Source organism: Saccharopolyspora antiqui, assembly GCF_052246905.1.
GTDB lineage: Bacteria > Actinomycetota > Actinomycetes > Mycobacteriales > Pseudonocardiaceae > Saccharopolyspora.
In genome coordinates, this window is record NZ_JBQQBO010000007.1 from 227800 (window position 1) to 285470 (window position 57671).

The following is a 57671-nucleotide window of genomic DNA, read 5'->3' on the forward strand; positions in this document are numbered from 1 at the left end:
ATGATCCCCGAGGCGGTCGTGGCGATGTTGGCCTGCGCGCGCATCGGCGCGGTGCATTCGGTGGTCTTCGGCGGCTTCGCGCCGAAGGAGCTGGCGGCGCGCATCGACGACGCCCGGCCGACGGTGATCGTCGCGGCGTCGTGCGGCCTGGAACCGAACCGGATCGTCGAGTACAAGCCGATCGTCGACGAGGCGCTGCGACTGGCCGAGCACCAGCCGCGGCGGGTGATCGTGTTCCAGCGCGAGCAGGCCCGCGCCGAGCTCGGGCCGCGCGATGTGGACTGGAACGACGCGCTGGCGCAGGCCGAACCGGCCGACTGCGTGCCGGTCGCGGCCACCGATCCGCTGTACGTGCTCTACACCTCGGGCACCACCGGGCGGCCGAAGGGCGTGGTGCGCGACAACGGCGGACACGCGGTGGCGCTGCGCTGGTCGATGGCCAACATCTACGACATCGGGCCGGGTGATGTCTTCTGGACCGCCTCCGACGTCGGCTGGGTCGTCGGCCACTCCTACATCGTCTACGCACCGCTGCTGACCGGGGCGACCACCGTGGTCTACGAGGGCAAGCCGGTCGGGACCCCGGATGCGGGCGCGTTCTGGCGGGTCATCGCCGCGCACCGCGTCAAGGCGCTGTTCACCGCGCCGACCGCGTTCCGCGCGATCAAGCGGATGGACCCGGAGGCCGAACTGCTGGCCGACCACGACATCACGAGCCTGCGGACCCTGTTCCTGGCCGGTGAGCGGCTGGATCCGGAGACCTACCACTGGGCGTCGCAGCGGCTCGGCGTCCCGGTGATCGACCACTGGTGGCAGACCGAGACGGGCTGGCCGATCTGCTCGAACCTGCGCGGACTGGAGCCGATGCCGGTCAAGGCCGGGTCGCCGACCGTGCCGGTGCCCGGCTACGACGTGGCGGTCCTCGACCAGGCCGGGCAGCCGCTGCCACCGGAGACCGACGGCGCGCTGTGCCTCAAGCTCCCGCTGCCGCCGGGCACCTTGCCGACGCTGTGGGGCGACGACGAGCGGTTCCGGGAGTCGTACCTGTCGCGCTACCCCGGCTACTACCTCACCGGCGACAACGGCTACGTCGACGCCGACGGGTACGTGTTCGTGATGGGCCGCACCGACGACGTGATCAACGTGGCCGGGCACCGGTTGTCGACCGGGTCGATGGAGGCGGTCCTGGCGGCGCATCCGGCTGTCGCGGAGTGCGCCGTGATCGGCGTGCACGACTCGTTGAAGGGGCAGGTGCCGCGCGGGTTCGTGGTGCTGAAGTCCGGTGTGGACATCAGCGAGGCGGCGCTGCGGGACGAACTGGTCGCGGCGGTGCGCGAGCAGATCGGGCCGGTGGCGGCCTTCCGGGAGGTCGCGGTGGTCGATGGGCTGCCCAAGACCCGCTCGGGCAAGATCCTGCGCAAGTCGATGCGCGAGATCGCCGACACCGGCGACACCAAGGTGCCCTCCACCATCGAGGATCCAGCGGTGCTGGACCGGCTGCGCCCGGCGCTGCGAGGCCGCTGAGGCCTCAGCCGCGCTGCCGGTCCTGCGCCACGTCCTCCAGCGCCTGGAGCACGGCGGCGATGGCCGGTTCCGCGCGGCTTCCCCGGCGCACGCAGGTGAGGACGCTGCGGGATGGCGCCGGATCGTCTCGCAACGGGATTCGCACCACGCCGTGCTCCGGCGCGGTGGTCGCGAGCCTGGGCAGCAGGCAGATGCCGAGACCGTGGGCCACCAGTGCCAGCACCGAGTTCCACTCCGCTGCTTCGTGCGCGACTCGCGGGGCGAATCCGGCCGCCGCGCAGGCGACCTCGATCAACTGGAACTGGTCGTGGTGCGGCGCGATCCAGGTCTCGTGCGCGGTATCGGCCAACCGCACGGAGTCGCGCTCGGCGAACGGGTGGGCCGCGGACACCACGAGGTCCTGCGGGTCGTCGAGCAGCAGCCGCTGGTCGAATCGCGGATCGTCCAGCGGCGGTGTGCCGGGCACCGGCAGGACCGCGATGTCGGCCCGCTCGGCCAGCAGCAGTCGCAGGCTGTCGTCGATGTCGGCGTCGCTGAGGTGCACCGCCAGCCGCGGGTGGGATTCGCCGATCCGGGCGGCAGCAGGCGCCAGCAGTGAACCGAAGCTGGAGGCGAAGCCCGTTACCCGGATCTGCCCGACCGCACCGCCGGAATGCGCCGCCAGGTCCGCGCGGGTCCGCTCCCATTCGGCCGCGATCGCGTCGGCGTGTTCCAGCACGATGTGCGCGGCGGGGGTGAGTCGGACCCGGCGCCCCTCGGGCAGCAGCAGATCAACGCCGATTTCCTTGGACAGCAGTCGCAGCTGCTGCGAGACGGCCGAGGGCGTCAGGTAGAGCGCCCGCGCGGTGGCGGTCACCGTGCCCTCTTCGCGGAGCACCCGCAGGACCTGGAGTCGGCGCAGATCGATCATGTAGCCAATTCTTCACGGTCCGCATCAGAAATACGAGATAGACCTGCAAGGACTGGGCGCCGCAGGCTTCCGGTATGAAGCCCTTGGCACCTCCCGGCGCGGTTGTCGTACCGCCGTTCCTGCTCGTGCTGGGAGCCGTGTTCAGCGTCCAGTTCGGCCAGGCTTTCGGGAAGCAGCTCTGCACCGTTCTCGGGCCGCTGGGCGTTGCCGCGTTGCGGCTGTCGCTGGCATCGGTGGTCCTGTTGCTCTGGTGGCGTCCGCGGGTCCCGGCCGACTGGCGGTCGCGGGGTCTGATCATCGCTTTCGCAGCGGCGATCGCGGCGATGAACGTCATCTACCCGGCGCTGCCGCACCTCCCCCTCGGCGTGGCCAGCACGCTTCAGATGCTCGGCCCGCTCGCGGTGGCTCTCTTCGGCTCCAGACGGCCGCGCGACGTGCTGTGGGCCGTGCTGGCGGCGGTCGGGGTTCTCCTGTTTTGCGGCCCGTCCGATGCACCGCTACCGGTCGTCGGCATCGGTCTCGCGCTGGTGTCGGCCGCGGGAATGGGCAGCTACATCTTGTTGAGCCACCGCGTCGGCGCGCTCAGCAGCGATGGCTCACCGCTGGCGTTGGCAGTCGCCTGCGCGGCGGTGCTCATGCTGCCGTTTGGCATCGTCGAGTCCGGAACGGCGCTGCTCGCGCCGCCAGTTCTGCTGGCCGGGCTGGGGGTGGCCGTGTTGTCCGCGGTCGTGCCGTACTCGCTCGAATTGGTCGCGCTGCGCCGCATTCCGCCCCGAGTCGTCGGCGTGCTGCTGAGCCTGGAGCCCGCGACCGGCGCCTTGGCGGGGCTGCTCCTGCTGGCCGAACTGCTCAGTCCGGCCCAGGTCGTCGCGCTCGGGTGCGTCACCGCGGCTTCGATCGGGGCCGTGCTCACCCGAGCGCGATGAAGCCGAGCGCCGTTCGGCGTGCCCGATACATCCAGTTGGAGGTTCGCCACCTGAGGTTTGGTCTATACCTTTATGGGCACCGTTGCCCGATCATGGAGCCGAGACATGACCCCTAGACCGCCCCGATCGACGGTGCGCAACGCCGCACTGGCCGTCGTGGCCGGTGCCCTGCTCACCGCCGGGATCGTGGTGCCCGCCGGTGGCACACCAGCCGTGGAGAACTCCGCAATGGACAACATCATCCCCGTCCCCGAATCCGTGCAGCCGGACCCGGCGACCACCTTCGAACTGACCGAGCAGACCTCGATCCTGGCCGACGGCGAGGCCGCTGAAGTCGGCGAGTACCTGGCCGGGATCCTGCGCCCGTCAACCGGATTTCCGGTGCCGCTAGGCGGTGAGCCCGGCACCGGGAACATCGCGCTGGCGCTCGACGGCGCCCCCGACCTCGGTCCGGCCGGGTACCGGCTGCGGGTGGCCGCCGACGCCGTGAGCGTCCGCGCCACCAGCACCGAAGGGCTGTTCAACGGCGTGCAGACGCTTCGCCAACTGCTGCCCGCGGCGATCGAGAGCCCGACCGCGCAGCCCGGCCCGTGGACCATGCCCGGCGGCGAGATCGTCGACCGGCCGCGGTTCGAGCACCGCGCCGCGATGCTCGACGTGGCGCGGCACTTCTTCGACGTGGAGCAGGTCAAGCGCTACATCGACCAGATCGCCCGCTACAAGATCAACCGGCTGCACCTGCACCTGTCCGACGACCAGGGCTGGCGGATCGAGATCAACAGCTGGCCCCTGCTGGCCAAGTACGGCGGCAGCACCGAGGTCGGCGGCGGTCCGGGCGGTTACTACACGCAGCGGGACTACACCGAGATCGTCGACTACGCCGCGTCCCGGCACATCATGATCGTGCCGGAGATCGACATGCCCGGGCACACCAACGCCGCGCTGGCCTCCTACGCGGAGCTCAACTGCGACGGGGTCGCCCCACCGCTGTACACCGGCATCGACGTCGGGTTCAGCTCGCTGTGCGTGGACAAGGACATCACCTACCGGTTCGTCGAGGACGTCATCCGGGAAGTGGCGGCGCTGACCCCCGGGCCGTACCTGCACATCGGCGGGGACGAGGCGCACTCGACTCCCGATGAGGACTACACGAAGTTCATCGCGCGGGTGCTGCCGCTGGTCGGCAAGTACGGCAAGACCGTGGTCGGCTGGCACGAGTACGGCAAGGCAGCGCCGCAGGGCGACGCGGTGGTGCAGTTCTGGGGCACCACGAACGCCGACCCGCTGCTCACCGACGCCGTCGCCCGCGGCAACAAGATCCTGGCCTCCCCGGCGAACAAGACCTACCTGGACCACAAGTACAACGAGAGCACCCCGCTGGGCCTGCAGTGGGCCGGGTTCATCGAGGTCGCCGACGCCTACGGCTGGGATCCGGGCAGCTACCTGCAGGGCGTGCCGGAGGAATCGGTGCTCGGCGTGGAAGCCCCGCTGTGGTCGGAAACCCTGGAGAACTCCGAGCACATCGAGTTCATGGCCTTCCCCCGGCTACCGGCCTTCGCCGAACTCGGCTGGTCCCCGAAGGGCGCCCAGGACTGGGAGTCCTTCCGCCAACGCCTAGCCACCCACGGCCCCCGCCTGACAACCTCCAGCATCAACTACTACCCCTCAACCCAAATCCCCTGGCCCAACTGAGTTGTTGAACAGGTGAAGGGCACCTTTGACCGACTATGCCGGTCAAAGGTGCCCTTCACTCATCACTCGACCGGGTTGGGGGGAGCTTTGGGGCTAGGACCGCCCACCATTCTGCGAGAGTGGGGCGTTCGGCGAGGTCGGCGAAGGTGATCTGGACGCCTTGGCGGCGCCACTTCTCCACCAGGGTCATGATCCGCACCGAGTCCAACCCCCAGTCGATGAGGTTCTCCTCGTCGGAGAGCTCCGCCGGGTCCTCGTAGAGCAGCTCGGCGACCTGCGCCCGAACATCTTCCAGCGTCAACATCTGCGACATTCCCTCGAACTCCCCGAAAACTCGTCAGACCACTTCGGACTCGCGCAGCACCAGGGCCTGCGCCAGGCGCCGCGAGGTGTCCACCACCGCACACCGCTTGGCCGCGTAGTCCAACGCCATCCGGTGCTCCGCCAAGGAGAAGTCCGCGACCGCGTCGGCGACCAGGAAAGCCTGGACCTCCTGCTGGAAGGCCTCGGCCGCTGTCATCAGGCAGCCGATGTGCGCGTAGATACCGGTGATGATCAGCTGGTCGCGCCCCCAGTCGCGCAGCAGCTCGCGGAGCTCGGTGCGCTGGAACGCGCTGTAGCGCCACTTGGTCAGCAGCACGTCACCGGCGCCGGGCGCCAGCTCCTCGATGATCGCCTCCTGCGCCGGATCGGCGACCCCCGGCCCCCACCACTCCAGTTGCAGGCCGCGCTGTTCCGCCGTCTGCCCACCGGGCTGCGCGCAGTACACCACCGGCACGCCCGCCGCGCGGGCGCGCTCGCGCAGCAACCGGATGTTCGGCACCACCTGATCCAGCGGTTCGCCGTGCGCCGGGAAGGCGTTGACGAAATGCCGCTCCATGTCGTGGATCAGCAGCACCGCGCGATTCGGGTCGGGCCGCCAGGACACCCGGTTCTCGGGCAGATCATCCTGCTGCGGCACGCGATACGGTGCGATGGCCGGAAGCGCCACCTGCGTCCCCTTCTTTCGTCGTTGCGGAGTTCTGGTCAGGACCGGCGCCGCAGTTCCGGCACCAGTTCGCGGGAGATCGCCTCCCGGAGGTCGCGCTTGCTGACCTTGCCGACCCCGGTTTGCGGGAACTGCTCGACGAATTCGACCCGGTCCGGCACCTTGTAGGCGGCCAGGCCGCGCTCGCGCACGAACTTGATCAGCTCCCGTGCTTTCGGCGTCGTGCCGCGCGGCACGACGAACGCGCAGCTGCGTTCGCCGAGGTAGTCATCGGGCATGGACACCACTGCCGCGTCGTGCACCGCCGGGTGCGCCAGCAGGTGGTTCTCCACTTCTTCGGCGGCGATCTTCTCGCCACCCCGGTTGATCTGGTCCTTCGCCCGGCCTTCGACGACGAGGTTGCCCTCCGGGGTGCGCCGCACGATGTCGCCGGTGCGGTAGAAGCCCTCGGGAGTGAACGCGACCGCGTTGTGCTCCTCGGCCCGGTAGTAGCCGCGGATGGTGTAGGGCCCTCGGGTGAGCAGGTGGCCGGTTTCCCCCGGTGCCACCGGGTTGTCCTGGCCGTCGACGACCAGCAGCTCGTCGTCCGGCGAGATCGGTCGGCCCTGCGTGGCGAGGATGACGTCCTCGGGATCGTCGAGCCGGGTGTAGTTGACCAGTCCCTCGGCCATGCCGAAGACCTGTTGGAGGGTGGCGCCGAGCAGCGGGCGCACCCGTCGTGCGACTTCTTCGCTGCACTTGGCCCCGCCGACCTGCAGCACCTCCAGGCTGGACAGGTCGTGCGCGGTGTTCGCGGCGGCGTCCAGCCACACCAGCGCGAGCGGTGGCACGGCCGCGACGAGGGTGACGCGTTCGCGCTCGATCAGCGGGAACACCTCGTCCGGGCTGGGCCGCCGGGCCAGCACCACGCGGCCACCGGCGTGCAGCACGCCGAAGGTGCCGGGTGAGCTCATCGGGAAGTTGTGCGCGATCGGCAGTGCCCCGAGGTACACCGTGTTTTCGGTGACACCGCAGATCTCGTTGCTGGCGCGGAAGGAGTAGATGTAGTCGTCGTGGGTGCGCGGGATCAGCTTCGGCACACCGGTGCTGCCGCCGGAGAGTTGCAGGAAGGCGATGTCACCGGGCCGCGGTCCGGCGATCCCCACCGGTTCTGAGTCCACATCGGACAGTGCGCGGAATTCGCCGGGATCGGCACCGGCGATGAGCACGTGCCGCAGGCCCGGCACCTTCGCGGCGACCTCGGCGGCCAGCTCGCGGTGGTCGAACCCGGCCTCGACGTCGGCGGTGATGTAGGCGGTGGCCGCGCTGAACTCGCAGAAGTACGTGATCTCGGTCAGCCGGTGCGAGGGCAGCGCGAACACCGGGACGGCGCCCAGCCGGAACAGCGCGAAGCAGACGTCGAAGAACTCGGCGATGTTGGGCAACTGCACCACCACCCGGTCCCCCGCGCCGATGCCCAACTCCCGCAGCCCGGCCGCCAGCCGGTCCGCGCGCAGGTCCAGCGCGCGGTAGGAGATGCGCCGGTCGCCGTCGACGACGGCGATGCGGTCGGGGTGCGCGGCGGCGCGGTCGCGCAGCAGTTGCCCGAAGGTGTAGCCGCGCCAATAACCGGCCGCCCGGTAGCGATCCGCGAACTCCGTCGGCCAGGTGGGGCAGCCGGGTAGCGATGCGGTCATCTCGGTCCCCTTCAGACGGCCTGGTCCAGGCCCATCGCGGACAACGCGGTGCGGAACTTCGCGGAGGTTTCGGCCAGTTCGTCGGCGGGTTCCGAACCCGCGACGATGCCCGCGCCCGCGTACAGCCGCAGCACGTCGTCCTCGATGTCGGCGCAGCGGATCGCGACCACCCATTCACCGTCACCGGCGGCGTCGCACCAGCCGACCATGCCCGCGTAGTAGCCGCGCTCGAACGGCTCGGTCTCGGCGATGACCTCGCGGGCCCGCTGCGGCGGGGTGCCGCACACCGCCGGGGTGGGGTGCAGCGCGTGGGCGATCTCCAGCGACGACGTCGCCGGGTCGCGGAGCTCACCGGTGATCTCGGTGGCCAGGTGCCACATCGCCGCGGTGCTGATCACCGTCGGCCCGGACACCTGGAGGTCTTGGCAGAACGGGCGGAGCGTCTGCACCACCGCGTCGACGACCGCGGCGTGCTCGCGACGATCCTTGTCCGAATTGGACAGTTCGGTGGCGAGCCGCTGGTCCTCGACCGGGTCGGCGCTGCGCGGCCGCGAACCGGCCATCGGGTTGGAGCGCACCCGCAGGCCGCGCCGGGACACCAGCAGTTCGGGACTGGCCCCGAGGAAGGTGCGCCGCAGCGGTGGTTGCGGGCCGAAGTTGTCGCGGGTGCCGTCCTCGCCGCGGCGCGGCAGGTCCACCGCGAAGGTGTAGCTGCTCGGGTCGGCCAGCGCGAGGTTGCACAGCACGTCGCGGACGTCGATCGGTTCTCCGGCGGTCAGCTCCAGGGAGCGCGCCAGGACCACTTTGCTCAGTTCGCCGTCGGCCAGCCGCCGCAGCACCCGGCCGACGCCGAGCTCGTACTCGGCGGCCGCGGGCACCGCGCGGACGTGGTAGTTCGGTGTCGCGCCGCGCGGTGGCCGGGGCACCACGACGTTCAACGGCGTCGCCCGCACCACTTCCTCGGGCAGCACCAGGTGCGCGGGCAGGTTCTCGCCGAACGGCACGGCACCCACGACCAACGGGTTGCGGCGCCCGAATTCCGTTGCGCTGCCCAGGAAATCGGCCACCCGCCGGGGTAATTCCTCGCGGGCGCACTGCGTCTTGGGGACGGTCGCGGCCACGCCGCGGGCCAGCAGCACGCCGCGCGGCGCGGAGAACAGGAACGACGAGCCCGCCTCGTAGGCCGCCAGCAACCGGGTAGCCGCATCGTCGGCTACGACGCCGATGCCGTCGATTTCGCTGTCGATCGTGGTCATGGCAACCTTTCGGGGTTCACGGCAGGGTCAGGCGCGCAGCGTGGCGCCGCCGTCGACGTACAGGTCGTGCATGGTGATGTGCCCGGCCTGCTCGGAGGCCAGGAAGACGACCGCGTCGGCGATGTCTTGGGCGGTGGCGAGTTTGCGCAGCGGAATGCCCGCTTTGAAGGCTTCCGGCGAGCCCGCGATGACCCGTTCGGCACCGCGCTCGTCGGCCCACATCCCGCGCTGCATGTCGGTGTCGGTCGAGCCGGGGGCGACCACGTTGCACCGGATGCCGTACTCGGCGAGCTCCAGCCCGAGCGATTTGGTGAACAGGGTGGCCGCGGCCTTGGAGGCGGCGTAGGCGGACATGCCGTGCCGGGGCACGCCAGCCGCGTTCGAACTCACCGTGACGATCGCGCCGCGCCGTCGCGGGATCATGTGCTTGGAGACCGCGCGGCAGAGGTTGAACACCCCGGTGGTGTTGACCGCGAAGGTGTGGTGCCAGTCTTCGTCGGTGAGTTCCTGCACCGTGCCCACCTGCAGCACTCCGGCGACGTTGGCGAGGACCTCGATGGGACCGAGTGCGACCGCGACGCGCTCGACGACGTCGGTCACCGCGGCACCGTCGGCGACGTCGCAGCGGTAGGCGTGCACCTGATAGCCCTTGTCGGTCAGCGCGGCGGCGACGGTCTCGACCTGCTCGCCGTTTCGGTCCACCGCGGCGACGGTGGCGCCGAGTTCGGCGAACGCGGTGGTCACGGCGGCACCGATACCCTGGCCAGCGCCTGTCACGATGGCGACCTTGCCGCCGATCCCCGTCCGGTTCATCGCATCCTTCTGGCAACTCAGGCAAGCCTAACCTTTGTCAGGCGAGCCCGAGTTTAGAACACGGACGTGTTCGGATCGCCCCTCTGTCGAGGTGGCATTGATCACCGAGGGCGACCGGGCGCCGTGGGTTCCCGATCCGGAGACTCAGCGGCTGTCTTCGGTCCTTTTCAGCGGCGCTGGTTTCGCTACCCGCACCGCAACGCAGAACGGGTCCAAGGACCGGGCCTTAGCGCGCGATGCCCTGGACGAAGCCGAGGTCGAGCAGGTCCTGCGGGCGCAATCGCAGGAGACCGGCGAGTTCCGGCGCCTGAGCCGGGTCGCGCTTGAGGATCGCGGCACTGGATTCCGGTGCTATCACGGCGAAATACGCATCCGAGGTGATCCAGGTCCGGCCCGGCGAGGCCAGCGCCAGCGCACCGCCCGAGCCGCCCTCGCCGATGACCAGCGTGGTGATCGGCACCCGGGCATCGGCGACCGCGCCGAACACCGCCGCGATCGCCGGTCCGATACCGCCGCGCTCGGCCGCCGCGTCGTTGGCCGCACCCGGCGTGTCCACCAGGGTCAGCACCGGGATGCCGAGCTGGTCGGCGAGCCGGATCAACCGGGCGGCGGTGCGGAACCCGGCCGGGGTGTTGGCCGCACCGGTCTGGGCGGCGAAGGCGACGGTGCGCCCGTCATGATCACCGATGCCGCAGATCATCCCGACGTCCCGGCCGCCCGCGCGGTCGCCGCTGATCTCGAACCGGCTGGTGAAGTAGGCGTCCAGATAGGCCCCGGCCCGCGGCCGGTCCGCCGCGCGGGCGCGCTGCACCGCATCCCAGCCGGTGGCGGGCGGCTCACTCGCGGTGAGCGCGGCCGGGACCGGGGCGGGCTCCGGCGGCCGGACGAGCCGTTGCGGATGCAGCAGCGCCACCAGGTTCGCCAGCACATCGGGCAGCTCGGCGTCGCCGACGACCCGATCCACCTGTCCGTCGGCGAGCTTGCCCTCGGCGCTGAACGCCTCGCCGGTGTCACTCGCGCGGCGCACCCGACTGCCGCCGAAGGCAACCGCCGCACCCGGCGCGGCCAGCACCACGTCGGCGGCCGCCGACAGCGCCGCCCACATGCCGCCGGTGGTCGGATCGCGCAGCACGGTGATGTGCGGGATCCGGGCCTGCCGGGTCAGCAGGCAGGCCCGCGCGATCTCCTGCAGCTGGCGCAGGGCGCAGATGCCCTCCTGCATCCGGCTGCCACCGGAGGCCACCAGCGAGATCACCGGCAGCCGCAGCTCCCTGGCCTGCTCGAAGGCCGCCACGATGCGCGCCCCGGCCGCCGTGCCGACCGAGCCGCCGAGGAAAGCGAAGTCGAAGGCGATGAGCACCGCCTGCCGCGACCCGACCCAGCCCCGCCCGCCCAGCACCGATTCGTCAGCGCCGGTCCGGGCGGTCGCACGGGCCCGCTGGTCGTCGTAACCGGGCCAGCCCAGCGGGCCGTCCGCGGCCGACCGCCCAGCCGGGGGCTCGAACTCCTCGAACCCCTGGCTGACCGATTCGACCAGCACGCGAGCCGCGGTGTGCTCAGCCATCGCCCAGCGCCTTCTTCTGCACCTTGCCCATCTCGTTGCGCGGCAACGCCGCCAGCCACCGCACCACGCGCGGCCGCTTGTGCGGGGTGAGCAGCCGGGCCACGTGGTCGATGAGTTCATGCTCGGCGACCTCCTCGCCGGGCGCGCGCACGACCCAGGCGACGATGCGCTCCCCCAGGTCGGGGTCGGGTTCGCCGGTGACGGCGACCTCGGCGACCGCCGGGTGCTCCAGCAGGCTGTTCTCGATCTCGCCCGCACCGATCTTGTAGCCGCCGCTCTTGATGATGTCGGTGGCCTTGCGTCCGACGATCCGGATGTAGCCGTCGGGCGCGCGGGTGGCCACGTCGCCGGTGCGGAACCAGCCGTCCACGAACGCCTCGGCGGTGGCGTCCGGCCGGTTGAGGTAGCCGCTGAACAAGTTGGAGCCGCGCACCAGGATCTCGCCGACGGTCTCGTCGTCGCTGGCGGTGATCTCACCGCCCTGCTCGTCGACCAGCTTGAGCTCGACCCCGGCGAACGGGCGTCCCACGTAGCCGGGGCGTCGGTCGCCGTCGGCGCGCACCCCGCAGTTCATGATCGTCTCGCTCATTCCGTAGCGCTCGACCACCCGCTGCCCGGTCAGCCGCTCGATCCGCTCGTGCTCCACGGCGGGCAGCGCCGCCGAACCGGAGACCAGCAGCCGCGCCTTGCCGACCGACTGCCCGATCTGCGGATCGCGCTCGGCGTCCTCCGCTAGCCGGTGGTACATGGTCGGCACGCCGAACATCATCGTGGCCGGACCGGCCAGTTCCTCGGCGATGGCCGACGAGGAGAACTTGCCCAGGTGGTGCACCGTGCCGCCCAGCCGAACCGGGCCGAGCGTGCCGAGGATCAGCCCGTGCACGTGGAACAGCGGCAGCGCGTGCGCCAGCACGTCGCGCTCGGTCCACTGCCACGCCTCGGCCAGCGCGTCGAGGTTGGCGCGGATCGCACGGCGCGGCAGCACCACGCCCTTGGGCGGACCGGTGGTGCCCGAGGTGTAGACGATCAGCGCCGGGTCGTCTTCGGCGGCCTCCGGCGGGAGCTCGCCGCCCCGGACGCTGAGATCCACCTCGTGCACCGGTATGTCGCCCAGCCCTTCCGGCGGCTGGAAACCGGGCGGGGCCAGCAGGAGTTCGGGCTCGCTGTCGCCGAGGATGTGCGCGAGCTCCCGCTCCCCCACCTTCGGGTTGATCGGGACCACCGCGACACCCGCGCTCAGCCCACCGATGACGGCCGCGCAGGTCTCCGGCGTCGCGGTCGCCCACACCGCGATCCGCCGCGCCGTCCCGACGCGTTCGGCGATCCCGGCGGCCACCGCCGCCAGCTCCCGGTAGTCCAGCGTGCGCGCACCGAAGCGCAGCGCCTCCTTGTCGTCGGGCTTCCGCAACTTGGGGAACAGCACCTGCGCCGCGCTGGCCATGACCACCTCCACGCTCCTCAATGTCCCGCCCGCGAACCTGCGGTGCCCGGTGAGGCCTGGGCCCGGCAGTGGTCCACTGGCTCGACCACTTTTGCTCCAGCGGCGCGGCCACGTCAAGGGAATGTGGGGCGAAACTGGCTCATCCACTCGGCCATCCAGCCGGTGTTAGCCTGAGAACCTGTCTTCGAACTCGTTCTGCGCAAGTGGCGCGGGGCGTCTCCGCCCGCCGATCCCCAACATCCTCCTGGAACCCACGGCGCCAGCTGGGAGCGCAGGGTGGTCGGCGCCGCTTTCAAAACCGGATCGAAGACAGGCACTGACCACTACCCGACTTCCGGTCTGGAGGAACCCGGTGTCCGAAGCCCTGCGCCCACTGGCCCGCCCCCGGCTGTACGAGCAGGTCGTGCAGCGGTTGCGCGAGCACGTGGCGGATTCCGGGCTGCGCGTCGGCGACCGGCTGCCGCCGGAGCGGGAGCTCGCCGAGCGGCTCGGTGTCAGCCGCGCGTCGGTGAAGCAGGCGATCGTGGTGCTCGAAGTGCAGGGTCTCGTCGAGGTGCGGCACGGCGGCGGCACCTACCTGCGCCGCGCGTCGCTGGACGCCGAGCCGGTCGAGGAGCTCGTGGCGCGCAAGCGCCGCCTGCCGGACGTGCTGGAAGCGCGGGAGGCGTTGGAGACCAAGCTCGCCGAACTGGCCGCGCAGCGCCGCACCGAGGACGACCTCGCCGAGATCGACGCGGCGCTGGCGGACATGCGCCGCGAGATCGCCGACGGCGGCCTCGGCAGCGAGGGTGACCGCCGGTTCCACGCCGCGATCACCGCGGCCGCGCACAACCCGCTGCTGGCCGACTTCATGCGCACCATCGCCGCGGAGATCGCCGAGAGCCGCCAGGAGTCGCTGCGCCAGCCGGACCGGCCGGGCAAGTCGCTGGGCCAGCACGAACGCATCGCCGAGGCGATCCGAGCGGGCAACCCGCGCGCGGCGGTCACCGCGATGCGCCGCCACCTGCGCACCGTCAGCCGGGTCCGGCTGCTCGCCTGGGACCCCGACGCCGAACCCACCCGATCAGGCGATGAGTGAAGGGCACCTTTGACCGGCTTACTCGGTCGAAGGTGCCCTTCACCTCGGAAAAGCCGCCCGGTTGGGGGTTGGTGGTGGTGGGTCGGTAGGCTCGGTCGGGCCTGTTTTCGCAGCTATGGAGCGCGTGACGTGATCTGCCAGCCGAGTTCGGGGCGCGGGCGTGTTGGCGTTCGGGTTCTTCGGTGATCGGGTGGTTGCTGGCCACCGCGGGTACCGCCGCGCTCGGCAGCTTTTTTCCGCTGGTCAACATCGAGCTGTACCTGCTGGGCGTGGTGTCCACTGTGGACGGCGCCAACTGGTGGGCGCTCGGGTTGGCCGCCGCGCTCGGGCAGGTGGCCGGGAAGACCCTGTTCTACTTCGCCGGTAGGGGTGGCTTCGCGCTCGGCGATCGGTTGCGCAAGCGGTTCGAGGCCAAGCGGAGTGGCAGGTGGGCCGCCTGGTTCGAGAAGTTCCACCAGCGAACCCAGCAACGCCCGTGGTGGGGCCTGGGCGTGCTGTGCCTGACCGCGGTGCCCGGCATACCGCCCTACAGCCTGATGTGCTTCCTCTCCGGGGCGGCGGGCATTCCGCTGCTGGGGTTCCTGGCCGCCAGCATCGTCGGGCGGGGGCTGCACTTCCTGATCGTCGCCGGGGCACCCGAACTGCTGCACTGGCTGCCCGCCGCGCTCGGGTCGTGAACGCGGCAGGCGCACCCTCGAACGCCGGGTGAGCCGCACTGCCACCCGACCGTTGCGCTCCTCAGCTACCCGCACCCGCGCATACCGCTGCGGTCGGCCGGGAATCCCGTGGGGCAAGCCGAAACCGGAGGGGAGCTGGTTCGCGATGGTCACCGACGACCACAACGCAAAGCAACGGCAACTCGACGAGGTTCGCAAAGACCTCACCGACACCCACCTGACCACTCAGCAGGGCGTGCGCATCGACCACACCGACGATGCCCTGACCGCAGGTGAACGCGGCCCGACACTGCTGGAGGACTTCCACGCCCGCGAGAAGATCACCCACTTCGACCACGAGCGGATCCCGGAGCGCGTGGTGCACGCGCGCGGCGCGGGCGCCTACGGCTACTTCCAGCCCTACGACGGCTGGCTCGCCGACCGCACGGTGGCGCGGTTCCTGACCGATCCGGGCGAGCGCACCCCGGTCTTCGTGCGGTTCTCCACCGTCGCGGGTTCGCGGGGTTCCGCCGACACGGTCCGCGACGTGCGCGGATTCGCCACCAAGTTCTACACCAAGCAGGGCAACTACGACCTCGTCGGCAACAACATGCCGGTGTTCTTCATCCAGGACGGCATCAAGTTCCCCGACTTCGTGCACGCGGTGAAGCCCGAGCCGGACAACGAGATGCCGCAGGCCGCCTCGGCGCATGACACGTTCTGGGACTTCGTAGCGCTGCAGCCGGAAACCCTGCACATGGTGATGTGGCTGATGTCCGATCGCGCGCTGCCGCGCAGCTTCCGGATGATGCAGGGCTTCGGGGTGCACACCTTCCGGCTGATCAACGCCGAAGGCCGCGCGACGTTCGTGAAGTTCCACTGGAAGCCGGTGCTGGGCAGCCATTCGCTGGTGTGGGACGAGTGCCAGAAGATCGCGGGCAAGGATCCCGACTACAACCGGCGCGACCTGTGGGAGTCGATCGAGGCCGGGCAGTACCCGGAGTACGAGCTCGGGGTGCAGCTGGTCGAGGAGTCCCAGGAGTTCGACTTCGACTTCGACCTGCTGGACGCCACCAAGATCATCCCGGAGGAGCTGGTGCCGGTGCGTCCGGTGGGGAAGCTGGTGCTGGACCGCAATCCGGACAACTTCTTCGCCGAGACCGAGCAGATCGCCTTCCACACCGCCAACGTGGTACCCGGCATCGACTTCACCAACGACCCGCTGCTGCAGGCCCGCAACTTCTCCTACCTGGACACCCAGCTGATCCGGCTGGGCGGGCCGAACTTCGCGCAGCTGCCGGTCAACCGACCGGTGGCCGACGTCGCCACCAACCAGCGGGACGGCTACGGGCAGCAGTGCGTCCACAAAGGACGCACCAGCTACTCCGAGAACACCCTGGCCGGTGGCTGCCCGATGCTCGCCGGAGTCGACGAGGGTGCCTTCTCGCACTACCAGGAGAAGGTCGAGGGCCGCACGATCCGCAAGCGCAGCGAGAGCTTCAAGGACTTCTACAGCCAGGCCACGCTGTTCTGGAACAGCATGGCGCCCTGGGAGAAGGAGCACATCGTCGCGGCGTTCCGCTTCGAGCTCGGCAAGGTCGACCACCAGCACGTCCGCGACAGCGTGGTGCAGCAGCTCGACCACATCGACCGCGAGCTGGCGACGGCGGTCGCCGAAGGCGTCGGGGTGAGCCCGCCGACCGGCAGCCCAACCCCCAACCACGGCCGCAGTTCCCCGGCGCTGAGCCTGGCCAACTCGGTCACCGGCACGATCGCCACCCGCCGGGTCGCGGTGCTGGTCGCCGACGGCGTCGACGCCACCGAGGTCGCGCAGATCCAGCGCGAGCTGTCCGAACGCGGCGCGCTGGCGGAGATCCTCGGCCCGCACGACGGCCGGGTCCGCGGCACCGACGGCCACGAGGTCTCGGTCGACCGCGCCATCAACACGATGGGCTCGGTGCTCTACGACGGCGTGATCGTGCCGGGCGGGGCGGACAGCGCACGCGAGTTGTCGGCCGACGGCTACGCCATCCACTTCGTCGCGGAGGCCTACAAGCACCAGAAGCCGGTGGCGGCCAGCGACGAGGGGATGGAGCTGCTGCAGCGAGCCGGGGTCGCCGAGGCGCGCCAGCCCGACGGGGTCAACGGTGTGGTGGCGGAACTGGGCGTGGTCACCGCCGCGCACACCGGCGGCGCCTTGCCGGACGGGTTCATCGAGGAGTTCGCAGCCGCGCTCGGCAAGCACCGCGTGTGGGAACGCGACACCTCCGCCGTGCCCGCCTAGGGACTGGTTCAGGAGTGGTTCCCGTACCGGAGCGGGCGGCTCCTGAGAGCCTGTCTTCGAACTCGTCCTGCTTCGCGGCGCGGGTGGCAGACCTGGCGATTTCGCGCGAAATCGCCACCCGCCCCGCGTGGGAGACGGCGATTTCGCGCGAAATCGCCCACCTCACCCGAGGCGGGAGGCGCGACACCGCCACTGCAAAGACGGGCACTGAGAACCCGCCAGCCGAGTCCCGCACCGCAGGCGGCTGCGCCGCGTGAAAACAGCCCGGCACCCAGGGTCACGAAACGTACCGAATGGATCACGTACCGCGAGTGCGGTTGGGACTGCGGGCGGCCTTCTTCTACGGTGCGAGGCCGTGAGTGTATTGCGAACGATGCCCGTCGAGGACGTGCTGACCCGCGGCGCGCGCAGCGGACTGATCCGTCGGCTCACCGGGCGGGACCTGGTCGGCTTCGGCATCGGCATCATCATCGGCACCGGTGTGTTCACCCTGGCCGGTATCGAGGCCAAGGAGCACGCCGGGCCCGCGGTCGTGCTGTCGTTCGTCGTCGGCGGCGTCGTCGCGGCGCTGGCCGCGCTGTGCTACGCCGAGCTCGCCTCGGCGGTGCCGACCGCGGGCAGCGCCTACACCTATGCGTACGCCACGCTGGGCGAGCTGTTCGCCTGGATCATCGGCTGGGACCTGCTGCTGGAGTTCGCGCTCGGTGCCGCGGTGGTCTCGCGCAGCTGGTCTGGCTACGTCGCGAACCTGCTCGGTCTGCCGGAGGCCTGGTTCGGCGAGGACGCGACGGTCAACGTCGGCGCGATCCTGATCATCGCGGTGCTGACCGTCGTCGCGGTGGCTGGTATCCGCGAGTCGTCCTGGGTGACCAACGCGCTGGTCGTGGTCAAGGTCGCGGTGTGCGTGCTGGTGATCGTCGCCGGTCTGTTCTTCGTCAACGGCGCCAACCTCGACCCGTTCATCCCGCCCGCGCAGCCCGCCGCGGGCACCGCGAACCCGCTGGAGCAGCCGCTGGTGCAGGCGGTGCTGGGCATGGAGCAGTCGGTGTACGGCATCGGCGGCATGCTCACCGCGGCGGCGGTGGTGTTCTTCGCCTACACCGGCTTCGAGGCGCTGGCCAACCTCGGTGAGGAGACCAAGCGCCCCAGGCGGGACCTGCCGGTCGGGCTGCTCGGCAGCCTGATCGTGTGCACCCTGCTGTACGTCGCGGTCGCCATCGTGCTCAGCGCGATGGTCGACTACCGGCAGATCGACGAGGGCGCCCCGCTCGCGGCGGCGTTCCAGGCCGTCGGGCAGCCGTGGGTGGCCGCGCTGATCGCGCTCGGCGCGGTGACCGGGCTGACCTCGGTGATGATGGTCGAGCTGGTCACCATCGGCCGGATCGGGTTCGCGATGAGCCGGGACGGGCTGCTGCCGCCCAAGCTCTCCCAAGTGCACCCGAAGTGGGGCACGCCGCACCGGATGACCATCGGCGGTGCGGTGGTGATCATGCTGCTCGCCGGGTTCATCCCGATCTCCGAGCTGGCCGACATGGTCAGCATCGGGGCGCTGTCCGGTTTCGTCATCGTCGCCATCGCGGTGCCGGTGCTGCGCCGCACCAAGCCGGATCTGGCGCGGCCGTTCAAGATGCCGCTGTCGCCCTGGTTGCCGATCATCACCGCGCTGGCCTGCCTGTACCTGATGTCCAACCTGGACATCATCACCTGGCTGCGGTTCGGCGCCTGGCTGCTGGTGGGCCTGGCGATCTACTTCCTCTACGGCCACCGCCACGCGAAACTCGCCAACCCGGCCACCGACACCGCACACGACTGAAAACCACTCATCACACGGCGCCCCCACCTCTTCGGGTGACGAGTGAGGGGCACCCGTGACCCAGTTACTGGGTCACGGGTGCCCCTCACCTCGTTCGGGTCGCGCGGTTCAGGGGGTGGTGAGGTATTCGCGGCCGATCGTGCGGGCGCGCTCGGCATCTTGTCCATAGTGGAGGGTTACGGGGTCGTTGAGCCGATCGGTCTCGTTCCGCGTTTGAACCTTGTCCTCCATCCAAACGGCGGCTCCGAAGCCCCGCACGCCATCATCGTGGCAGGCCGGAGGAATCAGAGGTCTTCGGTGGTGCGGTTGGCCAGTACGAGTTCGGCAACGGCCACGACCAGCGCGGCGGCGACGAAGCCGACCGAGACGATCAGGCCGCTGGAGATCGCCGCGTCGAAACCTCCGGTGGCCAACGTGCCGAAGAACAGCCCGGACGCCGCCGCCGTGCCCACCGCGGAACCGATCCGCTGGCCCGTCTGCTGGACCCCGGCCGCGGTGCCGCCGTACGCGCTGTCGATCTCGCTGAGCGTCACCGTCTGGTTCGGCGAGATCACCAGGCCGCTTCCGGTCCCGGCGATCAACAGCGGAAGCGCGGTCACCCACCCCGCCTGCGGCCCCGGATGCATGGCCAGCAGCAGGTCGGTGGCCAGCAGTCCGAGCAGTGCCGCGGCCAATCCGATGACCACCAGCTTGCGGCCCATCCGGTACACGATTCGCCCGCCCAGGCCCGAGGCCACCGCCGAACCGACCGCGAACGGCGTCAACGCCAGCCCCGCCTGCAACGCCGAATACCCCAGACCGCGCTGGAAGTACACGGCGAGCACGAAGAAGATGCTGGTGAACCCGGCGAAGTACAGCAGCCCCAGGGTCGCGCCGAAGGAGTAGCTGCGGATCTTCAGCAGTCCCAAGTGCACCAGGGGCGCGTGACCCCGCGCGCGGTACCAGTACTCCCACGCCACGAACAGCGCCAGCAGCACCACCGCGATGATCAGCAGGTACCACGGGGTGCCGTGGCCGCTTTCCTGCTCGACCAGCGGGAGCAGCAGGCAAAGCAGTCCACCGCCGAGCAGCAGCACACCAACGAGGTCCAGGCTGCTGGACCGCGTGCGAGCGCCGTCGCGGGGCAGCACCCGCAGCCCGTACAGCACCGCCGCGACGCCGATGGGCAGGTTCACGAAGAACACCCAGCGCCAGCCGTGCTCCTGCCCGGCGAGTTGGATGATCAGGCCGCCGAGCAGCGGGCCGATCGCGGTGGAAATGCCCACCACGGCCCCGAAGAGACCGAACGCCTTGCCGCGTTCGCGGCCGTGGAAGAGCTGTTGCAGCAGTCCCAGCACCTGCGGGTTGAGCAGTCCGCCCGCGACGCCCTGCAGCAGCCGGGCCACGACCAGCCACAGCGGGTTCATCGCGAATCCGGCCAGCGCGCTGGCCAGCGTGAAGGTCAGCAGTGCCACCAGGAACATCCGGCTGCGGCCGCGATCGTCGCCGAGCCGACCGGCTGGTACCAGCACCAGCCCGAAGGTCAGCGCGTAGCCGGAGACCACCCACGACAGCGCGGCCGCTGGTGCGTCGAGGCCCTGCTGGATCGACGGCAGCGCGACGTTGACGATGCTGACGTCGAGCAGCGTCATGAACCCGGCGACCAGGCAGACGGCCAGCACCCGCCAGCGCCGGGCACCCTCCTGCTCTCCCGCGGTCCGCGCTGCCGACTCGGCCTGATTCACCGGTTCAGCTCAACACGAACGTTGCGGGCTCGCACCACTCGGTGCGGCCGAGCGGCCCAGCGGTATTGCGACCGACTGACTTATCAATCACCGGCGGACCTCGTGCCGATCTCCAACCGATGACACATTCACCTTGTCGTCTAGGTGAATTCCGCAAGACTTCGCCGATCCGCAGCGCTTCGCCGAAATCGCAACGCGCCGCGTTCGTTGCGATTCTCGCAATGGACTGTTAGCGTTGCGTCCCGTGCAGGACACGACGGCGGCGGTGCGTCAGCGGGTGCGCGACGTGTTGCGAAAGTACCCGGGCAGCCAGCGCGCCTTCGCCGACCGGATCGGGCTGGATCCGACCAAGCTGTCCAAATCGCTGACCGGCACCCGGCGATTCACGCCGGTCGAGCTCACCCGGATCGCCGAACTCACCAACGTCACGGTGAACTGGCTGATCAACGGCGGCGACGACGTCGAAACGGTGGCCGCCGCACCGCAGCGCACCGCACGCTCCGGGCGCGGCCCCGGCGATGTCCGCGAAGCAGGCCGCTACCAGCAGATCCTCGACGCCGCGTGGAAGCTGATCGCCGAGCGCGGCTACCACTCGGTGCGGATCTCCGACGTCGCCGAGGTCTGCGGCACCAGCGCCGCGACGATCCACTACTACTTCCCGGGCCGCGACGACCTGCTCACCGAGACCCTGCGCTACTCGGTGCGACTGGCCTTCGACCGGCAGGTCGCCGAACTGCACAGCATCGACGACGCCCACCAGCGGCTGCTGCGGCTGGTCGAACTGCAACTGCCCACCCCGGGACTGCTGCGCCTGGAGTGGTCGATCTGGTTGCAGGTGTGGAACGAGAGCGCGCTCAACCCCGACCTGCAGGTCCTGCACAGCGATTCCTACACGCGATGGCACGACACGATCGCCCGAACCATCCGGCAGGGCCAGCAGCAGGGCGTGTTCACCGACACCGACGCCGAAGAACTCACCATGGCGCTGACCGCCCTGATCGACGGGCTGGGCATCCAGGTGCTCGCCGGGCGGCCCGGCCGGTCGGTGGCCCGGATGCGACAGGTGCTGCGCGAGTTCGTCGAGCGCGAGATCGTCCGGCACTGACTCCGACAACCACGACCACCTGGGCGCGCTACCGCGTACCGGGCGAGAACGCCGTACCCGTGAAGGGAGAAGCCCGATGAACAACGAAGTGATCATCACCGCCGCGCTCACCGGTGCCGGTGACACCACCGGCAAGAGCGAGTTCGTCCCCGTCACCCCGAAGCAGATCGCCGAGTCCGCGGTGCAGGCCGCCGAAGCCGGTGCGGCCGTGGTGCACATCCACGTCCGCAACGTCGAGACCGGGCAGGGCTCCCGGGACGTGTCGCTGTACCGCGAGGTGGTGCGGCGGATCAAGGAGACCGGCATCGACGTGGTCATCAACCTGACCGCCGGGATGGGTGGCGACCTGGTCATCGATCAGGAGGACCCGCTCAAGCCGGTGGACGGCACCGACCTGGTCAACGGCCTGGACCGGCTGCCGCACGTCGAGGAGCTGCTGCCGGACATCTGCACGCTGGACTGCGGTTCGCTGAACTTCGGCGAGGGCAGCCAGCTCTACATCTCCACCCCGGACATGATGCGCGCCGGGGCCAAGCGGATCCAGGAACTGGGCGTCAAGCCGGAGCTGGAGATCTTCGACACCGGCAACCTGTGGTTCGCCAAGAAGCTGATCGAGGAAGGGCTGATCGACGCCCCGCCGCTGTTCCAGCTGTGCACCGGTATCCCGTGGGGCGCACCGCCGGACCCCGGTCTGCTCCAGGCGATGGTGAACATGCTGCCCGAGGGCGCGAACTGGGCCAGCTTCGCCATCGGTCGCGACCAGCTGCGCTGGGTCGGCCTGACCGCGGCGTTGGGCGGCAACGTCCGCGTCGGCCTGGAGGACAACCTCTACCTGAGCAAGGGGGTCAAGGCCAACAACGCCCAGCTGGTCGAGCGCGCGGTGACGATCGTGGAATCGATGGGCGGCAAGGTCGCCACCCCGGACCAGGCCCGCGAACAACTCGGCCTCAAGGCCCGTTCTTGACCGCGCCCGACCGTTGCCCCGAAGGGAATCCTTGAGTTGAGCGAGAACGCCCTGTCCCCCACCGCCGTCCGGCGGGTGGCCTGCGTCGGCGCCGGTGTCATCGGCGGCGGTTGGGTCGCGCACTTCCTGGCCCGCGGTTACCAGGTGACCGCGTGGGATCCGGCACCGGATTTCCAGGCCAAGCTGTCCCGGTTGGTCGACGCGGCGTGGCCCGCGCTCACCGAACTGGGGTTGGCCGACGGCGCCTCCCGCGACAACCTGGTCATCGCCGCGACGCTGGAAGACGCGGTCGCCGACGCCGAGTTCGTGCAGGAGAGCGCGCCGGAAGACCTGGCGCTCAAACGAGATCTGCTGGCCCGCATCGACGCCGCCACCCCGGCGGGCGTCGTGGTGTCGTCGTCCACCTCCGGCTACGGCATGACCGAGATGCAGGTGGACTGCCCGACACCGCAGCGGCTCGTGGTGGGGCATCCGTTCAACCCGCCCTACCTCATCCCGCTGGTCGAGGTGGTCGGCGGCCAGCGGACCCAGCGCTGGGCCGTCGAGTGGGCCGCGGAGTTCTTCGAGGTCGCGGGCAAGTCCGTGATCACCATGGACCGCGAAGTGCCGGGCTTCATCGCCAACCGCCTGCAGGAGGCGATCTGGCGCGAAGCGCTGCACATGGTCGCCAACGGCGAGGCCACGCCCGCGCAGATCGACGCGTCGATCACCGACGGCCCGGGCCTGCGCTGGCCGCTGCTCGGGCCGTGCCTGACCTTCCACCTGGCCGGTGGTGAGGGCGGTATGGCGCACATGCTGGACCACTTCGGCCCGTCGCTGAAGTCGCCGTGGACCCGACTGGCGGCCCCGGAGCTCACCGCCGAGCTGCGCGACGCCATGGTCGAGGGCTGCGAGCAGGCCGCGGACGGCCGCGGCATCGCCGAGCTGGTAGCCGAGCGCGACCGCGCGTTGATCGCGGTGATGCGCGCGATCGACGGCGTGCGAAACGGCCGATCATGACCGGGCTGCGGGAGTTCCGGCAACAGGTCCGTCCAGAGTGGATCGACTACAACGGTCACCTCAGCGAGGCCTACTACGTGCTGGTGTTCGGTTTCGCCACCGACGCGGTAATGGACCAGGTGGGCCTCGATGCGGCTTACCGCACCGACACCGGGTGCTCGCTGTACACGGTGGAGGCCCACGTGCGGTACCTGCGGGAGGTCAAGCCAGCGGCGGAGCTGGTGGTCACCAGTCGCGTGGTGGGCACCGGCGCGAAGAAGGTGCGCATCTGCCACGAGATGACCGTGGCAGATGCGCTGGTGGCGACCGAGGAGATCATGGCGTTGCACGTCGACGGCGCGCAGGGCGGCACCACGTCGTTCCCGGACGCGGTCGCCGACCGCCTCGCCGCGCTGGTCGAGCCGCCGCCCCCGTACGCGGGCCGCCGCATCGGTTGAGCAGCGGGGTTCTCGACCGGTTGTGCCGGGCGGGAATCCCGTTCACCTGGAATGCCCCATCCCCGCACCGCTGGCGTACCGTTGAACCAAGCCGCCTGGGTCCTCGGGAGGTCGCAGGTGAACTCGACCGGTCCCCCGCCAGCGCATGATCGCGCTCGCGGGTTGTTCACGGGAGTCGTGCTCGGCGACGCGATGGGTGCCGTGTTCGAAGGCGAACCATCGGTCAGCGAGCTGACCTTGCGGGAATTCGAGCGCTCCAAGGACCAGCTGCACTACACCGACGACACGGTGCTGACCATCGCCGTCGCCGAACACCTGCTGGAGCGGGCGCGCTGCGGCGGGCACCTGCTCGACGAGGGCGAATTGGCCGCGGCGCTGACCTGCGCGTGGAACCGCGAACCGTGGCGCGGGTTCGCCTCCTCGGCCGTTGGCCTGTTCGAGCAGCTCGACTCGGGGATGCCGTGGCGGGATGCGGCCGTCTCGGTGTTCCGCGGGCAGGGCTCCTTCGGCAACGGTGGCGCGATGCGCTGCGCGCCGGTGGCGCTGGCCGCCCAAAGCGCCCACCACGCCGCGGAATTGGGGCGCCGCACCGCGTCGGTGACCCACGCGCACCCGGACGGCCAGGAGGGCGCGGCCGTGCAGGCGTGCGGCGTCTACCTGGCGCTGCACACCTGCGGACCGCTCGACGCGGAATCGTTCCTGTCCCGGCTGGCCCGCGTCATCCACGAACCGGAGTGGGTGCGGCGGTTGCAGGCCGTCGCCGCGCAACTCGGCCACCGGGATCCGCACCGCGCCGCCGAAGCACTCGGCAACGACGTGCGGGCCACGCATTCGGTGCCGCTGGCGCTGTGGGCGTTCCTCGCGCACGCCGAGCGCCCGGTCGACGTCGTGCGGCAGTGCATCCGGGCCGGTGGCGACACCGACACCATCGCCAGCATGGCGGCGGCGCTGACCGGAGCGCTGCGCGGTGCCGCCGACTGGCCGCAGTCGTGGCTGCGCCGCGTCGAAGGGCTCACCCGGCTGCACGACCTGGGCGACCGGCTGGCACGCCTGTCGCCGTGAGCCGCGCGCCGCGAGGCCGGGCTCGTTACCGTTGCGGTTGCTCCGCCCAGCTACCGACTGGAGGACCGATGGATCCCGAAACGCCGGAAGCCGATGCCGCCGAGCAGGCCCGCCAAGCCGAGGAAGTGCCCGAAGAGGAAGAGCCGGAGCCCGTTGAGGTGCCCCTCGACGCCGACCCGGCCGACCTCGCCGACCAACACCGCCCCGTCCCGGTGGACGACTCCTACGACCACGACTGACCCAGACCGTGCGCAGGTTGAGGTAGAGCTCACGAGAGTCTCGTCAGGCAAGCGGCGGTAGCCGCTGAGTGCCTGTCTTTGAAGTGGCTGTGCCGGGCCGAGCGCCTCGGGTGAGGTGGCCGATTTCGCGCGAAATCGGCGTTTCCCATGAGGTACGGGTGGCGATTTCGCGCGAAATCGCCAGGTCGCTACCCGCACCGCCACGCAAAACGAGTTCAGCGCACTCTCTAAACCACGTCGGGGAGGACGCGGCCCGGGTTGAGGATGCCCTCGGGGTCGAGGGCGTTCTTGATCGCGTGCTGGGTCGACAGGGCCGCTTCGTCGAGTTCCTTGCTCAGCCACTGCCGCTTGAGGTGGCCGACGCCGTGTTCGCCGGTGATGGTGCCGCCCAGTTCCAGGCCCAGCGCCATGATCGCGTCGAATGCCTGCTGCGCGCGGGCCGTCTCGTCCGGGTCGCTGGAGTCGAAGGCCACCACCGGATGCATGTTGCCGTCTCCGGCGTGCCCGGCGCACAGCACCTGCACGCCGTGTTGCTCGGCGATCCCGGCCAGCCCCTCGACCAGGTCCACCAGATGCCGCCGGGGCACGCACACGTCGTCGATCAGCAACGACAGGCCGAGGTGCTCGTGCGCGTCGCCGACCAGCCGCCGGGCCTGCATCAGCAGTTCGCCTTCCGCCGGGTCATCGGCGACGACCACCTCGGAGGCGTCGAACGACCGGGCCACCCGCTCGAAGGCCGCCAGGTCGCCCGGCGCGGCGTCGCCGCGGTCGGACTGCACGAGCAGCATGCCCGCCATGCCTTCGGGGAAACCGAGGTCGGCGATGTGCTGGACCGCGTTCACGGTGGGCTGGTCCATGAACTCCAGCACCGACGGCCGGTACCCCTCGCCCAGGTACCCGGCCACGGTGCGGGCCGCGTCGGCGATGGTCGGGAAGAAGGCGACGGCGGTCAGCGGCTGCGCCGCGGCCGGTCGCAGCGCGACGGTGATCTCGGTGACCACGCCGAGGGTGCCTTCGGAGCCGACGATCAACCGGGTCAGGTCGTAACCGGCCACGCCCTTGGCGGTGCGCCGCCCGGTGCGCATCACCCGGCCGTCGGCGAGCACCACTTCGAGGCCGCGCACGAAGTCGCCGGTCACCCCGTACTTCACGCAGCACATGCCGCCCGCGTTGGTGGCCACGTTGCCGCCGATCGTCGAGATGCTGCGCGAGCCGGGGTCCGGCGGGTAGAACAGCCCGTGTTCGCCGACCTTCGCCGCGAGCACGCCGTTGACCACACCCGGCTGCACGACCGCGATCTGCTCGTCGACGTCGATGTCGATGATGCGGTTCATCTTCTCCAGCGACAGCAGGATGCAGCCGTCGATGGCGTTGGCCGCCCCGGACAGCCCGGAGCGGGCGCCCTGCGGCACCACCGGGACCCGGTTCTCGTGCGCCCACTTCAGGGTCGTCGCGACGTCCGCCGTGGAGCGGGCGCGGACCAGCACCGACGGCTTGCCCGCCGGGCAGAAGGTGGCCCGGTCGCGGCGGTGGGCCTCCAGCACGTCGACGTCGTCGAACACGCTGCCTTCGGGCAACAGCTCCCGCAGCGGGTGCACGTCAGTGGCGGTCATCGGTTGCGCTCTTCTCCAACCTCGGCGGCACGGGCTTACTTCGCGAACCTAACCCGTGCCACCTCCGATCTCCCAACCCCCCGGCTCGACGACCACGCCGCCGCAGCGGTCGCGCGAACCCTGGAACGATCATGGTGAGCCAAACCACAAGCGCTGACACGGCCACCATCGTGGCGCCGGAGAACGCGGACCGTTCTGCGCACCGGACACCTCCGCCAGCAACCGCGAGCCCCTCGGCGGGATGATCGGCAACAACTTCCGCGGCTCCCGCTACGGCATGACGATCGACCATGCCGAGTGGTGCTCTCCGAGAGCTCCACCACCCGCCGTGAGCCAAGCCCCACCGAACTGGCCGCGAAGTCCACATTGGACGACCTGGAGGACGAGAGCTAGCGGCGGTTGCCGGAATGACTCCGCGCCTCGGACTGGCCGCCGCCGGAGCTGGCTGCGCACCGGGGGGGCTACCGGCTGGACCGGTTCGCCGACGGCACGTTCGGAGCAACCGCTCGCGAGGGCATCAGCCCGCCCACAGGCCGAACAGCGCGGCGAATCCCTCGCGCCAGCTCGGCCAGGTCGGTCGCCAGCCCATCGTTTCGCGCAGCCGGAAATTGGTCGCACCGCGCTGTTCGGTCAGCTGGTGGACCGTCAACCAGTCCAGCTGCGCCTTGGCCTGGTCCATGGTCAGCGACACCGGGGCCGGGCCACCGACCATCCGCGCGTAGGCGGGCAGCCATTCGCTGGATTCGGCGGGCTCGTTGTCGACCACGTTGTAGGTACCCGGTTCGCCGCCGGTGAGCAGTTCCAGCACTGCCCCGGCGGCGTCGTCGACGTGGGTGAACGACGTCAGGCCAATCCCGTCGTGGACCAACGGCAACGCACTGCCGCGAACCCGCTCGTGCACCCTCCCACCCGGCGCGTACTGGGTGCTCGGGCCGTACAGCGCGCCGTAGCGCAGCGCGATGCCCTCGATGTCCGGGCGGGTCAGCACCGTTTCTTCCATCGCCGCCAGGGCCCGGACCGCGGCACCCCAGCAGCCCGGCGCGTCCGTCCACAGTGGAGAATCTTCGTCCAGCACGTCGTGCCCGTGCGGACGGTAGGCAGCGGTCATGCTCTGCCCGATGATGCGCCGCGCGCCCACCGACACCGCGGCGTCGACGAGGTTGGCGGCACCTCGGGCGCGTAATCGCGCGGTGCGGCGCAGGCCCTCGTCCTGATCGGCTTTCCCGAAACCGGAGGTCTGATCGATCACCACGTCCGGGGCGACGCGGCGCAACTCCCGGCTCAACCCGGCCGGGTCCAGCAGGTCGGCCACCGCGACATCGTCCATCGGCGCAGTGCCGTCCAACCGGTCCACGTGCCGGACAAGCGCGGTCACGTGATGACCGCGCTCCCGCAACAGCGGCAGCAGTGTTCTCCCGACCACGCCGGTCGCACCGGCGACAACCACACGCAGGGGCACTTCGACCTCGCACCGGGTTAAACGTCAGCGGGCTGGAAGCCTACCCCGATGACGTACCCCAGAACGGGTGAAAACGGTGACCTCTCGGCGGCAGACCGGCACCGCAGACGGCCCGGTCTGCCGCCCACCTGAGGCGGCAGCAGAGCACATTGCACACTGCCGATGCTTCGCCGTGCCTGATTGGCACGACATGGATCAGAGTGCGCGGATGCCTGCGGCCTGCGGTCCCTTCGGACCCTGGGCGATCTCGAACTCCACCCGCTGGTTCTCCTCCAGCGTGCGGAAACCGGAGGAGTCGATCGCGGAGTAGTGGGCGAAGACGTCAGCGCCACCGCCGTCGGGCGTGATGAACCCGTACCCCTTCTCCGCGTTGAACCACTTGACCGTACCGGTAGCCATTCCTTGTTTCTCCTGATTCTGCTGGCCAGGGTCAACACTGCGCAGACCCCAGGTCGCCGAACTGATCACCGGTGCACCGACGTGGCGCCGGAGCACCACGGCACAAAAAAAGTGCCTGCGTTCTGGCAGGCACTTTCCAGTACTGCTGGGACCAAAACTGCAACCGATGCAACGCTAGCACTCTGACTGCGGGTTGTCACACATCGATCGCCGCATGTCAGCACCGGGTCGGCGGCACGCCACAGTGGATCGACGAGCCCGCTTCAGGGGATGCTGAGCAGCCCCTGACCGCTGGCCTCGGCGGCGCGGTTGCGCTCGTTGCGGTGCTCGGCGAGCAGCAGTGCGGCGGCCCTGGGCGTACGGCCCCCGGTGTCCCATGCGGCCAGCAGCGGCGGGATCTTGGCGAGCATTTCCTCCCGCAACACCTGGAACGAGCGCACCGGATCGGCGTCGACCCGACCGAGCAGCAGCCACCAGGCCCACGCCACCGCGCCGGCGTTGGCGACGAAGTCCGGGATCACCGGGATGCCGCGCGCCGCCAGCATTTCCTCGGCATCGGCGGTGACCGGTGTGTTGGCGGCCTCGATGATCACCTTCGCGGCGACCTCCGGCACCTGGGGCCCGCCGATCGCGTACGACACGGCGGCCGGGATCAGCACGTCCACATCGGCGGCCAAGACCGCCTCGCGCGGCAACAGCCGCACTTCCGGGGGCACCTGCGCGCGGTCGATCTCGCCGAAGCGGTCCCGGGTCTCCAGCAATGTCGGCACATCCAGCCCGTCCGGATGCCACAGGGTGCCCGCCGCATCGGCCAGCGCGACCACCCGCAGTCCCGCCTCGTGCAGGTAGTAGGCCGCGCCGCCGCCCATCGTCCCGGCGCCCTGCACGGCGACGGTGGTCGCCTCCGGCGCCCAGCCGCGAGCGTGCACAACACCCAGGCAGCTCTGCGCGACGCCGTACCCGCCGACCACGTCGCCAAGCAGCAGGCCGCCCGGCACCGGGGCGGCCAGCCCGGCGCGGACGCGGCGCAGCGTGCGCTCCGGATCCGGGGCCCGGCGGATCGCCGCGTGGTAGGACTGGTGCAGCCCCAGCTCGGCGAACACCTCGTCGATCAGGTGCTGCGGCACCCCGAGGTCCTCGGCCGTCACCCAGTGCGCATCCAGCCACGGCCGCATCGCCTGCACGAAGCGGCGCAGCACGCCGCGGGCGTCCGGATCCTTTGGGTCGCAGTCGATGCCGCCCTTCGCGCCGCCGACCGGCAGGTCGAACACGGCGGTCTTGCGGGCCATGCCGCGGGCCAGTTCCGCCACTTCCGACAGCGTGCAACCAGCGCGCATCCGGGTCCCGCCGGTGGCGAGCCCGGACACCAGGCTGTGCACGACAAGGTAACCGTTTCGGCCAGTCACCGGATCCGTCCAGAGCACCCGCATGAGCGGGTCGCGATCGACGAGCGCCACGGGCCGAACCTCCTCCCAGAACGCGTACCCGACACCGGGCGCAGCAGCCCGGAATTCACCAGTGGTAGATGGTTCGGCGATCCGCGGGGCACCCGCGACGATCGCCAGCACTGCCGGGAGACCGGTCAGCGATGTCGCAGCCAGAGCGAGGAAGAAGACACCCATCGGGCCGGACGCGGATTGCGGTACAACTCGGTTCGCATGGCCCACCTCCCGCATCCGGCCCGAATGGCTCGAAATTAAACGCCAGCTCGTCTGATTGTCAACAATCATCGCTTCGTACATTTGTTACGTCATCGGGACCGCGGTGTGTCGACCGGTTACCTGGCCGATTCGCCGACTGCGCAACGCGATCGGCTGTGCCTCAGCTGTCACTCCGAAGAGGTCTTAAGCTTCCGAGCACGATGCGGGAAAAGCGTCGCGCGAAGCGTGCCGGAACTTCGGTGAAACCGATCCCAAGGTTTCCGCGCGACTGGAAGGATGCAGGCATGAGCCAACCGGGACCCCACGACCAACCGGGATCGCTGGACGAGGCCGCGCAACAGCAGCTGATCCAGGAAATTGGCCGGATCATCGTGCGTGCCCTGCCTCCTGGCTGGCGGGAGGCCACCGTCGAGTACCGCGAACTGGGCCCCCACCACGAGTTGGTAGCGCAACTGATCGCACCCAACGGCACCGCCATCCCGTTGGCCGCGCCCGCCGATGTCGCGGAACTGTTCGTGCGGCTGCGCCACGGCATGTACCAGCCGGATCGCGGCACCTGGGTCAGCGCGCTGTACCGGTTGCAGCGGCCCGGCAGCTACACCGTCGACTTCAACGGCGACTTCGAACCCAGCTGGCGCACGGCTCCCCCGCCCGCCGCCTTCGCCGAAGAACTGCGCCGCTTTCCGCGACCCGCCGCGGTCACGCCGGAGTGGTTGGGCCTGCGGGGCGGCAGCGGGCCGGGGCTGCGCACCGCGGAGGTCTTCGACGAAGACGGGCGCCCGATCACCGAGCGCCCGCAGATCAACCCGGCCGAGCGCGACCAGGTGATCGACTACCTGGAGCAGGCCCCGATCGTGCTGGCCGCGCGCAGCTTCGACACCGACCGGCTCGACCCGAACCGCAACCCGGCAGTGCCGATGACCTTCCACACCGACGGCAGCTGGATCTGGCCCGGTGCGGTCGGCTACTACCTGCGCCAGCACGGGGTGGCGCCGGAGGCGGAGCTGGTGGCGCACATCCGCAGCCGGAGCTTCCTGGTTCCCGACGTCGACGAACCCCGCCGCGAGCAGGCGGTCGCGGTGATCACCGGCGAACACCGGTAGAAACCACCCGACTAGGGGCCGTTCGGCAAGCGGCGGAGCCGAGGCGGCTGCTGAGGTTCCGCTACCCGCACCGCCACGCGAACCACTCCTGAAACAGTCTCTGGTCGCGGCCCTGCGACAATCCGGGGTATGCGCGAGGTGGCCTTCGTGGGCGGACCGGTGGCCACAATGGACGCCGCCCGTTCATTCACCGATGCCGTGGCGGTGCGCGATGGCCGGATCGTCGCCGTCGGCGACGCCGCGGTGCGCGCGCACCGCACCAGGACCACCGAGGTGATCGACCTGGACGGCCGGTTGCTGCTGCCCGGTTTCCACGACGCGCACGTGCACCCGGTCTACGGCGGGATCGAACGCCTGCGCTGCGACCTCACCGAATGCCTGGACGCCGACGACTGCCTGCGGCAGATCCACGCGTACCAGCCGGATACCGGCTGGGTGCTGGGCGGCGGCTGGGACATGGGCCATTTCCCGCACGGCACGCCGAGCCGCACGGCGCTGGACGCGGTGACCGGAGCTCGACCGGCGTACCTGCTCAACCGCGATCACCACGGTGCCTGGGTGAACTCGGCGGCGCTGCGGCTGGCCGGAATCGACCGGGACACCCCGGATCCGCCCGACGGCCGCATCGAACGCGACGCCGTCGGCGAACCAGCCGGGACCCTGCACGAAGGCGCCACCCGGCTGGTCGAGCGCGCGCTGCCGCCGACCAGCGCGCCGGAATACCTCGCCGGACTGTTGGAAGGGCAACGCCACCTCCAGGCCCGCGGGGTGACGTCCTGGCACGACGCGATCATCGGCCCCTACCTCGGTTACGACGACACGCTGGAGACCTACCTGGCCGCCGACCGGCAAGGCCTGCTGACCGGCAAGGTCCGCGGCGCGCTGTGGTGGGACCGCGACCGCGGCCGGGAGCAGATCGAGGAGCTGCGCCAGCGGCGCGCGCGGGCGCGCGGGCGGCGATTCCGCGCCGACGCGGTGAAGATCATGCAGGACGGCGTGTGCGAGAACTTCACCGCCGCGCTGCTGCTGCCCTATCTCGGCAGCCACGGCAGCGGTATGTCCTTCGTGGACCCCGAACTGCTCGCCGAAGTGGTGCCGGAACTGGCCGCGAACGGTTTCCAGCTGCACTTCCACGCCATCGGCGACCGGGCGGTGCGCGACGTGCTGGACGCGCTCGCGGCCCGCACCGAGCACCGCGACCTGCGCCACCAGATCGCCCACCTGCAGGTGGTGCAGCCCAGCGACATCCCGCGGTTCCACGAACTCGGGGTCGCCGCGACGATCCAGCCCCGGTGGGCGGTCAACGACGCGGCGATGACCGAGTTGACCGTCCCCCGGCTGGGACATCGGCGGGCTGGCGGGCAGTACCCGTTCCGGTCGCTGCACGCGGCGGGCGCGGTGCTGGCGGCGGGCAGCGATTGGCCGGTGTCCGACGCCGATCCGATGCGGGCGGTGCACGTCGCGGTCAACCGCCGCGAACCCGGCACCGACGACGTGCCGTTCCTGCCGGAACAAGCGCTGGACCTCGTCGACGCGCTGGCCGCGTACACCGCGGGCAGCGCCTGGGTGAACCACGTCGACGGCGAAACCGGCACCGTCGAAGTGGGCAAGGCGGCGGACCTGGTGGTGCTCGACCGCGACCCGTTCTCCCTGCCGCCAGCGGAAATCGGGCAGTGCCAGGTGGATCTGACGATGGTCGACGGCGTGATCGTGCACGAGCGCAAGGCCTGACCGACCGGCGCGCGGCGCTGGGCTGGTCGGGCGACGCCGGTTCTCGATCGTGTGGAACCACCACCGAAAGCATTGGCGGCGCAGGCGGGGCCTGGTTTCGTGCCCAGCGTCGGTGACCATCGCAGAGAGGTCAGGTACGCATGCAGCCCTTTCGACTGCCGGAGTTCTACCTGCCCTACCCGGCACGGCTGAACCCCAACCTGGAACGGGCCCGCGAGCACAGCAAGGCGTGGGCCTACCGGATGGACATGATCGACGTGCCGCAGGAGGGCAAGAAGATCTGGTCCGAAGCCGATTTCGACCGGCACGACTACGCGCTGCTGTGCGCCTACACGCATCCCGACGCCGACGGACCGGAACTCGACCTGATCACCGACTGGTACGCGTGGGTGTTCTACTTCGACGACCACTTCGTCGAGCTCTACAAGCGCGACCCGGATCTGACGGGGGCGCGGGAATACCTCGACCGGCTCCCGGAATTCATGCCGGTCGACGGGGCGATCACGGCGGAGCCGGGCAATCCGGTGGAATGGGGCCTGGCGGACCTGTGGACGCGCACCGTGCCCACCATGAGCATCGACTGGCGGCGCCGGTTCGCGGACAACACCAAGCACCTGCTGGACGAATCGCTGTGGGAGCTGGCCAACATCAGCGAGAACCGGCTGTCCAACCCCATCGAGTACGTCGAGATGCGCCGCAAGGTCGGCGGGGCGCCGTGGTCGGCGAACCTGGTGGAACACGCCGTCAGCGCGGAAGTGCCCGCCGAGATCGCCGCGACCCGGCCGATGGCGGTGCTGCGCGACACCTTCGCCGACGGCGTGCACCTGCGCAACGACCTGTTCTCCTACCAGCGCGAAGTGCAGGACGAAGGTGAGCTCAGCAACGGGGTGCTGGTCTTCGAGAAGTTCCTCGACTGCAGCACCCAGGAAGCCGCCGATGCGGTCAACGACCTGCTCACCTCCCGGCTGCACCAGTTCGAGCACACCGCGCTGACCGAAGTGCCGCAGCTGCTCGACGAGCGCGGCATCGACCCGCCGGGCCGGATGGCGGTGCTCGGCTACGTCAAGGGCTTGCAGGACTGGCAGGCCGGTGGCCACGAATGGCACTCGCAGTCCGGTCGGTATCCGGACGGCACCGCGACGGTGCTGGGCGGCCCGCTGGGGCTTGGCACCTCAGGCGTCAACATCGTGCGGTCGCTGATTTCCACCGCACCGCAACGACTTCGCGGCTTCACGCGGCTGCCCTTCCAGGAGGTCGGGCCGATCCCGCAGCGGGAGATCGAACCGCCCTACGACGTTTCGCTGAGCCCGCACCTCGACCTCGCCCGTGAGCACGTCGTCGACTGGGCCCGCGCGATGGGCATGTTCACGGACGTACCGCGGGTCTGGGACGAGCAGATGTTGCGCACCTACGACCTCCCGCACTGCTCCGCCGGGCTCGATCCGGACGCCACCGTCGAGGAGCTCAACCTGTCCTCGGACTGGCTGACCTGGGGGACCTACGGCGACGACTACTACCCGCAGATCTTCGGCCACACCCGCGACATGGCCGGTGCCAAGACGCTCAACGCGCGTCTGAAGGAGCTCATGCCGTTGGACGGCGCGAGCCCCGTCGCCCCGGTCAACATGCTGGAACGCGGTCTGGCCGACCTGTGGCGGCGCACCACGGCCTCGATGGCCCCGGCGGGTCGGCGCGGGTTCCGGCGGGCCGTGGAGCGGATGCTCGACAGCTGGTTGTGGGAGTTGAGCAACCAGCACCAGAACCACATCCCCGATCCGATCGACTACGTCGAGATGCGCCGCCAGACCTTCGGAGCGGACCTCACCCTGAGCCTGTCCCGGTTCTCGCACGGCCAGACCGTGCCGCCGGAGATCTACCGGACTCGGACCATCCAGAACATGGAGAACTCGGCGGTCGACTTCGCGATGCTGGTCAACGACATGTTCTCCTACCGCAAGGAGGTCCAGTACCAGGGCGAGGTGCACAACGCGGTGCTGGTGGTGCAGAACTTCCTGGACTGCGATCTGGAGCGGGCCTTCGAGATCGTCGACGACCTGCGGATCGCGCGGTTGCGGCAGTTCCAGCACACCGTCGACATCGAACTGCCGAACCTGTTCGAGGAGTACGACCTGGGCGCCGAAACCCGCGCCACCCTGACCCGCTACGCGGGCGAACTGCGGGACTGGATGTCCGGAATCGTGAACTGGCACCGGGAATGCCGCCGGTACTTCGATTCCGAGCTGCGCTACAACGTGCCGGTCGACGCGGCCGGGCTCCTGGGCCTGACCGGGCTGGGCACCTCGGCGGCCCGGGTGTCTTCGGCCTGGGATCCGGTTCTCGGCTGATCCGGGCCGCCAACGCTCGCACGCTGGCGGCTCGGAGAGCCTGTCTTGGCCCATGCCTTGGGGTGGCGGGATCCTGGTTTTCCCTAAAATTGGGCACCGCGAATCCGACGAATCGGATCCCGAATTTCCCTAAAGTTGGGGCGACGGCGTTCCAGCACAGCTGGTCCTTGGCCGTGTTGCGCAAGCGCGGCCTGGTGACCGTGAACTACGACCAAGTCTATGTGCCCCCGTTTGGGATGGTCGACCGGCTCCGGGTGCGACTGACCACAGCGCGTCCGGCCGGGTTGATGTCGCGGTGGTCGCTGATCGCCCTGGCCCGCCTGTACGAGGCCTGAGAAGTCGGACTGTGCAACGAGACCACCTGGGACCGGGCCGACGCCGCCTCGGCATGGAAGACCCTGCTGCGGCTGCGGGACCGCCGCGACGGCTCCCCCATCGAGGAGTTCCACACCGACCAGTCCTCCCCAGTCCGGTCTGGGTTGCGACAGTTCGCCCCGGCCTTCCTGACGGAGCTGTCCGGGAAAAGGGCCGGGGCGATGTTGGCCGGACTTAGGCGATCTTGGGGGTAGCGCGCATGCTGACGTACACGCACGGGGTGCCGTTGCTCAGGGTGGAGAAGACTACGGGCGTGTAGTCCTCGCCGCCGATGCCGAAGACAGCGGCGAAGACCGTGTCCGATACCGGCACCATGTCCGCCTCCAGGGGCGGCGAAAGGTGCGCCATGCTGCCGGTGAACTCGTACCGGATGTGCGCGCGGCCGTCGTCGTTGCGGGTGATGGTGGTGCGGACGCCCTCGCGTTCGTAGGTGCCCAGCAGCGGCGTCAGGTCCACCTCGGGCGGGTTCTCCGGCGGGGCGAACAGCGGCGGCACCTGTGTGCCAGTCAGCTCCGCCCAGAGTTCCCGGAACAGGGTGTCGTACATGGGGGTGAAGCCGCCGCCGTTGGCGAGCAGCGCGAAAGCCACGCCCGCATGCGGGGCGACGCGCAGGTAGGAGTGCTGCGCGACGGCGCTGCCGACGTGGCCGAAGCCGAAGACCCCGTTCCAGTCGTGCAGGTTCCAGCCCAGCCCCCAGGCTTCGGCCTCGACAGTCCACTTGTCCGGGCAGTCGACCTCACGACGTTGCATGGCGGCGACCGCTGCGGTGGACAGGATGCGGGTGCCGTCGGGGGCGAGGCCGCCGTCCAGGTGCATCTTGGCGAAGCGGACGATGTCGCCCGCAGAGACGATGACCCTGGCGGCCGGGCTTACCGAACGCGGCATCAGATCCCAGACCGGTGTCGGGTCGGGGTCCTGGCCCGGTCGGCCCATATGGCCCATGGCCACGCGGAACCGCAGCGCCTCCTCGGGCAGCGTCATGGAGTGCTCCAGCCCGAGCGGGGCGAACAGCATGTCCCTCAGTGCCTGGTCCCAGGTCTTGCCGGTGAGCACCTCGATGACGCGGCCCAGCACGACGTATCCGAGGCTGCCGTAGGAGTAGGCGGTGCCCGGCGGGAGGTCCAGCGGCACCTCCCGTGCGGCCTGGACGTATTTGGCGATGCAGTCGTCACCGCGGCCGGTGTCGTGGTTGAAGTCGTTGGTCACGCCGCCGGTGTGGGACAGCAGTTGCCGGATCGTGATGGTCTTGGTGGCTTCCGGGTCGGGGGTGGCGAACTCCGGCAGCACATCCACCACCGGCGTGTCCAGCTCCAGATCACCGGAGTCGACCAGCTGCATCACGAGCGTGGCGGTGTAGGGCTTGGCCAGGGAGCCGGCGAGGAACACCGAATCGGTCGTGACCTCGACCCCGGTTCCCCGGTGCAGCACTCCGCTGGCCAGTTCGTGGATCTCCCCGTCGGCGAGCACGGCCAGCGAGGCACCCGGAACGTGGTGGGTCGCGCGTAGTTCGTCGAGCAGGGCCTGCCAGCGGGCATGGTCGAACGTCATCGGAATTGGTCCTCTCAGTACGGTTTCTTGGGCATGTTCAGATGGCCCCGGCAAGCGCGCAGGGGCCGATCGTCCGTTTGTGGCCGTGTGGTTGCCGCGAGTCAGCGGCCCGCGGAGATGATTCGGGCGCTTCCGCCCGGTGTCAGGACTCGCTTCGTGCGATGCCGGGCAGGTCTCCCGAGGCACGCAGGGTGTCGCGCCGGGCGAGCCACTCGGCCCCGAGCGCAGGCAGGCGCTCGGCGAGGAAGTCGGCGAAAGCCGCCATTTCCATCAGGCGGGCCCGCCGCTCCGGCGATGCGTCGCCCAGCGCCTCCAGCCCCTTGCGCGCCAGCGCACCCACGGCGGAGTGCTCCGCCGACTTGTCCACCAGGCGCAGCCACACCCCGGGGTCGAGGCTGACGCGATCCACCCGTTCGCCCGCGGCACGGGAGCGCTGAATCCACGACCAGTCCTCGAGCACGGAGACCGCGCTGGTAACTGCGGTGCGACTCGCCCGCAGCGCCTCAGCGAGTTCGGCGATGGTCTGCTGCGCAGGCTCACACAGCAGCAGCCACCCGATCACCCGCCCCGTCATCGGCGGCAGGCCGTGCTGACGCGCGAAGTGGCGACCAGCTTCATCGGCAAACGCGAGCTCCGACTCATCAACCATAAGACAGACACTACAGAAAAGTCGGAGATGACGCAAATATCCGTCATTTCAGCTTCACTGCGTTCGACACTGGAAGACGACCGCGAACATCATCCCTGGGGAGCTGCGACCGTTACATCCGATAGCGGGCCGCTGTTCTGCTCCGAACGCCGCCCTGGCCCCGCCCGCCGAGCAGCGGGATATCTGCCCGGAAACCGGCCGTCTGCGCCTCGGCTACGACCGTGCATGCTCATCGCCCACGTAAAGACCCGCACCGCCGGACGAGAACAACATCAACTCCATGTGTCGCACGTACATTCAAGACAGGTAGGAGTGCAACACGAAAGTAGCTGGTGATCCGCTGGTGGGGCGCCTATCGAGACACGGCAGCAAAGCGGAGAGAAGAGTCCAGAGACAGGCTCTCAGGCCAAAGCGCCGTGCTGGATGACGTGGCGGATCTGCTTCGGGTCCGCCAGCGCGGCGATGTCGGCCAGCGGATCGGCGTCGAGGACCACCAGGTCGGCCAACGCACCGACCCGCAGCGTGCCGATCTCGCCGGTCATGCCGAGCAGATCGGCCGCGGTGCTGGTCGCCGAGCGGATGACGTCCAACGGCTGCTGGACCTCGCCGCGGATTCGGAACTCCTCGTTCTGGTGCCGGTGCATGCCGCCGAGCAGATCGGTGCCGTAGGCGATCTTGACGCCGCCGCGGTGCGCCATCTCCAGCGCCTGGAGCCCAGCACCCAGCACGTCGTCGACCTTGCGCCAGCTGTCCTCCGGGAGCCCGAACTCGCGGCCCTCGGTCTTCAGCGCCCAGTACGTCACCAGCGTCGGCACCAGGAAGGCGTCGTGCTCGACGAATTCGGCCACATTGGACTCGTCGATGAGGTTGCCGTGCTCGATCGACCGGATGCCCGCCCGCAGGGCCCGGCTCACCGAGCGCGCGGTGTAGGCGTGCGCGGCGACGTAGCGGTTGGCGGCGTCGGCTTCTGCCACGATGGCCCGCAGTTCGTCCATCGAGTACTGCGTGGAGTCGATGCGGTCGGTCGGCGAGGCCACCCCGCCGCTGGCCATCACCTTGATGTGGTGCGCGCCTTTGCGCAGCTCGTCGCGAGCCGCGGCGCGCACCGCGTCGACCCCGTCGGCGATCCGGCCGAGCCCGGCGCAGCACTGGTGGCCGTCGTGCACCCGGGTGCCGCGCGGACGGCTGTCGCCGTGCCCGCCGGTCTGGCTCAGCGCCTTGCCGCAGAACGCCAGCCGCGGCCCGCGGATCAGACCTTCGGCCTGCGCGTCGGCCAGCCCGAAGTCCGCGCCCGAAGCGTCCCGGACCGTGGTGAAGCCCCTGTCGAGCATCTGCCCCATGATCTGCGTGGCGTGCGCGGTGGCGTAGGACGGCGACCAAAAGGGCAGCGCACTGAGGTCGGCGGTGGCGGCCGTGACGTGCACGTGCGCGTCGATCAGTCCGGGCAGCACGGTCGCACCGGCCAGCTGCACGGTCCGCGCGCCTTCCGGCGCGGTCAGACCGGGGCCGGTCTCGGCGATCCGGCCATCCACGCACAGCACGTCGCCTTCGGCGTACTCGCCGGATTCGACGTCGAGCAGCTTGCCGGAACGCAGCAACAGGGCGGTCACGAGTTCGGTTCCTCCGAGGGGTTGTCGAGGCGCTGGACGAGTTCGGCCAGCGCGGGAACGGCCAGCGACGCCAGTTCGGCGGCCCGGTCGACCTGGGCCGGACCGTAGGCGTGCTCGGCGTCGAGCAGGGCGAGGGTGCCGAGCGTGGTGCCGTCGGCGGCGACGACCGGCACGTTGATCACCGACCCGCAACCGAGCTCCGCGATCAGCGCGTGGTCGGCGAAGACCGCGCGGACCGATTCGGCGTCCGGTCCGAAGAACGGCTGCTGCTGGTTGATGCAGCGGTCCAGCCACTCCGCGGCGACCTCGACGGATTTCTCGCCGCCCACCGGGTATTGCTCGGGATGGCTGGTGTGCGCCCGGTGCAGCACGCGGCGGCCGGGCAGCCAGGCCAGCACGGTGAACAACCGGACCCCGAGTTCCCGCCGGACTTGGTCTTCCACGGTGGACAGGTTCATCGGGCGGTCGCCTTCCGCATTTCGCCTTCGGTGAGGTCTTCCAGCGAGCGGCCCTTGGTGGACAGGCCGAACAGCAGGGTGCACACGACACCGACGACCAGCACCACGGTGGTCATGCCGAACACGCCCGCGAAGCCCAGCGACGCAGCGAACATCCCGATCACCGACGGCGCGATGATGCTGCCGACGCGGCCGAACGCGCTGGACAGCCCGGTTCCCGTCGCGCGGATCCAGGTCGGGAACACTTCCGGGGTGTAGGAGTACACGCCCGCATAGGTGCCGTTGAGGAAGAACGACAGCACTGCGGCCGAGATAGTGATCATCACCGGATCGGTCATCTGGCTCATCCAGAACGCGCTGACCGCGGAACCGGCCAGGTACAGCGCGATGGCGTTCTTGCGGTCCAGCAGCTCGCCCAGCCAGGCCCCCGAGAAGTAACCCGGCACCTGGGCCAGGTAGATGATGATGGAGAACTCGAAGCTCTTGGTGACCGTGATGCCCTGCTGCACCAGCAGCGTCGGAATCCAGGTGAAGAAGCCGTAGAAGGAGAACGTGATCACGAACCAGATCAGCCAAGTGATCGCGGTGCGCCGAGCCATCCGGCCGCTCCACAGGTATTTCAGCGCGGAGAGCAGGCCGATCTTGCGGGCCTCGGCGGGCTTTTCCACCGCCGCCTCGGGAACTGGCGGCAGCGGTACCTTGGTCGCCGCCAGGACCTTGCGTTCGAGGTCGACCACGACCCGTTCGGCTTCGGCGGTTCTGCCGTTGGCCAGCAGGTAACGCGGTGATTCCGGCAGCGAGCGCCGCCACCACAGCAGCAGCACGATCGGCAATGCGGTGATCACCTGCGCCCAGCGCCAACCCTCCGGCACCGGCTCCACGACGAACCGGCCCAACAGCGCGGCGGCGACGAAGCCGAAGGAGAAGAAACCGGCCAGCGCGCCGACGAACCAACCGCGTCGGGCGGCTGGCACGAACTCCGACAGGAACGGCGCGATGATCGCGCTTTCCGCCCCAGCGCCGAACCCGGCGAACACCCGGGCGGCGAGGAAGATCTCGTAGTTCGGAGCGAGCGCGCCGATGACGGAGAACAGCGCGTAGACGGCCAGCGCCCACATCATCACCTTGCGGCGGCCGATGCGGTCGCCGAGCAGCCCGGCGCAGGTGGCGCCGAACAGGAACCCGAACGGGGTGGCCGAGCCGATCAGGCCGAGTTGCGCGTTGGTCAGGCCCCATTCGTCCTGCACGCTCGGCAGCAGGAAGGCCACCACGGCGGAGTCCATCCCGTCGAAGGTGTAGCCGAGCCCGCCCAGCAGCAGCAAAAGGTAGTGCGGTCGGCTCAGGGGGAGGCGGTCCAACCGAGCGAGCAGAGTCAAGGCGCCTCCAGCTGGGTTTCAGCACCGAATGAAGTGATTGGCAACATATAGTGCAGTTATCGCAATGTGCAAGAGCTGTTGCGTTTTGGGCTCGTTACAGTGTGTGTCCGCGGTACGACGAGAGGAATGCGATGACGGACAGCACCGCCGGAGAATCCGACGGCTTCGAGACGTGGCTGCGCGGCCGCGTGCCGGAGCGCGGGTTGCGCACGAAGGGCGCCGCAGTGCTGCAGGTGCTGCTGACGCAGCCTCGGCGGGTGTCCTACAGCTCCGCCGCCGAGGCCGCCGAACTGGCCGGGGTCAACGTCGCGACGGTGAGCCGGACCGCGCAGGCCCTCGGTTTCAGCGGCTGGTCGGATCTGCAGCAGGAATTCCGGGCGCGCTACCTCTCGTCGCTGAGCGCACCGGAGGTCGCCGCCACCCAGCGCACCGAGGGCGAGTTGGGCGGCGCGTCGCTGCGGCGGGACCTGGAATCGATGGCGGTGCTCAACCGGCGGCTGGACGAGCAGCTCATCCGGACCATCGCGGAGGCGATCGCGCAGGCCCGCCGCGTGCTGATCATCGCAAACGGCAGCTACATCGCGGTCGGTTCGGCGCTGGGGCACAACGTGCGGCTGGCCGGGTACGACGCGACGGTGGTGCGCAGCGACGCCGACCTGGCCAACGCGGTGTCCGGTATCGAACCGGGCGATGTGCTGGTGGCGATCAGCTTCTGGCGGCTGTACCAGAGCACGGTGACCGCGGCCGAAGAAGCGAACAGCCGCGGCGCCCGCGTTTTCGCGCTCACCGACGCGGCGAGCCCGGCGCTGGCCGCGGCCGCCGAACAGGTCGTGCTGATCCCGGCCGAGGGCGTGGCGTTCTTCCCGTCCCTCGCGCCGGGGCTGGCGCTCGCCCAGGCCATCGTCGCCCAGCTGTCCACAGTGGATCCCGAGCGGACCAGGCGCTCCATCGAAGCCGCCGAAACCCAGTGGGCCCGCTTCGGCCTGCTGCACCGCCAACCCCGGCGCACCAGCTAGCGTCTCCCCCGCCCGGGTCCGGCTGGCGAATGCGCAACCGCCTGCTTCCCTTTGGTAGTTGGGGAAGCCAAGTACGGGCGGGCGGGGGCCTGGCGGCCGGTCCCGAGCAGTGGTGGCGCGAGCTCGCCCGCGTGCTCGCCGATGACGGACGCGCGGTCGTGCTGGTCCCCGACGCCCGCGCTCTGAGCTACGCCCTCGACAACGGCCTGACACCCACCCACGTGCAACAACTGAGCCTGTTCGGCAGCCGTCCCTTGCTAGCCCGCCTGGAACGCCCGCGCACTCGCCACCGCCCGAAGCGCACGGCACTTCGCTGAGGGTTCGAACCCTGCGCCGCACTGTTGCACGGCGTATCACGGCACTTCCTTGGGGGATGCGTCAGGTTGTTGCAGAGCAGGCCCGCCCGCGGGATGGGTGGTCACGGATTCAGTCGATGCCCATCCCACGGGCCAGCTCAGGTGTTCCTGCACGCCGTACCAAGAGGCCACCGCCGCTTCCTCTCGGCGTGCGCCGCTAAACCAACTGTGTTGTTCAGCTCTCCGGGCTCAGTCCTGCCACGGCCAGCCGGAACAGCCGGTCCGCCTGGGCGGCGGGGTCGGGGTAGTGCTCGGTGGCCAGGGCGATGCCGACGACCAACGTGATCAGGTCCGCGACAGCGACGCCTGGCGCCACCGCGCCATCCTGCACGGCGCGGCGCAGCAGAGGGCCTGCCGCCTCTTCCAGCGCCGCCGAGCAAGCGTTCTCGTGCGCCGGGTCGGTCCCGGCATCGTCGTAGGCCAGCGCGGCCGCCAGTCCCCGGGCGGAGACGCAGTAGGCGACGACGTCACTCAGCCATTCCAGGAGCGCGTTCCGGCTGTCGCCCCTGTCGGTCAGGTCGTGGGCGCGGACGCACAGGGCCTCGATCCGTTTCCGGGAGACCGCCTCCAACAGTGCGCGGCGGGTGGGGAAGTGTCGGCGCACGGTCGCCGAGCCAACCCCCACGGTGCGGGCGATCTGTTCCAGGGAGGCGCCCGCACCATGTGCAGCGACCTCTTCCTCGGCCACAGCGAGGATCCGCGCGTAGTTGCGCCGGGCGTCGGCGCGTTGGCGCTCGGGCATGGCGTCATCTCCAGCCTTGCTAAGTGGCGGGCCCCGCCGTATCGTACCGGAGCGGAAGCGGCGGGCCCCGCCGTTTACTGGCCGAGTACCGAGGAGCACCATGCCCACAGATTCCGCGCCCGTCCTGGTCTCCGGCGCCACCGGCAAGCAGGGCGGTGCCACCGCCCGCGCACTGCTCGCGGCAGGCGTTGCCGTCCGCGCCTTGGTGCGCGACCCGGCCACCGACCGGGCCAGGGCCGTCGAGGCACTCGGCGCCGAACTGGTCACCGGCGATCTTCACGACCGCGATTCCGTGGTCCGGGCCGCCGAGGGCGCCCGCGCCGTCTTCTCCGTGCAGATTCCTGGCATCACCGCGGAAGGCTTCGATTTCGACGGGTTCGATTTCGACGGGGAGGTAGCCCAGGGCGTCAACCTCATCGAGGGGGCGAGGACCGCCGGAGTGCCGCAGTTCGTGCACACGTCCGTCACCGGCGCCGGGCAGCACACCGAAACTCCCGGCTGGGCGGAAGGCCGCTGGGCTTCGATGGAACCCACCCTGGGCGCCAAGAGCGCGATCCAAGACCGGGTCCGCGCGGCTGGCTTCTCCCACTGGACGCTCCTCAAGCCGGGCTTCTTCATGGAGAACTTCCTCCCGTCCATGGCGTTCCTCTTCCCGCGCGGCATCGATGGCGGCCTGGTGAGCGTCCTGAACCCTGAGACCCGGCTGTCCCTGGTCGCGGTGGACGACATCGGCAGGGCGGCCGCTGCGGCCATCGCCGCGCCGGAGCGATTCGACCGGGTCGAGCTGGAGTTGGCGAGCGACTACCTGTCGATGACGGAGATCGCCGAGGCCCTCTCCCGCGCCCTGGGCACGCGGCTGTCCGCGCCGAACATGACCGAGGAGGAAGCCCTCGCCGCCGGCATGCCGAGGATGGGCGCCTCGCACGAGTGGCTGAACGTGGCTGGCCAGCCGGGCCGCCCGCAGTTCGCGAGGGACCTCGGCATCCCGCTCACCAGCTTCGAGGAATGGGCGCAGGAGCACATGCGGGCCACGGCCTGACACGGCTCCGGATCTCGTTCGGTTCGTCAGGAGGGCCAGGTCCCCTCCGGCTACGACGCCACCTGGCCCGCGCGAAGACATCTATCGCCTGCGGCGATGCGCCGATCCACGCGGGTGTGTCTCGAACCCATCCCGCCGCGCTGGCGACGGTGTGCCCGTCGGCATGCGGGCCTCCGCTGTCCACTGCGGACTGTCGTTCAGCTCCGGACTGCTCTCAGGCTTGGGTTTCTTCGTCGACCCACGAAAGGTAGGCGTTGTTCCCGCCGGTAATCGGGGTCGCGATGATCTCCGGGACGTCGTAGGTGTGCCGTTCCTTGATGTGCTTGATCAGGGCATCCAACCGAGCCGCTGAGGTCTTGATCTGGAGCTGCCATTCGGGGTCATCTTGGACGGCGTTCTCCCACCTGTAGAAGCTGCGGATGGGTACCACCTGCACGCAGGCACCGGCGCGAGAGTCGACGATGCTTCGCGCCAGCGCTGCTGCTGCCTCTTCCGAGTCAGTCGTCGTGACGACCTGCACGTAGTCAGCCATGCGATCAGGGTATCGGCCGGAGCGCCGACGCTGGTCGACGCGGATATGCCCCCGTGCCTGGCGACATGGGCGATCCCTGATCAACAACCTGAGACGGGTTGGCGCCAGACCTTTGGGAAAAGGGACGCCTTTCACCAACGTGCTTGGTGAAAGGCGTCCTTCTCCTCGTGCTCAGGCCACCGCTGTCCAGTGGGTGAGGTACTTGGCGGCTTCGGCGGCCAGCAGGGCGTCGAGCTCGGCGCGGTTGGCGTTCCTGCGCAGCCGCAGCGGTTTGCCGCGCCGGAGGTCGAGGACCATGGGTGTCGCACCGGGCCGCAGGACGGGCATCGCGCGTTCCAGGACGCGCAGCGCCAAGTTCGCGGTATCCGCGCCGAGCTCCGGTTCCTTCAGGTACGGCAGCACCACCTCGGTGCGGCCGTCCGGATGCCGCACCGCCAGCGAACTGCGTTCGGAGATGGTGACCGCGAGCCCGCCGATGCTCCAGCGCCCGGAGAACATCGGCACCCCGGTGACCTCGACCCGCCGCCACCAACGCTCGAATCCCGCGTGCAGTTCCCGGAAGTGCGGCTGCTGGACCGGCCGCGCCTGCCGCACCGCCGACGCGATGACCTCCACCGCGTCCGACGAGCTCACGGCGCGCCGCAGCGCCGCCCGGAACGGCCCGTAGAACGCCCACGCCATGCTGTTCTCATCGAGGTAGATCTCCCGCTGGTCCCGGACGATGCCCGCGCAACCGCGCGGTGTGCTGCGCACGTAGTCCAGGAACGAGCCGAGACTGATCTGCACGCCGTCCACGAGTGCCCCTCCCGTGGTCAAGGGCAGCATTCAACGCCACCGCGAACCGTCAAAGCCCCCGACAGTCCACAGTGGTCAGAATGCGCCCAAACCCCCTGCCCGACAGCAATATCTTAGCACGTCAGAGCACATTTTAGAACACGCATTCGAGTGATTCGGGCACTGCTGCGGCGAACTTCTGGAGTCGAAGTCTCCAGGCCTGGACCGCAGTACGTCTCACATGACTTGGGCGACCCTGTAGGCGACCCCGCCGTGGACCAGGTAGCCCGATCCCGCGCAGACGATGTCGTTCAGCCATGCGTATTGTTTCGCCCCCGTCTCGAACAGCGGGTTCGTCCGGAAGTAGTAGCGGCCCGGGTCGACGTGATAGCGCTGGACTGGGTCGGCCAGGTCAGCTCGTAGCTCAGGCGGAATCACCCAGCGGCCGCTGTAGGTCATGTGCACGAGGGCGTCGTCGTGGGTGCGCAGGGTGAGCCGGACGTCCAGCGTCATTGTCCCGTCAGGGCGAAACAGCGCCCAGTCGCCGCCTCCTGGCCGCACCTCGCCGTGCAGTCGTGGCCCGTGAAACGTCCCACCTGCAGAGCCGAAGAGGGTTCGCCGCCCGAATGGGCCGGTGCCGATCTCCAATCGGGGATCCAGGTCGACAACCATGTCGAACAAGTGGCGGGTGGTGATCTCGCCGATGTTCTGCACGCGGGGGTCGGGAGTCATGCGCTGGCTCCGAACAGGTTCCGCCGAACCTCGTCCGTCGAGACGCCCGACTGAGCGCACAACTCCGACAGGTCCAGGAAGAACCGCTCGCTGGCGATCAGCTTGTCCTGGAAGGTGAACTGGATGAATACCGTCAGCTCGGCACGCTTGCCGTTGGCCCGTACGCCGAATCGATTGCCGGTCATCGTCATCCGTGCTGTGCCCCAGCAGATCAGGGTGTCGTCGTTGCTGGCGTGGCCGCGTAGGACGACGTCGTAGTCCGGGAAGGACGCAAAGAACCGGACCAACGCCCGCTCGTTCTCGGCAGGGCCACGCGCCCTCGTCCCGAAGGCCGGCGTCTCCAACAGCATCTCGGGGTGCAGCAGCCGCAGGGCCCCGGGCACATCTTGGCGGCTCTTCGCGATGGCCAGCTGCTGCGCCAGCTCGAACATCCAACGGTCGCTCATGAGATTAAAATACGGTCGACCGTATTTATTTAGCAAGAGCCTGTGGCACGATTGGGCCTATGAGCGAGGTTGCGCATGACGGACGCCTGCTGCGCGGTGCGCGGTCCCGGCGGACGGTCGTCCGGCACGCCGTCGATATAGCTTCGCTGGACGGGCTCGACGGCCTCAGCTTCGGTCGGCTCGCCGCCGACCTCGGGGTCAGCAAGGGTGGCATCCAGACCCTGTTCGGCACGAAGGACAACCTGCAGGTCGCAGTGGTCGAGGCCGCGCGCGAAGCGTTCGAGGAGGCCGTGATCCGCCCCGCGCTGACCCGGCCGCCGGGTGTCGCGCGGCTGCGCGCCCTGGTCGACCGGTGGATCGCCTACGCGGAGGAACCGCTGTTCCCCGGTGGCTGTTTCTGGGCAGCGAACCTGCCCGTCTTCGACAGCAAGCCAGGCCCAATGCGCGATGTTCTGGCCCGCCAGCAGCGGGCCTGGCGCGGCCTGATCGCCGGCGAGCTACACCACGCGGCCGACACGGGGGAGATCGCCGCTGTCGACGTCGACCTCGTGGCCTTCCAGATCGACGCGGTCCTCACCGCCACGAACACCGCGCTGCGACTCGGCGACGACACAGCCGTGGACACGGCAAGTCGCGCCATCAACGAATTCCTCGCACCACCACGCTGACCTAACCTCCACCGGGATGCACGGCCGCCGCGCTGTCGACCACGCCGCCCGCCCGGTAAGGACACAGCTTGCCGAGGCACTGGCCACACCGTCCTGCCCAACATGCAGTCAAGATCAAGGCCAGCCATTTCGTTGTCTCAAAGCAGAACGGTCATCGGAGCGCCCGGTGCACGGCAAGTCCCAGCTCCGCGATGCGGCCGATCGCCGGCCCACCGCGGTGGTTGGTGCGGGAGCGTTCGTCGGTGAGCTCGTCGACCAGCACCGCGACCACCGCCCGCGGCCGGTCGGTGCCGATCAGCCCCACGTCGTGGCGCGACCCGAGCAGTTCGCCGGTTTTGTTCCAGCACCGCACACCATCCGGCAGCAGCGCGGGCAACCGGTCGCGGACCTGCTGCCGCGACAGCACGTCAAGCGCGTGCTCGGTGAGGTCCGGCGGCAACGCCACTCCTCTGGCCAACGCGTCGAGCACCCGCGCCTGGTCCAGCGCGGTGGTCTCGTTGCGGCCGGGCGCGGCTACGTCCATCAGCCGTCGCACGACGCGGGTCGCCGTGCACCCCAGATCGGCGGCGCAGTCCCGAATCGCCTCGAAGCCGACCACCTCGATCACCGCGTTGGTGGCGGCGTTGTCGCTGATCACGATCATCAGCGTGATCAGATCGCGCAGCGAGATCCGGGAAATGCTGGAAAGATCCCGCAACACCCCGAAACCCCCGGCCCGCTCGGCGGGGAGCTCGACCTCGGTGTCCAGCCCGACCTGACCGGCGTGCACCGCCCGCAGCGCGGTGATCATGATCAGTACCTTGATCGTGCTGGCGGCGTGCACCACCCGCTCGGCATCGACCAGCACGGGTTCCCGCTCGTCGAGATCCCAAGCCGCGAACCCGACGTGTCCGGGAAACCCGTCCCACACCAACTCCGCCCGCAACCGCTGCGCGAACCCCACCGCCGCCTCCCATCGCATGCAGTTGTGCCTGGTGAAGGGCACCGCGACCAACCTAGTCGGTCGCCGCTGCGCTCGCGATCAGCGGCTTTCGTCCAGCGTGCTGAGGTCCACCGAGCCACCCGGCATCACGCGACGGGTGCTCCGGTAGCTGAAGAGGCCGTAGACCAGCAGGCCGATCAGCAGCCAGCCCGCGAAGCGCAGCCAGGTCTCCGCGGCCAGGAACGTCATCAGCCAGGCCGAGAACAGCACCCCGAGGATCGGCACCACCGGCATGCCCGGGCAGCGGAAGCTGCGCGGCAGGTCGGGCTTGCGGTAGCGCAGCACCACCACCGCGGCGCACACCAGGACGAAGGCGAACAGCACGCCGATGTTGGTCAGCTCGGCGGCCTCCTGCACCGGCAGCAGACCGGCCAGCACCGCCGAGACCACGCCGAGGATCCAGGTCGCCCGGTGCGGCACCCGGCGCACCGGGTGCAGTTCGCCGAACCACTTCGGCATCAGGCCGTCGCGGCTGAGCGCGTACCACAGCCGGGAGGCGCCCATCAGGAACGAGAAGCTGACCGTGACGATGCCCAGGATCGCGCCGACCGCGATCACCATCGCGATGCCGGGCATCCCGACGCTGGCGAAAGCGCTGGAGAACCCGCTGTCCGGGTCGACCTGCTGGTAGGGCACCATCCCGGTCAGCACGATGCAGGCGCCGACGTAGAGCACCATCGAAATCGCCAGCGACCACACCATCGCCTTCGGCATCAGCTTGCGGGCGGCCACGGATTCCTCGGCGGCGGTGGACAGCGCGTCGTAGCCGAACACCGCGAAGAACACCGTCGCCGCGCCGGTGGCCGCACCGCTGAAGCCGAAGGGCGCGAACGGCGTCAGGTTGCCGAAGTCCACTTGGGACAGACCGACCACGATGACGAGCAGCACCACGACGATCTTCACCCCGGTGAGCAACACGTCCACCTTCGCCGAAGTCCGGGTGCCCCGGTTGAGCAGCCAGGCCACCCCGAGGCAGATCAGCATCGCGATCAGGTCCACCCGATGCCCTTCGCCGGTGCCGGGCGCGCCCAGCATCCAGGTCGGCAGGTCGATCCCGATGGAGTCGAGCAGGAAACCCGCGTACCCGGACATGCCGATGGAGACGGTCGCGACGATCGCGGTGTACTCCAGCAGCAGGTCCCAGCCGATGATCCAGCCGACGATCTCGCCGAGCACCGCCGCCGCGTAGGTGTAGGACGATCCGGCGCGCGGGACCATCCCGGCGAACTCGGCGTAGGCGAATGCCGCGCACAGCGACGCGGCACCGGCGATGAGGAACGACACCAGCACCGCCGGACCGGCGACGTCGCGGGCGACCGCACCGGCCAGGCTGAAGATCCCGGCGCCGATGATGGCGCCGACGCCGATCATGGTCAGCTGCGGCAACCCGAGCACGCGCAGCATGCGGCGGTCGGTGTGCTCCTCGGGTTTCGGCACGGTACGGCGGAAAATCCCGTTCGGCCCGGTTCCGAACAGTGCTCCACCGGTCGCGGCGGTTTCGTCACGCACCAAGTACCTCCCCGCTGGCCGCGCCGTCGACGCTCATCCGATGCGGGGATATTGGTCGATCGAGGTCAGCTGGGAAAGACGGCGCAGCGCTCGGATAACTTCCGCTGACCGCAAGGGGAACTTCGGCTCGCCACGCGGATTCCCACTGGCACCGCTCGGGTTCGCGCGGCGGCGCTCACAGGGTGCCGAGCACGGCGTGGGCGGCGGCGGCGTCCTGGACGCCGAGCCCGACGCTGTTGTAGAAGACGATCTCGTCGGCGCTGGTGCGGCCGGGCTCGGCGCCGATCAGGACCGCGCCCAGCGTTCGCAGCCGCTCGCGCGCGATATCGCCGCGCCGCAACGCCTGCACGATCGGCCCGGCATGCGCCGTGGCCGTGTCGAGGTCGTCGACCACGACGGCCGCGGCGCGCCGGATCAGCTCCGCGTCCACCTCGCACCGGTGGTGCTCGAAGCTCCCCACGCTGATCACCGTCGCCCCCGCCGCCACCGCGGCGGTCGGCACCACCGGCTGCGCGCTGAGCGTGCACGCCGCGATCAGCGGCGCCTCGCGCACCGCTTCCTCCGGGCTCGCCACGGCCCGCACCGACAGGTCCAGTTCGGCCGCCAGCTCCGCTGCCGCGGCCTCCCGGCGCGCCGCGTCGGGGCTGTAGATCCGCACCTCGCGCAGCTGCCGCACGCGCGCGATCGCGCGCACGTGCGCACGCGCCTGCACCCCGGATCCCAGCACCGCGAGCTCGTCGGCGGCTGGCACCGCGAGCGCGTCGGCGGCGACCGCGCTGCCTGCGGCGGTGCGGATCTCGGTGAGCGCGGTGGCCGCCAGGACTGCGGTGGGCTGCCCGGTGACCGCGTCGAGCACCAGCACGGTCGCCGAGACCGCCGGTTGGCCCCGGTCGATGTTGCCGGGGTGGACCGCGACGAGTTTGCTGACCGCGCCGTGGCGCGGCGACAGGCGGCTCAGGTAGCACAGCGTGGTGTCCGCGGCGGTGCGGATCGACACCTTGTCGGCGAGCTGCGCTTCGCCTCGGCCCAGCGACTCGAACGCCAGCCGCTGCGAGGCGATCGCGATGTCCAGGTCCAGTGCTGCGGCCACGTCGGCATCGCTCCACACGTTCATGCGCTGCACGGTGTCATACCACCGCACGCACGGGTAGACATCGATCTTGAGCACCAGGGGCGCTGTCGCTCAGGCCGAACAGAAATCACTCTTCTGATTCTCCGCGAACGCGCCTTCGACGATTTACGGTGATCCCGCGGGCGAGGTGACCCGTGGCACATCTGCGCACGAGTACTCCAACGAGCGGGAAGAGGTGCATCTCGGTGCAGTCGACGTTGAGCTCCGTGATCGGTCCGGAGGCCCCGGCCCGGGTCGACGGCGGAGGCGAGTACCTCTCGCGCAACCCGGCGAACCTGGAGGACGTGGTCGCCGAGGTCGCCCTCGGCGGCCCGGAGACCCTGCTGGCCGCGACCGAGCAGGCGCAGCGGGCGCAGCGCGAGTGGGCGCAGGTGCCCGCGCCGGTGCGCGGGCGGGTGGTGGCCGGGTTGGGCCGGTTGGTCGAGGCCAACAAGCAGTCGCTGGCCAGGCTGGTGACCCGGGAGATCGGCAAGCCCTACGCCGAGGCGCTCGGCGAGGTGCAGGAGATCATCGACACCTGCGACTACTTCCTCGGCGAAGGCCGTCGGCTCTACGGGCAGACGGTGCCTTCGGAGATGCCGGACAAGCAGCTGTTCACCTTCCGCGTGCCGGTGGGCGTCGCGGTGGTGATCACCGCGGGCAACTTCCCGGTCGCGGTGCCCTCCTGGTACCTGGTGCCCGCGCTGCTGTGCGGCAACGCCGTGGTGTGGAAGCCCGCCGAGTACGCCGCGGGCGCGGCGCGGGCGTTGGCCGAGCTGGCCTGGCGCGCCGGAGTGCCCAAGGGGGTGCTCAACCTCGTCTACGCCGACGGCGAGGCCACCTTCAAGGGCCTGGAGTCGGCGCTCGCGGCGGGCACCGTGCACAAGGTCGGCTTCACCGGTTCCAGCGCGGTCGGCGCGCGGGTCGGCGAGCTGTGCGGCCGGCACCTGCAGAGCCCGTGCCTGGAGCTGGGCGGCAAGAACCCGATGATCGTCGCGCCGGACGCGGAGCTGGATCTAGCGGTGGAGGGCGCGCTGTTCTCCGGGTGGGGCACGGCCGGGCAGCGCTGCACCTCGCTGGGCAACCTGATCGTGCACCGCGACGTGCACGACGAGTTCGTGCGACGCCTGGACACCGCGCTGCGCGAGGCCGCCGTCGGCGACCCGACCGGTGATGTGCTCTACGGCCCGATGCTGGACCAGAAGTTCGCCGACAACTTCGAATCCATCCTGGACACCATCGGTGCGCACCACGTGGTGTTGGGTTCCGAATCGGTCGGGCGGATCAGCGAGTCCGCGCCGCGCAAGGGTTTCCACGGCGATCCGTCGACCGGGCTGTACTACCACCCGGTGCTGCTGGACGGGCTGCGCCCGGACGACCACGTGTTCCGCAACGAGACCTTCGGCCCGATCGTCGGGGTCACCACCTACGAAACCCTGGGCGAGGCCATCGAGCTGGCCAACGCGCCCGGCTACGGGTTGTCCGCGGCGATCTACACGACCGACCCGGCCACCGCCTTCCGGTTCCGGCAGGGCATCGGCGCGGGCATGGTCAGCGTGAACAACTCCACCTCGGGCGCGGAGGCGCACCTGCCCTTCGGCGGCAACGGCAAGTCCGGCAACGGCAGCCGCCAGTCCGGTGTCTGGGTGCTCGACCAGTTCACCCGCTGGCAGTCGTTGAACTGGGACTTCTCCGGCAAGCTGCAGAAGGCCCAGATGGACGTCGACACCGTCGAGCCGGAACTGGACTTCCGCCTGCCGCCCGAGCTCGGCGGTGCCAGGTGATGCTGCCCAGCCGCGCCGAGGTCGTGGTGATCGGCGGCGGGGTGATTGGCGTCAGCACCGCCTTCCACCTCGCCGAGGCCGGGGTGGACGTGCTGCTGCTGGAACGCGACGAGCTCGGCTCGGGCAGCACCAGCAAGGCCGCTGGCGGGGTGCGGGCGCAGTTCTCCGACCCGGTCAACATCGAGCTCGGGCAGCGCAGCCTGCGGGCGTTCGAGAACTTCGCGCAGCGGCCCGGCGGGGAGATCGACCTCAAGCAGTTCGGCTACCTGTTCCTGCTGTCCGATCCCGAGGACGTGGCGGCGTTCGAGAACAGCGTGCGGCTGCAGAACGAGCTCGGCGTGCCGAGCCGGATGTTGACCGTCGCGCAGGCCTGCGAGCTCTCGCCGTACATCGTGCCCGACGGGCTGCTGGCCGCCGCCTTCTCCCCCTCCGACGGCCACTGCACGCCGGAAGCCGTCGTGCAGGGCTACGCGCAGGCCGCCCGGCGCTACGGCACGCTGCTGCGGCGGCACTGCCCGGTCACCGGGATCGGGGTCTCCGATGGCCAGATCACCGCGGTGCACACCGACTTCGGCAGCGTCGAAACGTCCACTGTGGTCTGCGCGGCGGGCGCCTGGTCGGCGGAGGTCGGCCAGTTCGCCGGGGTGGAGCTGCCAGTTCGCCCATTACGACGGCAGATCCTGGTCACCGAACCGGTGCCGGACCTGCCGCCCCGAATGCCGTTCACCATCGACTTCGCCACCACCTTCTACTTCCACGACGAAGGCCCCGGTCTGCTCATCGGCATGTCCGACCCCGACGAGGAGTACGGCTTCCGGATGGGCACCGACGACCGCTGGCTGGGGCGGCTCACCGATGCCGTGGCGCGGCGCGCGCCGCAGCTGGCGGACATCGGCGTGGCGCACGGCTGGGCCGGGCTCTACGAGGTGACCCCCGACCACAACGCTCTGGTCGGCGAGGCGCAGGGGCCCAGCCGGTTCCTCTATGCCACCGGGTTCTCCGGTCACGGCTTCCTGCAGGGCCCGGCGATCGGCGAGGTGCTGCGCGACCTCGTGCTCGGCCGCCCGCCGGTCGTGGACGTCTCCGGCCTCGATGCCCGCCGCTTCGCCGGAGCAGAAACCCGCCCCGAGCACAACTGCGTCTGAAGGGCTGACCTTGGACTCGTTTTGCGTAGTGGGGCCAGTAGCGGAACCTCAACAGTGCCTGTGCGGGGACACCCCGCACCCCGGGCGATCTCGCTCCGGGATCCCCGACTCATGTATGTCCGATACACCACGTCGAGGCAGGCCTCCCAGAGAACGCCAGTGGGCAGAGCCTGAGAACCCGCGGCGGTGCAAGTTGCGAGGGCGGGCTAAGCGGCTGCGCCGCTTCAAAGACAACAGCGGAATCCCCCGACCGGGCTGCGTGTGGTGCAGCCGACGAAGGAGCGCGAACCGTGCGTGATCTGTTGCAGGAGATCGACGAGTGGGGTCCGGAGAAGGTCGTGTGCGTCTCGGACGCGCGCACCGGCATGCGGGGCGTGCTGGTGATCGACAACACCGCCCGCGGCACCGGCAAGGGCGGCACCCGGATGAGCCCGACCGTCACGGTCGCCGAGATCGCCCGGCTGGCCCGGGTGATGACCTGGAAGTGGGCCGCGGTCGACCTGTTCCACGGCGGCGCGAAGGCGGGCATCTTCGCCGACCCGAACGCGCCCGACAAGGAGCGGATCGTGCGGGCCTTCGCGCGGCGGCTGGCGGACCAGATCCCGGCCAGCTACGTCGCCGGGTTGGACATGGGGATGACCGAGAACGACGCGGCGATCATCCAGGACGAGCTCGGCGATCGCGGCGCGGCGGTCGGGGTGCCCGAGTCGCTGGGCGGCGTGCCCTACGACCAGCTCGGCGTCACCGGGCACGGCGTCGCCGAGGCCGTGGACGCGGCACTCGCGCACCTGGGGCGCGGGGTCGCCGGTGTTCGGGTCGCGGTGCAGGGCTTCGGTGCCGTCGGGGCGGCCGCGGCGAAGCGGCTGCACGAACTCGGCGCCCAGCTCGTCGCGCTGTCCACGATCGACGGTTCGGTGCACGACCCGGCTGGGCTGGACGTGCCGCGGTGGTTGGACGCGCGCGCCGAGTTCGGTGACGCGTGCGTGGCCAAGGCGTCGGCGGCGCAGCGGATTCCGCGCGGCGACGAACTCTTGGTGGACTGCGATGTGCTGATCCCGGCGGCCGGGCAGGACGTCATCGACGAAGACGTCGCCGCCCGGATCCGGGCCGGGCTGGTCGTGGAGGGCGCGAACCTGCCCACCACGCCCAAGGCCCGCCAACTGCTGGCGACGCGCGAGATCACCGTGGTGCCGGACTTCATCGCCAACGCCGGTGGCGCCATCGCGGCCGGTTTCGCGATGGACGCGCGGCATTCCGCGTTCCGCCCGGAACCGACGGCGATCCTGGCAGCGGTGGCGCAGCGGACCCGCGACAACACCGTGCTGGTCCTGGACACCGCGCGGGCCAGCGCAGTGCTGCCGCACGAGGCGGCGCTGGATCTCGCCAAAGCGCGGGTGCGCACCGCGATGCGGCTGCGCGGCAGACTGCCCCAACCCACAACCGCATAGGGGGTCAGGCGTGCTCAACCCGATCCACTTGAGAACCCTGCAGGAATGCGTCCGCACCGGCTCGTTCGCCGAGGCCGGGCGGGCGCTGGGCTACACCGCCTCGGCCGTGTCGCAGCAGATGGTGCTGCTGGAGCGGGCCATCGGCGCGACGCTGTTCGAACGCTCCGCGCGCAGCGCCCGCAGCACTGCCCTGGCGCTGCGGCTCGCCGACCGCAGCCGCGATGCGCTCGGTGCGTTGGACGCCTTGGAACGCGAGGTGCGGGCGATGGTCGCCGGGGACGAGGGCAGCCTCCGGCTGGCCAGTTTCGCCACCGCCAACGCCCGGGTGCTGCCGGACGTGCTGGCCGCCGTGGTCGCCCAGCGGCCGAGCGCCGAGGTGCAGCTCGACGAGGGCGAGCCGGACGAGGTGCTCGGCGGTGTGCTGGACGGGGTGCTGGATGCGGCGGTGGTCTTCGAGTACGACCTGGATCCCCGGCAGTGGCCGATCGAGCTGTGCGTGGAAGAGCTGATGGCCGAACCGCTGCGGTTGGCACTGCCCGAGACGCACCGGTTGGCGGGTGCGCCGGAGGTGGCGTTACGGGAACTCGCGGACGACGCCTGGATCTGCACCCGGCAGGACACCGCGGGCGCCCGGTCGTTGGTCCGACTGGCCGCCGCGGCGGGTTTCGTGCCGCGAATCACCTTCCGCAGCAACGATTATTCGGTGATCCGCGATCTGGTGGCCCGCGATCTCGGGGTGGCGGTGCTGCCCGGCCTGGCGATCCCGGACGAGCACGTGCGCATCTCCCGGATCGCCGGTTGGCAACCGCACCGCCGGGTGAAGGCGTTGTACCGCAAGCAGAACACCAATCCGCTGTTGCCGATCGCGCTGGAATGCCTGGCCAAGTCGTGCGCTTCGGTGGCCAACGACTGGCACGCACAACCGGAGGCGTCATGACCGACAAGATCGAGCCGGTCGACGAGTACTTCCGGAACGCGGTCGCCGCATGGGCAGCGGTAGCACCCGCTCGGCCCGAATTCGCCGACGAATTGCTGGCGCTGTTCGACTCGCAGGCCGGTAGCAGGCACCTGGACCTCCAGGCCCGGCAGCTCGGTTCGGGAGGCCGCGGCTTCTACAGCATCGGTTCGTCCGGGCACGAGTCCAACGCCGCGGTCGCCGCCGCGCTGCGGCCGACGGATCCGGCGCTGCTGCACTACCGGTCGGGCGGCTTCTACCTCCACCGCGCCCGGCAGGTGCCCGACCAGCATCCGCTTCGCGACGTGCTGCTGGGTGTCGTGGCCTCCGCCGACGAACCGATCTCCGCCGGACGGCACAAGGTCTTCGGCAACGCCGAACTGGCCGTCATCCCGCAGACCTCGACCATCGCCTCGCACCTGCCCCGCGCGGTCGGCTTGGCGTTCTCGTTGGGACGGGCCGCCAAGCTCGGGGTGTCGACCCGGTGGCCAGCGGATTCGGTCGTGGTGTGCAGCTTCGGCGACGCTTCGGCGAACCACTCGACCGCGACGGGCGCCATCAACTCGGCGCTGCACTGCGCTTTCCAGGGCCTGCCGATGCCGTTGCTGCTGGTGTGCGAGGACAACGGCATCGGGATCAGCGTGCGCACGCCGCAGGGCTGGATCGAGTCGAACTACGGCGACCGCAACGGCCTGCGTTACTTCGCCGCCGACGGTGCCGATCCGCTGCGCTGCCTGGCGGTCGCCCGAGAAGCGGCCGACTGGGTTCGCCAGCACCGCACCCCGGCGTTCCTGCACCTGCGGACGGTTCGACTGATGGGGCACGCCGGATCCGACGTGGAGTCCGGATACCGCTCCCGCACCGAGATCACCACCGACTACTCGCGGGATCCACTGCTGGCGACGGCGAAAGCATTGGTGGACAACGGGATTCTGCGGCCAGCCGAGGTGCTCG

52 protein-coding genes (2 of these 52 only partly in view) are annotated in these 57671 nt (G+C 70.0%); 26 read left to right on the forward strand and 26 right to left on the reverse strand.

Annotation, left to right across the window (positions count from 1 at the left end):
* On the forward strand, positions 1–1524 hold the 3' portion of the coding sequence (locus tag ACTWQN_RS14595; RefSeq protein WP_443203985.1) for a propionyl-CoA synthetase. The gene continues 354 nt to the left of window position 1, outside the view; only the last 1524 of its 1878 coding nucleotides appear in the window; its start codon lies off the left edge, out of view; its stop codon occupies positions 1522–1524.
* Positions 1525–1528: 4 nt separating this feature from the next.
* On the opposite strand, the gene ACTWQN_RS14600 is transcribed toward ACTWQN_RS14595, so the two are convergent.
* Entirely contained in the window at positions 1529–2434 is a 906-nt protein-coding gene (locus tag ACTWQN_RS14600) for a LysR family transcriptional regulator (RefSeq protein ID WP_443203986.1), read from the reverse strand.
* 74 nt (positions 2435–2508) lie between these two features.
* Between ACTWQN_RS14600 and ACTWQN_RS14605 the strand changes: the two genes are divergently transcribed.
* Together ACTWQN_RS14605 and ACTWQN_RS14610 are read left to right on the forward strand one after the other, a co-directional pair.
* Entirely contained in the window at positions 2509–3360 is an 852-nt protein-coding gene (locus ACTWQN_RS14605) for an EamA family transporter (RefSeq protein WP_443203987.1), read from the forward strand.
* 105 nt (positions 3361–3465) lie between these two features.
* Positions 3466–5052, forward strand: coding sequence for a beta-N-acetylhexosaminidase (locus ACTWQN_RS14610; protein ID WP_443203988.1), 1587 nt, complete (start codon positions 3466–3468; stop codon positions 5050–5052).
* A 55-nt stretch (positions 5053–5107) separates the two neighbouring features.
* Here the strand turns inward: ACTWQN_RS14610 and ACTWQN_RS14615 are convergent, their stop codons facing one another.
* From ACTWQN_RS14615 to ACTWQN_RS14645, 7 genes are all read right to left on the reverse strand, one after another.
* Positions 5108–5365: a phosphopantetheine-binding protein gene (locus tag ACTWQN_RS14615; RefSeq protein WP_443203989.1), complete on the reverse strand. Its 258-nt coding sequence runs from the start codon at positions 5363–5365 to the stop codon at positions 5108–5110.
* 24 nt (positions 5366–5389) lie between these two features.
* Positions 5390–6043, reverse strand: coding sequence for an isochorismatase family protein (locus ACTWQN_RS14620; RefSeq protein WP_443203990.1), 654 nt, complete (start codon positions 6041–6043; stop codon positions 5390–5392).
* Positions 6044–6078: 35 nt separating this feature from the next.
* The gene (locus ACTWQN_RS14625) at positions 6079–7716 is read right to left on the reverse strand and encodes a (2,3-dihydroxybenzoyl)adenylate synthase (protein WP_443203991.1); all 1638 of its coding nucleotides are present in this window, start codon (positions 7714–7716) and stop codon (positions 6079–6081) included.
* 11 nt (positions 7717–7727) lie between these two features.
* A complete protein-coding gene (dhbC, locus tag ACTWQN_RS14630; RefSeq protein WP_443203992.1) occupies positions 7728–8972 on the reverse strand; it encodes an isochorismate synthase DhbC in 1245 nt (414 codons plus the stop codon).
* 27 nt (positions 8973–8999) lie between these two features.
* On the reverse strand, positions 9000–9785 hold the full coding sequence (locus ACTWQN_RS14635) for a 2,3-dihydro-2,3-dihydroxybenzoate dehydrogenase (RefSeq protein WP_443203993.1): 786 nt from the start codon (positions 9783–9785) through the stop codon (positions 9000–9002).
* A gap of 226 nt (positions 9786–10011) precedes the next feature.
* Entirely contained in the window at positions 10012–11349 is a 1338-nt protein-coding gene (locus tag ACTWQN_RS14640) for a carboxyl transferase domain-containing protein (RefSeq protein WP_443203994.1), read from the reverse strand.
* Positions 11342–12790 carry an acyl-CoA synthetase gene (locus ACTWQN_RS14645; RefSeq protein ID WP_443204057.1) on the reverse strand — a complete coding sequence of 483 codons (1449 nt, stop codon included), beginning with the start codon at positions 12788–12790 and terminating at the stop codon, positions 11342–11344. Before ACTWQN_RS14645 ends, ACTWQN_RS14640 begins: the two co-directional genes overlap by 8 nt.
* A 352-nt stretch (positions 12791–13142) precedes the next feature.
* Here ACTWQN_RS14645 and ACTWQN_RS14650 point away from each other — a divergent pair, with 352 nt between their 5' ends.
* The 4 genes from ACTWQN_RS14650 to ACTWQN_RS14665 all read left to right on the forward strand — a co-directional run bounded on the left by ACTWQN_RS14650 (position 13143) and on the right by ACTWQN_RS14665 (position 18621).
* Positions 13143–13868 carry a FadR/GntR family transcriptional regulator gene (locus ACTWQN_RS14650; protein ID WP_443203995.1) on the forward strand — a complete coding sequence of 242 codons (726 nt, stop codon included), beginning with the start codon at positions 13143–13145 and terminating at the stop codon, positions 13866–13868.
* A gap of 182 nt (positions 13869–14050) precedes the next feature.
* Complete coding sequence (locus tag ACTWQN_RS14655; protein WP_443203996.1) at positions 14051–14545, forward strand: VTT domain-containing protein; 495 nt, start codon at positions 14051–14053, stop codon at positions 14543–14545.
* Between the two features lie 145 nt (positions 14546–14690).
* Complete coding sequence (locus ACTWQN_RS14660) at positions 14691–16808, forward strand: catalase (RefSeq protein WP_443204058.1); 2118 nt, start codon at positions 14691–14693, stop codon at positions 16806–16808.
* A gap of 373 nt (positions 16809–17181) precedes the next feature.
* A complete protein-coding gene (locus ACTWQN_RS14665; protein WP_443204059.1) occupies positions 17182–18621 on the forward strand; it encodes an amino acid permease in 1440 nt (479 codons plus the stop codon).
* 284 nt (positions 18622–18905) lie between these two features.
* Here the strand turns inward: ACTWQN_RS14665 and ACTWQN_RS14670 are convergent, their stop codons facing one another.
* Complete coding sequence (locus ACTWQN_RS14670; protein WP_443203997.1) at positions 18906–20345, reverse strand: MFS transporter; 1440 nt, start codon at positions 20343–20345, stop codon at positions 18906–18908.
* 244 nt (positions 20346–20589) lie between these two features.
* Here ACTWQN_RS14670 and ACTWQN_RS14675 point away from each other — a divergent pair, with 244 nt between their 5' ends.
* The 6 genes from ACTWQN_RS14675 (at position 20590) to ACTWQN_RS14700 (ending at position 25151) form a co-directional block, all read left to right on the forward strand.
* Positions 20590–21450 (forward strand): TetR/AcrR family transcriptional regulator, encoded by an 861-nt coding sequence (locus ACTWQN_RS14675; protein ID WP_443203998.1) that lies wholly within the window; start codon positions 20590–20592, stop codon positions 21448–21450.
* A gap of 76 nt (positions 21451–21526) precedes the next feature.
* The gene (locus tag ACTWQN_RS14680; RefSeq protein WP_443203999.1) at positions 21527–22414 is read left to right on the forward strand and encodes a beta-keto acid cleavage family enzyme; all 888 of its coding nucleotides are present in this window, start codon (positions 21527–21529) and stop codon (positions 22412–22414) included.
* Between the two features lie 36 nt (positions 22415–22450).
* On the forward strand, positions 22451–23413 hold the full coding sequence (locus ACTWQN_RS14685) for a 3-hydroxyacyl-CoA dehydrogenase NAD-binding domain-containing protein (protein ID WP_443204000.1): 963 nt from the start codon (positions 22451–22453) through the stop codon (positions 23411–23413).
* A complete protein-coding gene (locus ACTWQN_RS14690; protein ID WP_443204001.1) occupies positions 23410–23850 on the forward strand; it encodes a thioesterase family protein in 441 nt (146 codons plus the stop codon). Before ACTWQN_RS14685 ends, ACTWQN_RS14690 begins: the two co-directional genes overlap by 4 nt.
* Before the next feature lie 117 nt (positions 23851–23967).
* Positions 23968–24912 carry an ADP-ribosylglycohydrolase family protein gene (locus tag ACTWQN_RS14695; protein ID WP_443204002.1) on the forward strand — a complete coding sequence of 315 codons (945 nt, stop codon included), beginning with the start codon at positions 23968–23970 and terminating at the stop codon, positions 24910–24912.
* Positions 24913–24980: 68 nt separating this feature from the next.
* Complete coding sequence (locus ACTWQN_RS14700; RefSeq protein ID WP_443204003.1) at positions 24981–25151, forward strand: Rv3202a family protein; 171 nt, start codon at positions 24981–24983, stop codon at positions 25149–25151.
* A gap of 227 nt (positions 25152–25378) precedes the next feature.
* Here ACTWQN_RS14700 and ACTWQN_RS14705 read toward each other — a convergent pair whose 3' ends face one another.
* The 4 genes from ACTWQN_RS14705 to ACTWQN_RS14720 form a co-directional block, all read right to left on the reverse strand.
* Positions 25379–26764, reverse strand: coding sequence for an FAD-binding oxidoreductase (locus ACTWQN_RS14705; RefSeq protein WP_443204004.1), 1386 nt, complete (start codon positions 26762–26764; stop codon positions 25379–25381).
* A gap of 517 nt (positions 26765–27281) precedes the next feature.
* Positions 27282–28223 carry an NAD-dependent epimerase/dehydratase family protein gene (locus tag ACTWQN_RS14710; protein WP_443204005.1) on the reverse strand — a complete coding sequence of 314 codons (942 nt, stop codon included), beginning with the start codon at positions 28221–28223 and terminating at the stop codon, positions 27282–27284.
* A 195-nt stretch (positions 28224–28418) separates the two neighbouring features.
* Entirely contained in the window at positions 28419–28622 is a 204-nt protein-coding gene (locus ACTWQN_RS14715; protein WP_443204006.1) for a cold-shock protein, read from the reverse strand.
* Positions 28623–28885: 263 nt separating this feature from the next.
* Complete coding sequence (locus ACTWQN_RS14720) at positions 28886–30079, reverse strand: Glu/Leu/Phe/Val dehydrogenase dimerization domain-containing protein (RefSeq protein ID WP_443204007.1); 1194 nt, start codon at positions 30077–30079, stop codon at positions 28886–28888.
* A 488-nt stretch (positions 30080–30567) separates the two neighbouring features.
* Here ACTWQN_RS14720 and ACTWQN_RS14725 point away from each other — a divergent pair, with 488 nt between their 5' ends.
* The 4 genes from ACTWQN_RS14725 (at position 30568) to ACTWQN_RS14740 (ending at position 35797) form a co-directional block, all read left to right on the forward strand.
* A complete protein-coding gene (locus ACTWQN_RS14725) occupies positions 30568–31386 on the forward strand; it encodes a hypothetical protein (protein ID WP_443204008.1) in 819 nt (272 codons plus the stop codon).
* Positions 31387–31515: 129 nt separating this feature from the next.
* On the forward strand, positions 31516–33117 hold the full coding sequence (locus ACTWQN_RS14730) for an amidohydrolase (protein ID WP_443204009.1): 1602 nt from the start codon (positions 31516–31518) through the stop codon (positions 33115–33117).
* Between the two features lie 140 nt (positions 33118–33257).
* Complete coding sequence (locus tag ACTWQN_RS14735) at positions 33258–35462, forward strand: terpene synthase family protein (protein WP_443204010.1); 2205 nt, start codon at positions 33258–33260, stop codon at positions 35460–35462.
* A 167-nt stretch (positions 35463–35629) separates the two neighbouring features.
* Positions 35630–35797: a hypothetical protein gene (locus ACTWQN_RS14740; protein WP_443204011.1), complete on the forward strand. Its 168-nt coding sequence runs from the start codon at positions 35630–35632 to the stop codon at positions 35795–35797.
* A gap of 214 nt (positions 35798–36011) precedes the next feature.
* Here ACTWQN_RS14740 and ACTWQN_RS14745 read toward each other — a convergent pair whose 3' ends face one another.
* From ACTWQN_RS14745 to ACTWQN_RS14765, 5 genes are all read right to left on the reverse strand, one after another.
* On the reverse strand, positions 36012–37385 hold the full coding sequence (locus ACTWQN_RS14745; protein ID WP_443204012.1) for a serine hydrolase domain-containing protein: 1374 nt from the start codon (positions 37383–37385) through the stop codon (positions 36012–36014).
* Between the two features lie 142 nt (positions 37386–37527).
* Positions 37528–38034: a GbsR/MarR family transcriptional regulator gene (locus tag ACTWQN_RS14750; RefSeq protein ID WP_443204013.1), complete on the reverse strand. Its 507-nt coding sequence runs from the start codon at positions 38032–38034 to the stop codon at positions 37528–37530.
* Positions 38035–38435: 401 nt separating this feature from the next.
* Positions 38436–39644, reverse strand: coding sequence for a metal-dependent hydrolase family protein (locus ACTWQN_RS14755; protein ID WP_443204014.1), 1209 nt, complete (start codon positions 39642–39644; stop codon positions 38436–38438).
* Positions 39641–40102 carry a GAF domain-containing protein gene (locus ACTWQN_RS14760; RefSeq protein WP_443204015.1) on the reverse strand — a complete coding sequence of 154 codons (462 nt, stop codon included), beginning with the start codon at positions 40100–40102 and terminating at the stop codon, positions 39641–39643. The genes ACTWQN_RS14755 and ACTWQN_RS14760 overlap by 4 nt, the downstream gene beginning before the upstream one ends.
* Entirely contained in the window at positions 40099–41478 is a 1380-nt protein-coding gene (locus ACTWQN_RS14765; protein ID WP_443204016.1) for an MFS transporter, read from the reverse strand. The genes ACTWQN_RS14760 and ACTWQN_RS14765 overlap by 4 nt, the downstream gene beginning before the upstream one ends.
* A 131-nt stretch (positions 41479–41609) precedes the next feature.
* On the opposite strand from ACTWQN_RS14765, the gene ACTWQN_RS14770 reads away from it, so the two are divergent.
* Complete coding sequence (locus tag ACTWQN_RS14770) at positions 41610–42494, forward strand: MurR/RpiR family transcriptional regulator (protein WP_443204017.1); 885 nt, start codon at positions 41610–41612, stop codon at positions 42492–42494.
* Positions 42495–42523: 29 nt separating this feature from the next.
* Positions 42524–42811: a hypothetical protein gene (locus ACTWQN_RS14775; RefSeq protein ID WP_443204018.1), complete on the forward strand. Its 288-nt coding sequence runs from the start codon at positions 42524–42526 to the stop codon at positions 42809–42811.
* A gap of 214 nt (positions 42812–43025) precedes the next feature.
* Here ACTWQN_RS14775 and ACTWQN_RS14780 read toward each other — a convergent pair whose 3' ends face one another.
* On the reverse strand, positions 43026–43592 hold the full coding sequence (locus ACTWQN_RS14780) for a TetR/AcrR family transcriptional regulator (RefSeq protein WP_443204019.1): 567 nt from the start codon (positions 43590–43592) through the stop codon (positions 43026–43028).
* Between the two features lie 100 nt (positions 43593–43692).
* Between ACTWQN_RS14780 and ACTWQN_RS14785 the strand changes: the two genes are divergently transcribed.
* Positions 43693–44631, forward strand: coding sequence for an NmrA family NAD(P)-binding protein (locus ACTWQN_RS14785; protein WP_443204020.1), 939 nt, complete (start codon positions 43693–43695; stop codon positions 44629–44631).
* 214 nt (positions 44632–44845) lie between these two features.
* Here ACTWQN_RS14785 and cutA read toward each other — a convergent pair whose 3' ends face one another.
* The 4 genes from cutA to ACTWQN_RS14805 form a co-directional block, all read right to left on the reverse strand.
* The gene (cutA, locus tag ACTWQN_RS14790; protein ID WP_443204021.1) at positions 44846–45163 is read right to left on the reverse strand and encodes a divalent-cation tolerance protein CutA; all 318 of its coding nucleotides are present in this window, start codon (positions 45161–45163) and stop codon (positions 44846–44848) included.
* A gap of 171 nt (positions 45164–45334) precedes the next feature.
* Positions 45335–45979, reverse strand: a complete 645-nt coding sequence (locus ACTWQN_RS14795) for a hypothetical protein (protein ID WP_443204022.1) — start codon at positions 45977–45979, stop codon at positions 45335–45337.
* Positions 45980–46174: 195 nt separating this feature from the next.
* Positions 46175–46669, reverse strand: coding sequence for a DUF3237 domain-containing protein (locus ACTWQN_RS14800; protein WP_443204023.1), 495 nt, complete (start codon positions 46667–46669; stop codon positions 46175–46177).
* Positions 46666–47100: an ester cyclase gene (locus tag ACTWQN_RS14805; RefSeq protein ID WP_443204024.1), complete on the reverse strand. Its 435-nt coding sequence runs from the start codon at positions 47098–47100 to the stop codon at positions 46666–46668. Before ACTWQN_RS14805 ends, ACTWQN_RS14800 begins: the two co-directional genes overlap by 4 nt.
* 74 nt (positions 47101–47174) lie before the next feature.
* Between ACTWQN_RS14805 and ACTWQN_RS14810 the strand changes: the two genes are divergently transcribed.
* Complete coding sequence (locus ACTWQN_RS14810) at positions 47175–47783, forward strand: TetR/AcrR family transcriptional regulator (RefSeq protein WP_443204025.1); 609 nt, start codon at positions 47175–47177, stop codon at positions 47781–47783.
* A 151-nt stretch (positions 47784–47934) separates the two neighbouring features.
* Here the strand turns inward: ACTWQN_RS14810 and ACTWQN_RS14815 are convergent, their stop codons facing one another.
* From ACTWQN_RS14815 to ACTWQN_RS14825, 3 genes are all read right to left on the reverse strand, one after another.
* Entirely contained in the window at positions 47935–48768 is an 834-nt protein-coding gene (locus ACTWQN_RS14815) for a serine hydrolase (RefSeq protein ID WP_443204026.1), read from the reverse strand.
* A 36-nt stretch (positions 48769–48804) separates the two neighbouring features.
* Positions 48805–50274, reverse strand: coding sequence for an amino acid permease (locus ACTWQN_RS14820; protein WP_443204027.1), 1470 nt, complete (start codon positions 50272–50274; stop codon positions 48805–48807).
* A 175-nt stretch (positions 50275–50449) separates the two neighbouring features.
* Positions 50450–51388: an ornithine cyclodeaminase family protein gene (locus tag ACTWQN_RS14825; RefSeq protein WP_443204028.1), complete on the reverse strand. Its 939-nt coding sequence runs from the start codon at positions 51386–51388 to the stop codon at positions 50450–50452.
* A gap of 203 nt (positions 51389–51591) precedes the next feature.
* Here ACTWQN_RS14825 and ACTWQN_RS14830 point away from each other — a divergent pair, with 203 nt between their 5' ends.
* From ACTWQN_RS14830 to ACTWQN_RS14850, 5 genes are all read left to right on the forward strand, one after another.
* A complete protein-coding gene (locus ACTWQN_RS14830) occupies positions 51592–53169 on the forward strand; it encodes an aldehyde dehydrogenase family protein (RefSeq protein WP_443204029.1) in 1578 nt (525 codons plus the stop codon).
* The gene (locus ACTWQN_RS14835; protein ID WP_443204030.1) at positions 53169–54314 is read left to right on the forward strand and encodes an NAD(P)/FAD-dependent oxidoreductase; all 1146 of its coding nucleotides are present in this window, start codon (positions 53169–53171) and stop codon (positions 54312–54314) included. The genes ACTWQN_RS14830 and ACTWQN_RS14835 overlap by 1 nt, the downstream gene beginning before the upstream one ends.
* A gap of 290 nt (positions 54315–54604) precedes the next feature.
* On the forward strand, positions 54605–55762 hold the full coding sequence (locus tag ACTWQN_RS14840; protein ID WP_443204031.1) for a Glu/Leu/Phe/Val family dehydrogenase: 1158 nt from the start codon (positions 54605–54607) through the stop codon (positions 55760–55762).
* A 10-nt stretch (positions 55763–55772) separates the two neighbouring features.
* Positions 55773–56699, forward strand: a complete 927-nt coding sequence (locus tag ACTWQN_RS14845) for a LysR family transcriptional regulator (RefSeq protein WP_443204032.1) — start codon at positions 55773–55775, stop codon at positions 56697–56699.
* Positions 56696–57671, forward strand: partial view of a thiamine pyrophosphate-dependent enzyme gene (locus tag ACTWQN_RS14850; RefSeq protein WP_443204033.1) — the 5' portion only. The gene runs 1208 nt beyond the window's last position; the window shows 976 of its 2184 coding nt (coding positions 1–976); the start codon lies at positions 56696–56698; the stop codon falls past the right edge of the window. The genes ACTWQN_RS14845 and ACTWQN_RS14850 overlap by 4 nt, the downstream gene beginning before the upstream one ends.

Bases quoted from the DNA above. Each gene is read 5' to 3' on its own strand.
- ACTWQN_RS14810 (WP_443204025.1), top strand. From the start codon at position 47,175: ATGAGCGAGGTTGCGCATGACGGACGCCTGCTGCGCGGTGCGCGGTCC.
- ACTWQN_RS14750 (WP_443204013.1), bottom strand. From the start codon at position 38,034: ATGGTTGATGAGTCGGAGCTCGCGTTTGCCGATGAAGCTGGTCGCCAC.
- ACTWQN_RS14835 (WP_443204030.1), top strand. From the start codon at position 53,169: ATGCTGCCCAGCCGCGCCGAGGTCGTGGTGATCGGCGGCGGGGTGATT.
- ACTWQN_RS14615 (WP_443203989.1), bottom strand. From the start codon at position 5,365: ATGTCGCAGATGTTGACGCTGGAAGATGTTCGGGCGCAGGTCGCCGAG.
- ACTWQN_RS14730 (WP_443204009.1), top strand. From the start codon at position 31,516: ATGCGCGAGGTGGCCTTCGTGGGCGGACCGGTGGCCACAATGGACGCC.
- ACTWQN_RS14680 (WP_443203999.1), top strand. From the start codon at position 21,527: ATGAACAACGAAGTGATCATCACCGCCGCGCTCACCGGTGCCGGTGAC.
- ACTWQN_RS14600 (WP_443203986.1), bottom strand. From the start codon at position 2,434: ATGATCGATCTGCGCCGACTCCAGGTCCTGCGGGTGCTCCGCGAAGAG.
- dhbC (WP_443203992.1), bottom strand. From the start codon at position 8,972: ATGACCACGATCGACAGCGAAATCGACGGCATCGGCGTCGTAGCCGAC.
- ACTWQN_RS14705 (WP_443204004.1), bottom strand. From the start codon at position 26,764: ATGACCGCCACTGACGTGCACCCGCTGCGGGAGCTGTTGCCCGAAGGC.
- ACTWQN_RS14745 (WP_443204012.1), bottom strand. From the start codon at position 37,385: ATGACGTTCGACCATGCCCGCTGGCAGGCCCTGCTCGACGAACTACGC.
- ACTWQN_RS14715 (WP_443204006.1), bottom strand. From the start codon at position 28,622: ATGGCTACCGGTACGGTCAAGTGGTTCAACGCGGAGAAGGGGTACGGG.
- ACTWQN_RS14665 (WP_443204059.1), top strand. From the start codon at position 17,182: ATGCCCGTCGAGGACGTGCTGACCCGCGGCGCGCGCAGCGGACTGATC.
- ACTWQN_RS14625 (WP_443203991.1), bottom strand. From the start codon at position 7,716: ATGACCGCATCGCTACCCGGCTGCCCCACCTGGCCGACGGAGTTCGCG.
- ACTWQN_RS14805 (WP_443204024.1), bottom strand. From the start codon at position 47,100: ATGTTCGAGCTGGCGCAGCAGCTGGCCATCGCGAAGAGCCGCCAAGAT.
- ACTWQN_RS14725 (WP_443204008.1), top strand. From the start codon at position 30,568: ATGAGCCAACCGGGACCCCACGACCAACCGGGATCGCTGGACGAGGCC.
- ACTWQN_RS14690 (WP_443204001.1), top strand. From the start codon at position 23,410: ATGACCGGGCTGCGGGAGTTCCGGCAACAGGTCCGTCCAGAGTGGATC.
- ACTWQN_RS14610 (WP_443203988.1), top strand. From the start codon at position 3,466: ATGACCCCTAGACCGCCCCGATCGACGGTGCGCAACGCCGCACTGGCC.
- ACTWQN_RS14825 (WP_443204028.1), bottom strand. From the start codon at position 51,388: ATGAACGTGTGGAGCGATGCCGACGTGGCCGCAGCACTGGACCTGGAC.
- ACTWQN_RS14785 (WP_443204020.1), top strand. From the start codon at position 43,693: ATGCCCACAGATTCCGCGCCCGTCCTGGTCTCCGGCGCCACCGGCAAG.
- ACTWQN_RS14700 (WP_443204003.1), top strand. From the start codon at position 24,981: ATGGATCCCGAAACGCCGGAAGCCGATGCCGCCGAGCAGGCCCGCCAA.
- cutA (WP_443204021.1), bottom strand. From the start codon at position 45,163: ATGGCTGACTACGTGCAGGTCGTCACGACGACTGACTCGGAAGAGGCA.
- ACTWQN_RS14660 (WP_443204058.1), top strand. From the start codon at position 14,691: ATGGTCACCGACGACCACAACGCAAAGCAACGGCAACTCGACGAGGTT.
- ACTWQN_RS14640 (WP_443203994.1), bottom strand. From the start codon at position 11,349: ATGGCTGAGCACACCGCGGCTCGCGTGCTGGTCGAATCGGTCAGCCAG.
- ACTWQN_RS14735 (WP_443204010.1), top strand. From the start codon at position 33,258: ATGCAGCCCTTTCGACTGCCGGAGTTCTACCTGCCCTACCCGGCACGG.
- ACTWQN_RS14605 (WP_443203987.1), top strand. From the start codon at position 2,509: ATGAAGCCCTTGGCACCTCCCGGCGCGGTTGTCGTACCGCCGTTCCTG.
- ACTWQN_RS14780 (WP_443204019.1), bottom strand. From the start codon at position 43,592: ATGCCCGAGCGCCAACGCGCCGACGCCCGGCGCAACTACGCGCGGATC.
- ACTWQN_RS14800 (WP_443204023.1), bottom strand. From the start codon at position 46,669: ATGACTCCCGACCCCCGCGTGCAGAACATCGGCGAGATCACCACCCGC.
- ACTWQN_RS14770 (WP_443204017.1), top strand. From the start codon at position 41,610: ATGACGGACAGCACCGCCGGAGAATCCGACGGCTTCGAGACGTGGCTG.
- ACTWQN_RS14645 (WP_443204057.1), bottom strand. From the start codon at position 12,790: ATGGCCAGCGCGGCGCAGGTGCTGTTCCCCAAGTTGCGGAAGCCCGAC.
- ACTWQN_RS14775 (WP_443204018.1), top strand. From the start codon at position 42,524: ATGCGCAACCGCCTGCTTCCCTTTGGTAGTTGGGGAAGCCAAGTACGG.
- ACTWQN_RS14760 (WP_443204015.1), bottom strand. From the start codon at position 40,102: ATGAACCTGTCCACCGTGGAAGACCAAGTCCGGCGGGAACTCGGGGTC.
- ACTWQN_RS14635 (WP_443203993.1), bottom strand. From the start codon at position 9,785: ATGAACCGGACGGGGATCGGCGGCAAGGTCGCCATCGTGACAGGCGCT.